This is a genomic window from Roseomonas sp. SRI_022 (assembly GCF_057586215.1).
The window spans coordinates 1-54,376 of the sequence record NZ_JBYCZL010000026.1 but is presented as its reverse complement, the minus strand read 5'-3'; the positions used below and the strand labels follow the sequence as shown (position 1 = coordinate 54,376).

Annotated in this window: 50 protein-coding genes and 1 pseudogene; 20 read left to right on the top strand and 31 right to left on the bottom strand. The window is 69.8% G+C overall.

Features of this window, described 5'->3' with window-relative positions; all coding sequences use genetic code 11:
* The first annotated feature begins 168 nt into the window (after nt 1-168).
* Complete coding sequence (locus AC2YHJ_RS21920) at nt 169-594, top strand: DUF6525 family protein (RefSeq protein ID WP_487398304.1); 426 nt, start codon at nt 169-171, stop codon at nt 592-594.
* Between the two features lie 246 nt (nt 595-840).
* Here AC2YHJ_RS21920 and AC2YHJ_RS21915 read toward each other — a convergent pair whose 3' ends face one another.
* The 3 genes from AC2YHJ_RS21915 to AC2YHJ_RS21905 are packed head-to-tail and all read right to left on the bottom strand — an operon-like array spanning nt 841 to nt 2,884.
* A complete protein-coding gene (locus AC2YHJ_RS21915) occupies nt 841-1,392 on the bottom strand; it encodes an NADPH-dependent FMN reductase (protein WP_487398303.1) in 552 nt (183 codons plus the stop codon).
* Between the two features lie 57 nt (nt 1,393-1,449).
* A complete protein-coding gene (locus AC2YHJ_RS21910; RefSeq protein WP_487398302.1) occupies nt 1,450-1,911 on the bottom strand; it encodes an STY0301 family protein in 462 nt (153 codons plus the stop codon).
* Between the two features lie 28 nt (nt 1,912-1,939).
* Nucleotides 1,940-2,884: a mitochondrial fission ELM1 family protein gene (locus AC2YHJ_RS21905; protein ID WP_487398301.1), complete on the bottom strand. Its 945-nt coding sequence runs from the start codon at nt 2,882-2,884 to the stop codon at nt 1,940-1,942.
* Between the two features lie 63 nt (nt 2,885-2,947).
* Between AC2YHJ_RS21905 and AC2YHJ_RS21900 the strand changes: the two genes are divergently transcribed.
* The 3 genes from AC2YHJ_RS21900 to AC2YHJ_RS21890 are packed head-to-tail and all read left to right on the top strand — an operon-like array spanning nt 2,948 to nt 5,705.
* Nucleotides 2,948-3,670, top strand: a complete 723-nt coding sequence (locus AC2YHJ_RS21900) for an orotate phosphoribosyltransferase (protein ID WP_487398300.1) — start codon at nt 2,948-2,950, stop codon at nt 3,668-3,670.
* Entirely contained in the window at nt 3,667-5,316 is a 1,650-nt protein-coding gene (locus tag AC2YHJ_RS21895) for a peptide ABC transporter substrate-binding protein (RefSeq protein ID WP_487398299.1), read from the top strand. Before AC2YHJ_RS21900 ends, AC2YHJ_RS21895 begins: the two co-directional genes overlap by 4 nt.
* The gene (locus AC2YHJ_RS21890; protein ID WP_487398298.1) at nt 5,316-5,705 is read left to right on the top strand and encodes a VOC family protein; all 390 of its coding nucleotides are present in this window, start codon (nt 5,316-5,318) and stop codon (nt 5,703-5,705) included. Before AC2YHJ_RS21895 ends, AC2YHJ_RS21890 begins: the two co-directional genes overlap by 1 nt.
* A gap of 177 nt (nt 5,706-5,882) precedes the next feature.
* Here AC2YHJ_RS21890 and AC2YHJ_RS21885 read toward each other — a convergent pair whose 3' ends face one another.
* Nucleotides 5,883-7,502 carry a thiamine pyrophosphate-dependent enzyme gene (locus AC2YHJ_RS21885; RefSeq protein ID WP_487398297.1) on the bottom strand — a complete coding sequence of 540 codons (1,620 nt, stop codon included), beginning with the start codon at nt 7,500-7,502 and terminating at the stop codon, nt 5,883-5,885.
* Between the two features lie 286 nt (nt 7,503-7,788).
* Between AC2YHJ_RS21885 and AC2YHJ_RS21880 the strand changes: the two genes are divergently transcribed.
* The 4 genes from AC2YHJ_RS21880 to AC2YHJ_RS21865 all read left to right on the top strand — a co-directional run bounded on the left by AC2YHJ_RS21880 (nt 7,789) and on the right by AC2YHJ_RS21865 (nt 10,550).
* The gene (locus AC2YHJ_RS21880; protein ID WP_487398296.1) at nt 7,789-8,712 is read left to right on the top strand and encodes an ABC transporter permease; all 924 of its coding nucleotides are present in this window, start codon (nt 7,789-7,791) and stop codon (nt 8,710-8,712) included.
* Nucleotides 8,709-9,533 carry an ABC transporter permease gene (locus tag AC2YHJ_RS21875; RefSeq protein WP_487398295.1) on the top strand — a complete coding sequence of 275 codons (825 nt, stop codon included), beginning with the start codon at nt 8,709-8,711 and terminating at the stop codon, nt 9,531-9,533. The genes AC2YHJ_RS21880 and AC2YHJ_RS21875 overlap by 4 nt, the downstream gene beginning before the upstream one ends.
* Before the next feature lie 133 nt (nt 9,534-9,666).
* Nucleotides 9,667-10,059, top strand: a complete 393-nt coding sequence (locus AC2YHJ_RS21870) for a hypothetical protein (RefSeq protein ID WP_487398294.1) — start codon at nt 9,667-9,669, stop codon at nt 10,057-10,059.
* Between the two features lie 200 nt (nt 10,060-10,259).
* Complete coding sequence (locus AC2YHJ_RS21865) at nt 10,260-10,550, top strand: hypothetical protein (RefSeq protein WP_487398293.1); 291 nt, start codon at nt 10,260-10,262, stop codon at nt 10,548-10,550.
* 74 nt (nt 10,551-10,624) lie between these two features.
* Here AC2YHJ_RS21865 and AC2YHJ_RS21860 read toward each other — a convergent pair whose 3' ends face one another.
* From AC2YHJ_RS21860 to AC2YHJ_RS21850, 3 genes are all read right to left on the bottom strand, one after another.
* Nucleotides 10,625-12,592, bottom strand: a complete 1,968-nt coding sequence (locus AC2YHJ_RS21860) for a PhoX family protein (RefSeq protein ID WP_487398292.1) — start codon at nt 12,590-12,592, stop codon at nt 10,625-10,627.
* Nucleotides 12,593-12,708: 116 nt separating this feature from the next.
* Complete coding sequence (locus tag AC2YHJ_RS21855; RefSeq protein WP_487398291.1) at nt 12,709-14,151, bottom strand: PhoX family protein; 1,443 nt, start codon at nt 14,149-14,151, stop codon at nt 12,709-12,711.
* The gene (locus tag AC2YHJ_RS21850; protein ID WP_487398290.1) at nt 14,148-16,463 is read right to left on the bottom strand and encodes a molybdopterin-dependent oxidoreductase; all 2,316 of its coding nucleotides are present in this window, start codon (nt 16,461-16,463) and stop codon (nt 14,148-14,150) included. The genes AC2YHJ_RS21855 and AC2YHJ_RS21850 overlap by 4 nt, the downstream gene beginning before the upstream one ends.
* 120 nt (nt 16,464-16,583) lie before the next feature.
* Here AC2YHJ_RS21850 and AC2YHJ_RS21845 point away from each other — a divergent pair, with 120 nt between their 5' ends.
* Both AC2YHJ_RS21845 and AC2YHJ_RS21840 read left to right on the top strand, forming a co-directional pair.
* The gene (locus AC2YHJ_RS21845) at nt 16,584-17,987 is read left to right on the top strand and encodes an aspartate aminotransferase family protein (RefSeq protein ID WP_487398289.1); all 1,404 of its coding nucleotides are present in this window, start codon (nt 16,584-16,586) and stop codon (nt 17,985-17,987) included.
* Between the two features lie 248 nt (nt 17,988-18,235).
* Nucleotides 18,236-19,453, top strand: a complete 1,218-nt coding sequence (locus AC2YHJ_RS21840) for an O-antigen ligase family protein (RefSeq protein ID WP_487398288.1) — start codon at nt 18,236-18,238, stop codon at nt 19,451-19,453.
* A 2-nt stretch (nt 19,454-19,455) separates the two neighbouring features.
* Here AC2YHJ_RS21840 and AC2YHJ_RS21835 read toward each other — a convergent pair whose 3' ends face one another.
* Nucleotides 19,456-20,493, bottom strand: a complete 1,038-nt coding sequence (locus AC2YHJ_RS21835) for a polyprenyl synthetase family protein (protein WP_487398327.1) — start codon at nt 20,491-20,493, stop codon at nt 19,456-19,458.
* A gap of 121 nt (nt 20,494-20,614) precedes the next feature.
* Between AC2YHJ_RS21835 and AC2YHJ_RS21830 the strand changes: the two genes are divergently transcribed.
* Complete coding sequence (locus AC2YHJ_RS21830; protein WP_487398287.1) at nt 20,615-20,827, top strand: putative signal transducing protein; 213 nt, start codon at nt 20,615-20,617, stop codon at nt 20,825-20,827.
* The gene (locus AC2YHJ_RS21825) at nt 20,824-21,555 is read left to right on the top strand and encodes a tRNA1(Val) (adenine(37)-N6)-methyltransferase (RefSeq protein WP_487398286.1); all 732 of its coding nucleotides are present in this window, start codon (nt 20,824-20,826) and stop codon (nt 21,553-21,555) included. Before AC2YHJ_RS21830 ends, AC2YHJ_RS21825 begins: the two co-directional genes overlap by 4 nt.
* Before the next feature lie 3 nt (nt 21,556-21,558).
* Here AC2YHJ_RS21825 and AC2YHJ_RS21820 read toward each other — a convergent pair whose 3' ends face one another.
* The 5 genes from AC2YHJ_RS21820 to AC2YHJ_RS21800 all read right to left on the bottom strand — a co-directional run bounded on the left by AC2YHJ_RS21820 (nt 21,559) and on the right by AC2YHJ_RS21800 (nt 26,920).
* A complete protein-coding gene (locus tag AC2YHJ_RS21820) occupies nt 21,559-21,846 on the bottom strand; it encodes a hypothetical protein (RefSeq protein ID WP_487398285.1) in 288 nt (95 codons plus the stop codon).
* 99 nt (nt 21,847-21,945) lie between these two features.
* Nucleotides 21,946-22,620, bottom strand: a complete 675-nt coding sequence (locus AC2YHJ_RS21815) for an SCO family protein (protein WP_487398284.1) — start codon at nt 22,618-22,620, stop codon at nt 21,946-21,948.
* Nucleotides 22,621-22,697: 77 nt separating this feature from the next.
* Nucleotides 22,698-23,750, bottom strand: a complete 1,053-nt coding sequence (locus tag AC2YHJ_RS21810; protein ID WP_487398283.1) for a ribonucleotide-diphosphate reductase subunit beta — start codon at nt 23,748-23,750, stop codon at nt 22,698-22,700.
* A 117-nt stretch (nt 23,751-23,867) separates the two neighbouring features.
* Entirely contained in the window at nt 23,868-24,833 is a 966-nt protein-coding gene (locus tag AC2YHJ_RS21805; protein ID WP_487398282.1) for a Bug family tripartite tricarboxylate transporter substrate binding protein, read from the bottom strand.
* A gap of 197 nt (nt 24,834-25,030) precedes the next feature.
* The gene (locus AC2YHJ_RS21800) at nt 25,031-26,920 is read right to left on the bottom strand and encodes a ribonucleoside-diphosphate reductase subunit alpha (protein ID WP_487398281.1); all 1,890 of its coding nucleotides are present in this window, start codon (nt 26,918-26,920) and stop codon (nt 25,031-25,033) included.
* Nucleotides 26,921-27,206: 286 nt separating this feature from the next.
* Between AC2YHJ_RS21800 and AC2YHJ_RS21795 the strand changes: the two genes are divergently transcribed.
* On the top strand, nt 27,207-28,052 hold the full coding sequence (locus AC2YHJ_RS21795; RefSeq protein ID WP_487398280.1) for a universal stress protein: 846 nt from the start codon (nt 27,207-27,209) through the stop codon (nt 28,050-28,052).
* Between the two features lie 26 nt (nt 28,053-28,078).
* Here the strand turns inward: AC2YHJ_RS21795 and AC2YHJ_RS21790 are convergent, their stop codons facing one another.
* Together AC2YHJ_RS21790 and AC2YHJ_RS21785 are read right to left on the bottom strand one after the other, a co-directional pair.
* Nucleotides 28,079-29,059 carry a Bug family tripartite tricarboxylate transporter substrate binding protein gene (locus AC2YHJ_RS21790; protein WP_487398279.1) on the bottom strand — a complete coding sequence of 327 codons (981 nt, stop codon included), beginning with the start codon at nt 29,057-29,059 and terminating at the stop codon, nt 28,079-28,081.
* Nucleotides 29,056-29,448, bottom strand: coding sequence for a hypothetical protein (locus tag AC2YHJ_RS21785; RefSeq protein ID WP_487398278.1), 393 nt, complete (start codon nt 29,446-29,448; stop codon nt 29,056-29,058). Before AC2YHJ_RS21785 ends, AC2YHJ_RS21790 begins: the two co-directional genes overlap by 4 nt.
* Nucleotides 29,449-29,567: 119 nt before the next feature.
* Between AC2YHJ_RS21785 and AC2YHJ_RS21780 the strand changes: the two genes are divergently transcribed.
* A complete protein-coding gene (locus tag AC2YHJ_RS21780; protein WP_487398277.1) occupies nt 29,568-30,473 on the top strand; it encodes a LysR family transcriptional regulator in 906 nt (301 codons plus the stop codon).
* On the opposite strand, the gene AC2YHJ_RS21775 is transcribed toward AC2YHJ_RS21780, so the two are convergent.
* Nucleotides 30,459-32,096, bottom strand: a complete 1,638-nt coding sequence (locus tag AC2YHJ_RS21775; RefSeq protein ID WP_487398276.1) for an FAD-dependent oxidoreductase — start codon at nt 32,094-32,096, stop codon at nt 30,459-30,461. The two genes, AC2YHJ_RS21780 and AC2YHJ_RS21775, sit on opposite strands and share 15 nt — an antisense overlap.
* Nucleotides 32,097-32,239: 143 nt before the next feature.
* Here AC2YHJ_RS21775 and AC2YHJ_RS21770 point away from each other — a divergent pair, with 143 nt between their 5' ends.
* Entirely contained in the window at nt 32,240-32,752 is a 513-nt protein-coding gene (locus tag AC2YHJ_RS21770) for a VOC family protein (RefSeq protein ID WP_487398275.1), read from the top strand.
* Nucleotides 32,753-32,838: 86 nt separating this feature from the next.
* Nucleotides 32,839-33,123 carry a hypothetical protein gene (locus AC2YHJ_RS21765; RefSeq protein ID WP_487398274.1) on the top strand — a complete coding sequence of 95 codons (285 nt, stop codon included), beginning with the start codon at nt 32,839-32,841 and terminating at the stop codon, nt 33,121-33,123.
* Between the two features lie 17 nt (nt 33,124-33,140).
* Here AC2YHJ_RS21765 and AC2YHJ_RS21760 read toward each other — a convergent pair whose 3' ends face one another.
* From AC2YHJ_RS21760 to AC2YHJ_RS21750, 3 genes are all read right to left on the bottom strand, one after another.
* Entirely contained in the window at nt 33,141-34,970 is a 1,830-nt protein-coding gene (locus AC2YHJ_RS21760; RefSeq protein ID WP_487398273.1) for an ABC-F family ATP-binding cassette domain-containing protein, read from the bottom strand.
* Between the two features lie 73 nt (nt 34,971-35,043).
* On the bottom strand, nt 35,044-36,333 hold the full coding sequence (locus tag AC2YHJ_RS21755; RefSeq protein ID WP_487398272.1) for an adenylosuccinate synthase: 1,290 nt from the start codon (nt 36,331-36,333) through the stop codon (nt 35,044-35,046).
* A 6-nt stretch (nt 36,334-36,339) separates the two neighbouring features.
* Nucleotides 36,340-37,479: an ATP phosphoribosyltransferase regulatory subunit gene (locus tag AC2YHJ_RS21750; RefSeq protein WP_487398271.1), complete on the bottom strand. Its 1,140-nt coding sequence runs from the start codon at nt 37,477-37,479 to the stop codon at nt 36,340-36,342.
* Nucleotides 37,480-37,682: 203 nt separating this feature from the next.
* Between AC2YHJ_RS21750 and AC2YHJ_RS21745 the strand changes: the two genes are divergently transcribed.
* Complete coding sequence (locus tag AC2YHJ_RS21745) at nt 37,683-37,844, top strand: hypothetical protein (protein WP_487398270.1); 162 nt, start codon at nt 37,683-37,685, stop codon at nt 37,842-37,844.
* Nucleotides 37,845-37,915: 71 nt separating this feature from the next.
* Nucleotides 37,916-38,467 carry a hypothetical protein gene (locus AC2YHJ_RS21740; protein ID WP_487398269.1) on the top strand — a complete coding sequence of 184 codons (552 nt, stop codon included), beginning with the start codon at nt 37,916-37,918 and terminating at the stop codon, nt 38,465-38,467.
* A 36-nt stretch (nt 38,468-38,503) separates the two neighbouring features.
* Here the strand turns inward: AC2YHJ_RS21740 and serA are convergent, their stop codons facing one another.
* Complete coding sequence (serA, locus tag AC2YHJ_RS21735; protein WP_487398268.1) at nt 38,504-40,090, bottom strand: phosphoglycerate dehydrogenase; 1,587 nt, start codon at nt 40,088-40,090, stop codon at nt 38,504-38,506.
* A gap of 3 nt (nt 40,091-40,093) precedes the next feature.
* Nucleotides 40,094-41,269, bottom strand: coding sequence for a phosphoserine transaminase (locus AC2YHJ_RS21730; RefSeq protein ID WP_487398267.1), 1,176 nt, complete (start codon nt 41,267-41,269; stop codon nt 40,094-40,096).
* A 338-nt stretch (nt 41,270-41,607) separates the two neighbouring features.
* Between AC2YHJ_RS21730 and AC2YHJ_RS21725 the strand changes: the two genes are divergently transcribed.
* Complete coding sequence (locus tag AC2YHJ_RS21725) at nt 41,608-42,303, top strand: PEP-CTERM sorting domain-containing protein (protein ID WP_487398266.1); 696 nt, start codon at nt 41,608-41,610, stop codon at nt 42,301-42,303.
* Between the two features lie 199 nt (nt 42,304-42,502).
* On the opposite strand, the gene AC2YHJ_RS21720 is transcribed toward AC2YHJ_RS21725, so the two are convergent.
* The 3 genes from AC2YHJ_RS21720 to glmM are packed head-to-tail and all read right to left on the bottom strand — an operon-like array spanning nt 42,503 to nt 45,532.
* Nucleotides 42,503-43,309, bottom strand: coding sequence for a DUF1217 domain-containing protein (locus tag AC2YHJ_RS21720; protein ID WP_487398265.1), 807 nt, complete (start codon nt 43,307-43,309; stop codon nt 42,503-42,505).
* Between the two features lie 34 nt (nt 43,310-43,343).
* On the bottom strand, nt 43,344-44,153 hold the full coding sequence (gene thiD / locus AC2YHJ_RS21715; protein WP_487398264.1) for a bifunctional hydroxymethylpyrimidine kinase/phosphomethylpyrimidine kinase: 810 nt from the start codon (nt 44,151-44,153) through the stop codon (nt 43,344-43,346).
* The gene (gene glmM, locus AC2YHJ_RS21710; protein ID WP_487398263.1) at nt 44,150-45,532 is read right to left on the bottom strand and encodes a phosphoglucosamine mutase; all 1,383 of its coding nucleotides are present in this window, start codon (nt 45,530-45,532) and stop codon (nt 44,150-44,152) included. Before glmM ends, thiD begins: the two co-directional genes overlap by 4 nt.
* Nucleotides 45,533-45,662: 130 nt before the next feature.
* Between glmM and AC2YHJ_RS21705 the strand changes: the two genes are divergently transcribed.
* Nucleotides 45,663-46,574: an MBL fold metallo-hydrolase gene (locus AC2YHJ_RS21705; RefSeq protein WP_487398262.1), complete on the top strand. Its 912-nt coding sequence runs from the start codon at nt 45,663-45,665 to the stop codon at nt 46,572-46,574.
* A gap of 9 nt (nt 46,575-46,583) precedes the next feature.
* On the opposite strand, the gene folP is transcribed toward AC2YHJ_RS21705, so the two are convergent.
* The 7 genes and pseudogenes from folP to AC2YHJ_RS21670 all read right to left on the bottom strand — a co-directional run.
* Nucleotides 46,584-47,630, bottom strand: a complete 1,047-nt coding sequence (folP, locus tag AC2YHJ_RS21700; protein WP_487398261.1) for a dihydropteroate synthase — start codon at nt 47,628-47,630, stop codon at nt 46,584-46,586.
* 150 nt (nt 47,631-47,780) lie between these two features.
* Complete coding sequence (gene ftsH / locus AC2YHJ_RS21695) at nt 47,781-49,706, bottom strand: ATP-dependent zinc metalloprotease FtsH (protein ID WP_487398260.1); 1,926 nt, start codon at nt 49,704-49,706, stop codon at nt 47,781-47,783.
* Entirely contained in the window at nt 49,699-51,009 is a 1,311-nt protein-coding gene (gene tilS, locus AC2YHJ_RS21690; protein WP_487398259.1) for a tRNA lysidine(34) synthetase TilS, read from the bottom strand. Before tilS ends, ftsH begins: the two co-directional genes overlap by 8 nt.
* 51 nt (nt 51,010-51,060) lie before the next feature.
* Entirely contained in the window at nt 51,061-51,927 is an 867-nt protein-coding gene (locus AC2YHJ_RS21685) for a tol-pal system YbgF family protein (protein WP_487398258.1), read from the bottom strand.
* Nucleotides 51,928-51,969: 42 nt separating this feature from the next.
* Nucleotides 51,970-52,431, bottom strand: a complete 462-nt coding sequence (gene pal / locus AC2YHJ_RS21680; protein ID WP_487398257.1) for a peptidoglycan-associated lipoprotein Pal — start codon at nt 52,429-52,431, stop codon at nt 51,970-51,972.
* 87 nt (nt 52,432-52,518) lie between these two features.
* Nucleotides 52,519-53,886, bottom strand: coding sequence for a Tol-Pal system beta propeller repeat protein TolB (gene tolB / locus AC2YHJ_RS21675; protein ID WP_487398256.1), 1,368 nt, complete (start codon nt 53,884-53,886; stop codon nt 52,519-52,521).
* A pseudogene (locus AC2YHJ_RS21670) lies at nt 53,883-54,376 on the bottom strand (hypothetical protein); the annotation flags it as partial. The gene tolB and the pseudogene AC2YHJ_RS21670, both read right to left, overlap by 4 nt.

Here is a 54,376-nt window from a genome sequence, read left to right as displayed (position 1 = left end):
AGCAGGCGGCGACTGCCATTCCAGCCGCGCGGCGCGTCGCGCGCCCAGCCAGGACGGTGGAACCACGACGCCGCCCGACGCGGCCGCATGGGTGACGAGCACCAGGCGGTTGGCGCTGCGATTTCGCCCCGGCCTGGCCTTCGGTAGAAGCCAGCGATGGACAACAGCATGGCGACCGCGCCCTACAGCAAGCTGAAGGGCGATCCCTACCGCGCCTATGAGGAACTGCCCGCCGAGGTGCGCCGAGCCATGCAGGAATCCCTGGTGGACTGGTGCCCGCTGCGTGCCCGCGAATGGCACATCCATCTGCTGCGCCAATTGCGGCTGCGGCCGGCCCAGGCGGCGCACCTCCTCGTCCAGACCATCCGCAGGCATGATCACGCCGAAGTCACCGCCTTCGCAAGGACGTGGCCGAAGGGCCCGACGGCATACCCGCACCTCGCGGCCGGCGCGACGCTCCAGCGCTACTCAGGGACGGGCGGCATTCCCGCAGCCGAGCCTATCCTCGTCGCTCCGCGGGCAAAGCGGTCCAAGGCACCGGCTGGTCCTACGCCTGGTGGCGGGAGCCCGAAGCGGCATCGGCGTCGTCGGTGATGCCGGCCCCTTGGCGGGGCGCGTTGCGATGGATACGGCGGCGCGCAGGAAACCCAACCTGGCGAGCGTCTACGCCAACCTCATCGAAGTGCCGTGGGCAATGATCAAGGACCGCGACGATCCTGGCGGTCTGGAAGCGGCCCCGGGCGCTGGTCGACAAGGGCGGCGCCCGGACGACCCACCGGGATATCGAACCGAAAAGCAGCGTGTCGACATGATGCGGACGGGCGGCGCCCCTCCAGCATCTCATCCCCGCCCGACGAAGCCGACGAAGCCCGCCAGGTAGTCCCGCAACTGCTTCTCCACCGCCGCATCGGTCAGCGTGCCTGATGCGTCGAACACGCCCCCAGCGCGCGAGACCATCAGCCGCCCGCCCGTCCATAGATCGAGCCCAAGCGTCCGCAACACCGGCAACCAGGCGTTCTGCGCCAGGATCGTCCCAAAGCCGCCCGGCGAGGCCCCGATCAGTGCCACCTTCCGGCCGGCGAAGACGCGCGCCGCATCGGCAGGCGGGCGAGACAGCCAGTCGATCGCGTTCTTGAACACGCCGGGCATGCCGTTGTTGTACTCGGGCGTGACCAGCAGCAGCGCGTCGGCGGCGGCGATCTTGTCCTTCAGCGCGGCGACGGCCGGCGGGATGCCCTCGGCGGCTTCGAGGTCACCGTCATAGAGCGGGATGCCCTGGATGGTCTCGGCCGCCAATTCCGCGCCGGCCGGCATCAGGCCTGCGGCCGCGCGAAGCAGCGCAGTGTTGAACGACGCCCGGCGCAGGCTTCCCGACACTCCGACGATCTTCATGATGCTCGGTTCCTTATCCGCTGAAGTGCCGATGATCGTCGGGATCGGCGGGGCTGGCTACCGGCAGGCGACCACCACCTGTTCCGGCCCGCTGACGACGCGGCCGTGGCGCATGCCGCGGCTGTTCTCGCGGATGCTCGTCACCTCGCAACGGCGCGCGGCGGCCGGCACGGCGGCCATGATGCCGGACTCCAGCCCTTCATACCGGCAGACCAGCCGATAGGGTTGGCGGTTGCCGCCGAGATCCCACCATTCCCGCCGGCTGCGCGGATCGGCGTCGGGACGCAGTTGCACCCGATCGGCCGGGTCGCCCTCGAACAGGTCGGCGCCGCGCAGCCAATGGCGTTGTGGCTCCGGCCGCACCTCCCAGCCATTGGGTGGGCGGATCTCGTCGCGCGACATCACCTCGACCGAGGCTGGGCAGGCGATCAGCGGCGGCGCCGGCGGGCGGGAGGGCTGCTGCGCGACGGCGGTTCCGGCGGCAAGCAGGACCGGCAGCAAAGCGAGGACAGGACGCATCGGGGGGTCTCCGTCATCGAGGGCAAGGTCATCCGCGGAGAAAGCGCTCCGCCACTTCGAGGGCGACGCGCCCGGTCTCGTCGAAAGGATCCCGCGCGAAGGGGGTCGGGGCCTCCGACAGGGGCCGGGCCTGGCCGGCAGCATAGACGCTGTCGTGCAGCCGGTGGTGGCGCGGACCGAGCCCGCCGGGATCGGCGATGAACACCGGGGCCGTGGTGGCGAGCGCCTCGGACAACATGGAGACGGAGTCGCCGGTCACGACCACCGCATCGGCCCAGGCAAGCAGCCCGGCATAGGGGTTGGGCCCGCCATCTCCCCAGCGACGCAGGTCGTGCGGCATCCCGGCCAGCACATCGGCCACAGCGGATTCCGCCGGCCGGCCGGTGCGGCGCGACCCGGTGGCGAGCACCGAACCGGCGAAGCCCGCGACCTGGCGGGCGATTCCCGCTGCGGTGTCGGGGCGCATCCCCTCCCCGCGCGGTGGACCGCCGAGCAGGAGGGCGACGCGCGGGGAAGGAAGCGCGCCGAACATGGCCCATTCGGTGTGCGCCGCGGCCAGGCGGGCCGGGCTCATGCGGTGGGTCGCGCCCAGGATGGGCAGGATATTCGGGGCTTCGGGCGGCGAATCGTGCCGGCCGACCACCAGAAGGTCGAAGCGGTGTTCCGCAAAGCCGGGGCGCATGCAGTGGATGGTCCGCACCCCCTGCCCGGCCAGCCACAGCGCCACCGGCGCGCTGCGTCGCCCGGCCGAGATGGCCACGTCCGGCCAGGGGGGCGCGATGCCATACCGGGCCTCGGCGGACAGTCCGGCCAGTGTCGGCCAGCGCAGCGGCAGCCGCGCCATCGGCCCCCAGCCCAGCGAAGCGGTGCGGAAGGGCCGGCCGAGCCGTTCGGCGATGCCGATCGCCTGGGCCGCCGTGCCCGCCCGGGGGTCCGCCAGCACCCAGATTCGGCCCGCGGCCGCCTCGGTCATGGACGCGGCCCGCCCCGCCGATTACGACAGGTCGCAGAAGGACCACCACCAGGACACACCGCCATGACCGCGCTGCACGCCTCCGACTGGGACCGCGACGCCGCCCTGACCACCGCGCGCATCCTGCTTGAAATCAAGGCCGTCAACTTCCGCCCGGAGGAGCCCTACACCTTCACCAGCGGCTGGAAGAGCCCCGTCTATATCGACTGCCGCAAGATCATCTCCTTCCCCCGGGCGCGCAACCGGATCATGGAGCTTGGCGTCGAGAAGATCGGCCGGCATGTCGGCTATGAATCGATCGATATCGTGGTCGGCGGCGAGACGGCCGGCATTCCCTTCGGCGCCTGGATCGCCGACCGGATGATGGCGCCCATGGCCTATGTGCGGAAGAAGCCCAAGGGCTTCGGCCGCAACGCGCTGATCGAAGGCGAGGTCCCGGTCGGCCAGCGCACCCTGCTGGTCGAGGACCTGACCACCGATGGCGGGTCAAAGATCCGCTTCGCGAACGCGCTGCGCGAGGCGGGCGCGATCTGCGACCACACCTTCGTCGTGTTCTACTACGGCGTCTTCCCCGGTTCCTTCGAGAAGCTGAAGGAGATGGGGCTGAACCTGCACCATCTGTGCACCTGGTGGGACGTACTCGAGGTCTGCCGCGAGCGCCCGTATTTCAGCGAGGCCGCGCTGAAGGAAGTGCGCAAGTTCCTCGAGGACCCCGTGACCTGGTCGAAGTCGCATGGCGGCGTCGGCAGCGCGGAGGAGGCGAAGCCGAAGGACGCTGCCGAATGATGCTGCGCGCTGCCGCGCTGCTGCTGGCGATGGCCGCAACGGCCACCGCCCAGCCGCGCGACACGCTGACCATCGGCATCACGCAGTATCCTTCGACCTTCCACCCCAACATCGAGAACATGGCCGCGAAATCCTATGTGCTGGGCTTCGCGCGCCGTCCGCTGACGGCCTATGGCGCCGATTGGCGCCTCGCCTGCCTGACCTGCGAGACGCTGCCCTCGATCGAGAACAGTCTTGCCGAACGCGAGACCACGCCGGAGGGCAAGCCCGGCATCCGCGTCACCTACCGCCTGCGCGAGGGCCTGCGCTGGGGTGATGGAACGCCGGTCTCCTCCGAGGATCTGCGCTTCGCCTGGGAAGCCGGCCGCGATCCCGCCACCGGCTTCGGCCCCGCCGAATTCTATCGCAGCGCCTATGAGCTGATCGTCGTCGATCCGCGCACCGTCACGCTGCGCTTCGATCGCGTCACCTTCGAATATGCCTCCATGGGCGACTTCCAGCCGCTGCCCGCGCATGTCGAGCGCGCCCGCTGGCAGGCCGATCCGCGCGCCTACCGCACCCGCACCGCTTACGACACGGAGACCACCAACCCCGCGCTGTGGAATGGGCCGTATCGCATCACCGCGGTGCGGCCGGGTGCCTCGGTCACGCTCGACCGCAACCCGGCGTGGAACGGCGCGGCACCCGCGTTCCACCGCATCACCATCCGCACGGTGGAGAATACGCCCGCGCTGGAAGCGCAATTGCTTGCCGGCCAGGTGGACATGGTGGCGGGTGAGCTCGGCCTGCCGCTGGAACAGGCCATCGCGCTGGAACGGCGCAGCGGCAACCGCTTCCGCTTTCTCTACCAGCCCGGCCTGATCTACGAGCACATGGATCTGCGCCACGATCATCCCGCGCTTGGCGATGTGCGTGTGCGGCGCGCGTTGCTGATGGCGACCGACCGGGCGCAGATCAGCGAACGGTTGTTCGCCGGTCGGCAACCCGTGGCGCATACGTCGGTGAACCCGCTCGACCCGATGTTTGACGCGGATGTGCGGCAATGGCCCTTCGACCTCGCCCGCGCCCGCGCCCTGCTGGATGAGGCCGGCTGGACGCCTGGCCCCGATGGCATCCGCCGCAACGCCGCAGGCGAGCGCCTGTCGCTGGAATTCATGACCACCGCCGGCAACCGCGCGCGCGAACAGGTGCAGCAGGTTCTGCAAGGCATGTGGCGCGCCGCCGGCATCGAGGCGCGCATCCGCAACGAGCCGCCCCGCGTCTTCTTCGCCGAGACCATGTCGCGCCGCCGCTTCCAGGGCCTCGCGCTGTTCGCGTGGATCAGCGCCCCGGAATCCGTGCCGCGTTCCACGCTGAACTCCGACGAGATCCCGCGCGAGGACCGCAACTGGTCGGGCCAGAACTATGGCGGCTTCCGCAACGCGGAGATGGATGCGCTGACGCAGACCATCCCCGAACAGCTCGACGTCGCGCAGCGGCGCGAGATGTGGCGGCGTCTGCAGGCGATCTATGCCGAGGAACTGCCGTCGATCCCGCTGTGGTTCCGCGCCGACGCGCATGTCTGGCCGCAATGGCTCGACGGCATCCGGCCCACCGGGCACCTCAATGTCTCGACGCTGTGGGCGGAGGAGTGGCGGGTGCGCTGATGCTCGACCACGTCTCCATCACCGTGTCCAACCTGCCGCGCGCGGCGCGCTTCTACGATGCGGTGATGACGGCACTGGGCGTGCCATGCGTGAATCGGTCCGATGTCGCGATCGGCTATGGCATCCGGAACCGCACCAATGACGACGGGCATTCCTACATCAGTATCCGCGCCTCGGACGCACCGATCCACGCGGATCGCCGCCACTGGTGCTTCCGCGCACCGGATCGCGCGGCGGTCGATGCGTTCCACGCGGCGGGTGTCGCGCATGGCGGCGCGGATGATGGCGCGCCAGGGCTGCGCGAGCACTACCATCCTCACTACTACGCGGCGTTTCTGCTCGATCCGGACGGCAATCGTGTCGAGGCGGTGTGTCACCGTGCGGCGTAAAGCCGGGGGAAAGTGAATTCCCCCGGCCCCCCTTCTATCTTTGTCCGTTGCACTCGTGCGCCGGGCACGGCGCGATGACACGATCACGCCAGTAGCGTCGGGCATCGGAAAACCGCATTCCAATGGCCCGCTGGCCAGAAGTCCGGCGCGGAACACCGAACCTCAAACAAAGCCGCGTCAGCCCCTCAGCGGCGAGATGAAGCCGAAGGGCGATGTCTCCTGCGTGATGTCGGTCATCACCTCGATCAGGCAGGGCGCGTTTGCCGCCAGCGCGTCGCGCACCGCGTCCCGGAGCCCTTCGCCATCCCGCACGCGCCAGGACCGCACGCCGAAGGATTTGGCGAAGGCCTGGAAGTCCGGGTTGGTGAGCTCGGCACCCGAATGCCGACCGTCGAACAGCCGCCGCTGGTCGCGAAGCACGTTGCCATAGGCTTCGTTGTTGAACACCACCGTCACCAAGTTGATGCCGTAGCGCACCGCCGTCGCCAGGTCTGCGCCGCCGAACAGAAAGCCGCCATCGCCGCAGACCGCGACGACGGCCTTGTCGGGATGCGCGACCTTGATGCCGAGCGCGGTCGGGAAACCGGCGCCGAGATTGCCCGAAAAGCCGGAACTGATACCGGTGCGCGGGTGATGGAACGGCATGCCGAACCACGAGACGTAACCCACCTGCGTCATGTCGTCGCAGAGGATGCCGTCCTCCGGCAGCACCTCGCGGATCGCGGAGAGGAACGACATCTGCGGCTGCACCGCCTTGATCTCCTCGGCGACGGTGGCCTTCGCGCGGGCGATGACTTCCGTGCGGGCAGCGTCGGTGCGCGCCTCGACCGCCGCCGTGAGCGCGCGCATGGCATCGGCGGCGTCGGCGACGATGGAAAGATCGACCGTGAGCCGCCGCATCTCGGCCGGATCGATGTCGATGCGCGCGATCTTCAGCCCCGCCGGCAGCTTGCCCCAGCGGGCCGTCGGCACTTCGAGCCGCGACCCGAAGGCGACCAGCAGGTCCGTCTCGGCCCATAGCTTGTAGGCGGCGGGCAGAGTGAGGCTCAGGGGATGCCGGTCATCCAGCACGCCGCGCGCGCTGCGGAAGCGCACCACCGGCGCACCGGTCTTCTCCGCCAGCGCGCGGATCTCGGCCCCGGCGTCGACCGCGCCGCCGCCGATCCAGATCATCGGGTTCTTCGCGGCATTCATCATCGCGGCGAGGCGGGCGATCTTCTCAGGATCGGGAACCGGGTTGGCGTGCGGCGGCAGCGGATCGACCGGGGTGACCTCGGCGATGGCGGGCAGTTGGTCGAGCGGTATTTCGAGCGCCGCCGGGCTGCGCCGGCCGGACATCATGGACTGGAAGGCAGCAGCGACCTTGCGCGGCGCCTCGGTCGGGTCCTCGATGCGCTCCGCGTGGCGCACCAGCGTGCGCAGCGTCGCCAACTGGTCCGGCAGCTCGTGCAACTGCCCGCGCAGCCGGCCGATCATGGTCGAGGGCACCTGGCCGGTCAGGCACAGGACGGGTGCATTCACGCTCCAGGCGGTCGAGAGCGCGGCGGTGGTGTTGAGCACGCCCGGCCCCGGCACCACCGAATAGACCGCCGGCCGCCCGGTCGCGCAGGCATAGCCCATGGCCATGTAGGCGGTGGTCTGCTCGTGGCGGGCATTGATGACGCGGATGCGGTTCGCGTTGCGGGCCAAGGCGTCGAACAGCCCGTACATCTGCACACCCGGCAGGCCGAAGACCGTATCGATCCCATGGCGTAGCAGGCCGTCGACGATGGCATCGCCACCGGTCATGCGCGGCATGTCTCTTCCTCCCATCCGTATCGCGCGATCCGACCACCGAACGGCCCGCACGCCAAGAGGCGCACCGCCAAGGGCCTGGCTCTCGATGTCGGAGACGAGGCTGTGACCGACGGCGGTCGTCCAGCGGGGCCGAAACTGGTCGGAGGCCTGCGCGAGATGCTACGTCTTGGTGGCGCCGCCCGCCTTTCGCCGGTGGCGGAGGTGTTGGAAGCGGACCCAGTCGATGCGGCCCCATGTCCGGTAGAGGAGAGGCCAGGGGCGGGCAAAACCCCTCCCCTGCGCGCCCATGATCGCGCGGCGCCTGCTCCAGATCGCGCTCACCCTCGCCATCCTCTCCTTCTGCGCCTTCGCCCTCATCGCGCTCATGCCCGGCGACCCAATCGAGGTCGCCATTGCCGGCGATCCGCGACTGACCGCTGAGGACGCCGCGCGGCTGCGGGCACTGCACGGCCTCGACCAACCGTTCCACGAGCGCTACCTCGCATGGGCCGCCGGCCTCCTGCGTGGGGATTTCGGCTATTCGCGCCTGTTCGCCCAACCCGTCGCGTCGCTGCTTGGCCCGGCGCTGCTGTCCACGCTGGCCCTTGCCGGCACGGCGCTGATCATCGCGCTGGCCGCGGGCGTGACGCTCGGCGCGCTTGCGGCATCGCGGCCGCGCGCGGCGCCCTTCGTCGATGCCCTCGCCGTCATGGGCCAGGCGATGCCGACCTTCTGGCTCGGCATCCTACTGATCATCGCCTTCGCGGTCACGCTCGGCTGGCTGCCAGCCGGCGGGACGGCGGAACAGGGCATCGGCCTGCGCTATCTGATTCTGCCGGTCGCAACGCTGGCCATCGCGCATCTTGCCGCCTATGCGCGGCACTCGGCGGCGAGCCTCGAAGCCACGCTGACCGAACCCTGGATCCGCACCGCCCGCGCGCGTGGCGCATCCGAAGCCGGCGTGCTGATGCGCCATGCCTTCCCCAATGCGGCGCTGCCGGTACTGCAGATCGCAGCCCTCGATGCGGGCGCGCTCGCCGGTGGGGCGCTGGTGACCGAGACGGTCTTCGCGCGGCCCGGCATGGGCAAGCTGCTCTACGACGCGGTAATGGGCAACGACACCAACCTCGCGCTGGTCGCGCTGCTGCTGGTCGCGCTGGTGACAATGCTCGCGACACTCGGCGCGGATCTCGCACAACGCGCGCTCGATCCAAGGCTGCGCGAGCGGTGATCCGGCTCGTCATCGGCCTCGCGCTGCTGGGTGCGCTTGCGGTTGCCGGCATCGCCGCGCCCTTCGTTGCCGATGCGCTCGGCCTCGATCCTTTCGCGCCCGACCTGCTGGCACGCTACGAACCGCCCTCGGCGGCGCATCCGCTCGGCACCGACGATCTCGGACGAGACATCCTGCTGCGGCTGCTGTTCGGCGCGCGCGTTTCGCTCGCGGTCGGGCTGGCGGCCGCACTCGCTGCGACCGTCATCGGCACCACGGCCGGGGTGCTCGCCGCGTGGCGCGGCGGGGTCGCCGATGCCGCGATCATGCGGCTCGCGGATTTCATGCTGGCACTGCCGGCGCTGCCGCTGCTGGTGCTGCTCGCCGCCGCGGACCCGTCGCGCATCGGGCTGCCGGCGCGCGGGGAGGCTGCGGGCGACGTGCTGCGCATCGTCGTCATCCTCGCGATCTTCGGCTGGGTGGGCGTCGCGCGGCTCGCGCGGGCGGCCGCCCTCGCCACGCTGTCGCGCGACCATGTCCGCGCCGCGCGCGCGCTTGGCGCGTCGGAAGCACGCATCCTGCGCCGCCACGTCCTGCCGGCGCTCGCCCCACCCATCGCGGTCGCCACCGCGCTCGCCGTGGCGGGGGCGATCCTTGCCGAATCGACGCTGTCCTTCCTCGGTCTCGGCATCAGCCCGCCTGCGCCGTCCTGGGGGAACATGCTGGCGAACGCACAGGACCTGGTGTTCAGCGCGCCCTGGGCCGCCGTCTGGCCGGGGCTTGCGATCATGGCGACCGTTGCCGGCTGCACGCTGGTCGCGGACGGGATCCGTAGGCGATAGTGGCGAGGCCAGGCCGGGGCTTGGCCCGGCCATGTTGCTTCGGATCAACGCGTGGTCTTGCCAGCCCCGGCAGGCTGCCCGACATGGCCGATAACGACGGCCCGAAACCACTGCTGCCAGGGAGAGCAGGACAATGCCGAACACCCCCCTTTCCAAATCCATGCTGGATCTGCTCTCGCATATCAGCCTGCCCGCGGCCGATCGTCAGTTCCAGCCGGGCGACCAGTCGCTCGCCGACCCAGCCGCCGGCCTGCCGCAGAACCTGTCCGGCACGAACGCCATGCTCGACCTCCTGCTCGCCGAGGCGGAGGAGGATCTGCGCGAGGGCCGCGCGAGGGCGGCCGGCACGGCGCTTGGCATCATCGGCACGCGGCTGGCCCTCGATGACATGCGCGGCAGCACCCCGCCCAAGCATGTCGAATGGCTCGCCGCCCATCTGCGGACCGCGGCGAGCGAGTTGGCCGAGGGCCATGCCGGCAAGTCGCTGAAGGCGGTCCGGCTGGCACGGCTCGCACTGCGGCCCTGACCAGCGCACTGCCGGTTCGTGCCCCACCTTTCTGGGTGGGGTACCGAGCCGTCCGGCCATCCATCAAACATGTCCGATCAGTCATTTGTCGGATAATCTTCCGACAGGATAGAAGGCGTAGGAGAGCCTCCAGGTAACGGATCCCCCCGACCGTGCCGACCGATTCGTCAGGTCTCACCGGCCGAAAGGATGCCCTTGCCATGTTCCGTGCCATTCTCCTCGCCGCTGGGCTGATCCTCGCCCTCGGCACGCTCAGCCCCGCCGATGCGGCGCGCAGCCGCGCCCGTTCCACGGGCACCGAGGCGACCACCGCTTCGACCGAGGCGCCGCGCGCCTCCTCCTCCCGCCGCACCCGCCGGACCGAGGCGAACAGCCAGCGCCGCAGCCGCGGCTCGGCGACCTCCTCGCGCCAGCGTCGCGGGTCGCAGCATGCCTCCGCGTCCGGTTCGCGCCGTGGATCGCGCAGCGCACCGGCCACCGCGACCCAGTGATGCGCGCCAACCGCGCGTCATGAAAAAGGGGGCCGCAAGGCCCCCTTTGCCGTTTCTGCGACGGATGCCGGGGATCAATCCCCGATCACCCCGCCATCCTTCTTCACGATGGCGATCACCGATGGCCGCGGCGGCGTGCCCGGCGTGAAATCCGGCCAGCGCGTCGAGGGCTGCTCGAAGGTCGAGCCGGGATCCTCGCCCGGATGCTGGATGGCGAGGAAGATCGTGCGGTCGTCGGGCGTGATGCGCGGCCCGCACACTTCGGCCCCGGTCGGCGCCTGGTAGAACAACCGCGTCAGCGCCCGCCCATACCCCGCCGTGTCGGCGCCGTAGAGCCCATCGGCCACCCCCGCATTCGTCGGCGCCCCATCGGTCGAGATCCAGATGCGGCCCTTGCTGTCGAAGGCGCAGTTGTCGGGGCAGGACAGCCAGCCCTGATCCGACGTCGCGCGATGGTATTGCGCGCCGGCATCCACGCCCGGCTTGCCGGCGGCGATGAAGATGCCCCAGCGCGCTTCCGTCGCGGCGTGATCCACGCTCCCCGTGCCGGCGCCTGGCGGGATGATCTCGACGACATGGCCGTGCACGTTGCGCGCGCGCGGATTGGCCCCGCCAGCCTGCTCGGCGGTGCGCCGGCTATTGTTCGTCAGCATGACATAGACGCGGCCATTGACCGGGTTGGTCTCGACATCCTCGGGCCGGTCCATCGGCGTGGCGCCGAGCAGCGTGGCGGCGCGGCGCGTCTCCAGCAGGACATCGGCCTGGTTCGCGAAACCGTTGGCCGATGTCAGCGGCCCCTGGCCATGCACCAGCGGCAGCCAGATCACCTTGCCATCTGTCTCGAACTTCGCGACGTGCAGCGTGCCGTCGTCGAGCAGGTCGCGGTTGGCCGCGCGGTCATTCGGGTTCCACGGCCGCGCCGTGACGAACTTGTAGAGGAACTCGAAGCGCTCATCGTCGCCGGAATAGAAGGCGACGCGCCCGTCGGCGCTGACCGCATGCGTCGCACCCTCATGCTTGAAGCGTCCGAGCGCGGTGCGCTTCACCGGCACGCTGTCGGGGTCATAGGGATCGAATTCCACCACCCAGCCGAAGCGGAAGGATTCGTTCGGCTCCTTCTCGATGTTGAAGCGGTCCTGGTGGCTCCACCAATTGTAGAGCGTCTCGGCGCCGATGCCGTAGCGGCGCATGATCGTGGCGTGCGGCGTCTTCGCGGGATCGCCGCCGAAATAGTAGTTGAAGTTCTCCTCACCGGTCAGGACCGTGCCCCAGGGCGTGTTGCCACCAGCGCAGTTGTTGATGGTACCCAGCGCGCGCATGCCAGCGGGATCCGCCGAAGTCTTCATCCGATCCGCCCCCGCCGCGGGGCCGGCGATGCGCATCGGCGTATCGGCGGTGATGCGGCGGTTCGCCCGCCCATCGGCGACGGTGGCCCAGCGTCCGCCCTCGCGCTTCACCTCGATGACCGACAGGCCATGGGCCATCATCTCGGCGCGCACCTGCGCCGCGGTCGTGCGCGATCGCGCCTGCCGGCCGGACCCCAGGCCAGGGAAGATGAGGTTGGTGTTGGTGTACTCGTGGTTGACCACGAGCAGCCCGTGATCCGACGTGCTGCTGCCCCGGGGCAGCGGAAAGTAGTCGAGGTAGTCGCAATTGTAGCCGAACTGCCGTGCCTGCCCCGCCTCGGTCACCTGGTTCGGGTCGAAGGGCAGCGCCCCGGGCAGCACCGGATCGCCCCAGCGGATGACGACCTGCGCCTCATAGCCTTCCGCCACCGCGTGATCCTGCGAAAGCTGATGGCGCAGCTCAGGGAAGGTCAGGGTCGAGGGGCCGCCGCTGCGGGGCGGCACCGCCTGCGCCACCGCTGCCTCCGGCTGCGCCGCCAGCATGGCGGCGGCCGCGCCGGCACCCAGCAGCGTGCGGCGGGCGTAGCGCGCCGCGATGATCTCGCCAATCGGCTGGCGCGGATCGGGATTCGACCGCCCGAGGTCATCCGGGTCGTCGATCCCGGCGGCCTCATCGGTCGGTTGGCGGTGGGGCATGGTGTCCGTTCTCCCTGGCCAGGCTTTGACGGGCACCCAGGCAGTCTCGGCAGAATGGCTGCGGACTGCGCCCGGGCCAATCGGCCTGCTGATGAAGAGTCTAGGACAGCCGTGCGTCAGCGCGCGAGCGTCACGACCATGCTGCGCGGCGGTTCATCCGGTTGCAGGGTGGGCCAGCGCGTCGCCGGCGCGGCCCAGCTTGCGCCGGGCGCGGCGCCAGGATGCGCGATGGCGGCGATCAACGTGCCATCGGCCGCCACCGCCGCACCCGAAGCCGCGGCGCCGACCGGCGTGGCGAGCAGCAGCGTCGGCTGCCCGCGCGCGGCACCGGCCAGAGGCACGCGGTACAGCGCCTCGGGCAGGGCGCCGGGGCGCGCGCCGCGATCGGTGCCGACCAGCAGCGCGCCGTCCCGGTCGAATCCGAGCGAAGCCGGCGCCCAGGGCCAGGCCGGCACAGCAGCCGGCGCCTCACCACGGCGCGCAGGCTGCACCGGCGCTTCCCGGCCTTGCAGCACGACCTCGGCGATCCCGGTCTCAGACGCCACGTCGCCCGCGGCCGGACGGATGTCGAGCACCAGCCCCGCCCCGCCGCGCAGCGCGACGCAGAGCCGCCGCTGCTGCGGATCGAAGGCGACGGCGCAGGCCTGGTCGAGCGGGCTCGCCCCGGCGTTGCGCGCGGCAGCCAGCGGATCGCCCTCGGCGAGCGGCAGCCAGCGCAGCGATCCGCCCTCGATCCGCGCCGCCGCCATGCGGCCGGCATCGAGTGCGCGAACTCCCGCCGCGTCATCCGACAGGAAGCGGTAGAGGAAGCCGCCCGGCCGGCCATCGACCATCCAAACCACGGCCCGCCCGTCGGCGGAGAGCCCGGCCGCCGCATCCACCGCCCCGAAACGCCCCGGCGCGGCGCGCTTGACCGGCACGGAGGACGGGTCGGACGGATCGAGTTCCACCAGTATGCCGGTGGTCCCGGAATCGATGCCGGGCAGCCTTCCACGCCAGGCGGCAGCACCGCCCTCGGCGAGCAGCACGCTGCCCCAGGGTGTCGCACAGCCGCCGGTGACGCCGACTATGCCGGTGGCCGCGCCGCCATCAGCACCGAGCCGGCACAGCGTCGTCGCCGTCAGGCGCCGATTCTGGAAGCCGCCATCGATGACGGCCCAGGTGCCGCCGCGATGGGCGATGTTGAGCAGGCTCGCGCCCTGCATTGCGCCCGCCACATCGGGCAGGTCTCGCCCGCCGGGGAAGGCCATGGCGGCATCGACCGTCGGATGTGCCACCGCCAGCACGGCGCGCGGGACACCGTCCCCGGCCGTCTGTGCCGGAATCACCGCCAGGATGCGCGCATCCCAGCCAAACTGCGCGGCGGCACCCGCGGCGGTCGGGCGCACGGGGTCCCAGGACGGCGCGTCGAAGGTGACGCGGTCGCCCCACCGGATCAGCGCGCCGCGCCGCAGGCCATCGGCCACGAAATCGTCCTGCCGGATGGTCAGCGACTGCGCGCGCAGCGCCGGGGCAGCGAGCGCCAGCGGCGCGGCGAGCAGGGCGCGGCGGGCGATCATGCCGCGGCCTCCTCGATGGCCGGCGGCAGATGAACGCGCACCGGGGGCAGCGCTTCGGTCCACTTGTCCACCTGCACCAGGCAGGATTGCGCCGACGGTCCCTGGCCGAGGCGGGAGGTGCCGATGTCCGCCGTCAGCACATTCGGATTGCCATGCACGCAAAGGCTGCCGGGCACACCCGGTTCCAGCGGGTCGAACCAGGCGCCGGTGGCCATCATCGCCACGCCGCGCATCAGCCCAGCATCGGTGCGCAGCCCGCCAAGGCAAGCGCCGCGATCGTTGAACACCCGCACGATGTCGCCGGGCGCGAGGCCGCGCTCGGCGGCGTCATCCGGGTTCAGCGTGATGGGCTCGCGGCCCTGGATCTTGTCCGCCGCCGCGACACGGCCCGGGTCGAGTTGCCCGTGCAGCCGCGTCGCCGGCTGGTAGGACAGCAGATGTAGCGGGAAGCGCTTCGCCTGATTGGCGCCAAGCCATTCCCGGGGTTCGATCCACAGCGGATGACCCGGCGCGTCGTCGTAGCCGAAGGAAGCGATGGTCTCGCTGAACAACTCCACCTTGCCGGTCGCGGTGTCGAGCGGATGTTCCTCCGGATCGGCGCGGAACGCAGCAAACTGGGTGTATTCCTGGCCGCGCCTGGGCGGCTCGGCCTCCCACCAGCCCTTGGCCCAGAAGCTGTCGAAGTCCGGCGTGTCGAAGCCGGTGCGCGCGCAGTTCTGGCGCCACTGCTCGAACAGGTGGCGCAGCCAGGCTTCCTCGTTGCGCTGTTCGGTGAAGCGGTCGCGGAAGCCGAGTTCCTCGGCGATGTCGGCGAGCATGTCGTGGTCGTTGCGGGCCTGCCCGACGGGGTCGATCGCCCTGTGCATGGCACGGACGAAGCGGTCGCGACCGGACGACGCGATGTCGTTGCGTTCCAGCGTGGTGGTCGCGGGCAGGATGATGTCGGCGTGGCGCGCGGCGGCGGTCCAGTGCTGTTCCTGGATGATGATGGTGTCGGCCTGCGCCCAGGCGCGCAGCATGCGGTTCAAATCCTGGTGGTGATGGAAGGGGTTCCCGCCGGCCCACCAGATGATGCGCGTGTCGGGGTAGCGCCGTTCGCGACCGTTGAAGCCGTAGGCGCCACCCGGATTCTCCAGCATGTCGGTGATGCGCGCGACGGGGATGAACTGTCCCGTCGGGTTGCGCGTGGCCGGCATGGAGAAGGACGGGACCTCGTGCCGCGGCTCGCCCATGCCGTTGACGCTGCCGTAGCCATAGGCGACGCCCTCGCCCAGCTTGCCGATCTTGCCGAGCATCGCGGCCAACGCGGCGAGCATCCAATAGGGCTGTTCGCCGTAGTCCGCGCGCTGCAGCGACCAGGTCGCGGTCAGCATCGCCGGCTGATCGGCGAGTTCCATCGCGATGCGACGAATCGTCGCAGCCGGGATCGTCGTGATCGGTTCGGCCCATTCCGGCGTTTTCACCACGCGGTCGCTTTCGCCCATCACGTAGGCGCGCAATTTCTCCCAGCCGACGCAGCGCGTGGCGAGGTAATCGCGATCCTCCCGCCCCGCCGTCACGATCGTGTGCGCCATCGCCAGCAGCAGCGCCGTGTCGGTGCCCGGCCGGATCGGGATCCATTCCGCGCTGCACCAGTCCGGCACATCGGCGCGGTTGGGCGAGACCTGGATGAAGCGCAGGCCGGCTTCCGCTGCCCTACGCAGGTTGATCTCGTTGGAGTGCACACCCGCGCTGCCGGACGTGACGAGGCCGTTGCGCAGCGGCAGGCCGCCGAGGCACAGCATCACCTTCGAATGGCGTGTGATCGCCGCCCAATCCGTGGTGCGGCCGAGCAGCACCTCATTGGTGCCGAGGATATGCGGCAGCAGCGCCTGCGCCGCCGCGTAGGAATAGGCGTTGACCTGCCCGGTATAGCCGCCGCCAAGGCCGAGGAAGCGCTGCAACTGGCTGCGCGCATGGTGGAAGCGCCCGGCCGAGGACCAGCCATAGGACCCGCCGAAGATGCTGGTCGGGCCGTGTTCGGCGCGCACGCGGCGCGTCTCCTCCGCCACCAGCCGCACCGCGCGGTCCCAGGAGACGGGGATGAAGGGATCGCCGCCGCGCAGCGCACCGCGCCGCCTCCCTTCCAGCCAGCCCTTGCGGATGTGGGGCCGGTCCACGCGGCAGGCGGCGTGGACGATGTCGGGCACGCTTTGGATCAGGCTGCCGGGAAAGGGGTCGCGGGCGAAGGGGCGCACGCCGACCACCCGGCCATCCTGCACCACGGCGTCATAGGTGCCCCAATGGGCGGCGTGCGGCTTGATCTCGGTCATGGGGGCTCCTTCGCGCGGAAAGGTGGCGCGGGCATGGCTGCACCGCAACCGCAGCCCCTTGGGCCGGGCGACGTCCGGGCCTAAGGTGCGGCCCTCTTTCGCCCGGAGAAGGCCCCGCCCATGACCCCGCCGCGCAATTCCAATGCCGCTCGTGACATCGCGAACGTGCTGCACCCCTACACCGACGCCAAGGCGCATCTGCAGAACGGCCCGCTGGTCATCACGCGCGGCAAGGGCGTGAAGATCTACGACGAGCAAGGCAAGGAATATATCGAGGCGCTGGCCGGGCTGTGGTGCGCCAGCCTCGGCTTCGACAATGAGCGCCTGGTGAAGGCCGCGACCGACCAGATGCGGAAGCTGCCCTTCTACCATTCCTTCACGGCGAAGTCGCACGAGCCGATGATCGACCTGGCCGAGATGCTGATCGAGCGCGCACCCGTGCCGATGAGCAAGGCCTTCTTCGGCAATTCCGGCTCCGAGGCCAATGACTCGGCGCTGAAGATGATCTGGTACATGAACAACGCGCTCGGCCGCCCGAAGAAGAAGAAGGTCTTCGCCCGGCTGAAGGCGTATCACGGCATCACCTTGGCCGCCGCGTCGCTGACCGGCCTGCCGGCCAACCACAAGCTGTTCGACGCCCCGATCGCCGGCGGCCGCTTCGTCCATGTCCGCACGCCGCACCACTACCACGAGGCCAAGCCGGGCGAGACCGAGGAGGCGTTCGCGACGCGCCTCGCCGAGGAACTGGAAGCCCGCATCATCGAGGAAGGTGGTGCCGAGGAATGCGCCGCCTTCTGGGCGGAGCCGGTGATGGGTGCCGGCGGCGTGATCGTCCCGCCCAAGACCTATTTCGAGAAGATCCAGGCCGTGCTGAAGAAGTACGACATGCTCTTCGTCGTGGACGAGGTGATCTGCGGCTTCGGGCGCACCGGCAACTACTGGGGCGCGCAGACCTTCAACATCCAGCCGGACATCCTGGTCTGCGCCAAGGCGCTGTCCTCCTCCTACCTGCCGATCTCGGCGGTGCTGGTGAACGAGACGGTGTTCCAGGGCATCGCCGAGGGTTCCTCCGCCGTCGGCACCTGGGGTCACGGCTTCACCTATTCGGGCCATCCGGTCGCCGCCGCCGTCGCGATCGAGACACTGAAGATCTACGACGAGACCAACCTGGTCGCGCATGCGGCCGAAGTCGGCGCGCATATGCAGGCCGAACTGCGCAAGCGCTTCACTGACCATCCGCTGGTCGGCGAAGTGCGCGGCGTCGGCCTGATCGGCGCGATCGAGCTGTCGTCCGACAAGGCCGCGAAGAAGCCGATCGACCCGGCGAAGAAGGCCGGTGCGCGGCTGTGCAAGCTGGGCGAGGAGAACGGCGTGATCCTGCGCGCCATGATCAACGACAGCATGGGCTTCTCCCCGCCGCTCGTGATCACCAAGCAGGAGGTGAACGAGATGCTGGACCGCGTCGGCAAGTCGCTCGACGCGCTGGCGGTGGAACTGCGGCGCGAGAGCATCGCGGCGGTCTGACGAGTGCGCTGGAGGGGCCCTGCCCCTCCAGGCCTCCCCGCCAAATGCCAGCGGGATTTGGAATGCCGGTACTTGGCGCCCGGCACGATAAGCGCTCTGCACCGCCGCGCGGTGCGCCGCGCCCGATACCAATAGACGGCATTCCAAAGTGCACTGCACTTTGGTGGGGTGGTTTGGAGGGGCAAAGCCCCTCCAATTCCCTGGCCAATCCCCGTCCCGATAGGGCAAAGCCCTTCCAACGGCCGCACATGACCATCACCTCCCCCGCCCTGCCGATCGCCGTCGCGCTCGCCATCGCGCCGCTCGCCGCGGTCCTGCAATCCAAGACCATGGCCCCGATCGCGCTGGTCGCGCTGGCGCTTTCGGTGATCGCCGCCTGGCGGCGCGACCGCGCCCCGTCACTGCCGGCCGGAGCGGCGGTCGCCGCGGCGCTGGCGCTCGGCCTATGGGGCGCGGCCAGTGCCGGCTGGGCGATCGAGCCCAGCCGGGCGCTGACCACCGGCCTGTCCCTGTCCGGCATGGTGCTGCTCGCGGGCGGCGCTGCGCAGGCAGTCGAGGACTGCGACGCCGCCGCGCGCAACCGGCTGGTGCCGCTGCTCGCCATCGGCCTCGCGATCGGCCTCGCGGCGGCGGCCATCGACACGCTGAGCGGCAATGCGATCCGTGCTGGCGTCCGCGGATTGAAGGAAATACCGGCCACGCTCGCCTTCGGCCTGAAGCCGGCCGGATCGGTGATGGCGCTGCTGCTGCCGCTTGCCGTCGCGCTGCCCTGGCCGGCGCTGCCGCGCATCGGCTTCCTGGTCCTGGGTGCCGCTGTGCTGATCCTGCTGCCGGGCGATACCGCGAAGATCGCCGCCGTGGTCGGGCTGCTGGCGGCTGGTGCTGCGCATCTCGCGCCGCGCGCAGTGCCACGGTTGGTCGGCGCAGCGCTCGGGGTGAAGATCCTCGCAATGCCATTGTTGGTCGCGCTGGTGCCGGCGCTGCCGCTGGAACGCCTGCCGCAATCCGCGCTGCACCGGATGATGATCTGGGACTTCACGGCGGAACGCATCGCCGAGCGGCCGCTGCTCGGCTGGGGCATGGAAGCCAGCCGGGAAATCCCCGGCGGCCGCGGCCAGCCCGCCGCCGCCGCGCTGGATCGGATGCGCATCACCGATCCCGGCATGCGGCGCTGGTTCGCCGAGCCTCATGTGCAGATCCTGCCGTTGCATCCGCATAACGGTGCGCTGCAACTCTGGCTCGAGTTGGGTGGGATCGGTGCTGCGATCGCAGCACTTCTCGCCTGGTTCCTCGGTGTCGCCGCGGCGCGCGCGCCGTCACCGGCGGCGGCGACCGGGGTGCTCGCCTCTGCGGCGGTGACGGCGATGCTGTCCTTCGGTGCCTGGCAGGCCTGGTGGGTGGCGGCGATGCTACTCGCGGCGGCAGCCTGTGCCGCGCTTCCGCGACGCGAAGCGTCGACCGCCTGACGTCAGCGCGCGCGCTCGACGCAGAAGATCACCACATCCGCCAGCGCCTGCTTCTCGGCTGAGTCAGGGAAGCCGGCCAGCGCCGCGATCGCCTGGTCGCCATAGAGCCGGGCACGTTCGACCGTGTCCGCCAGCGCGCCGTGGCGGCGCATCAGCGCCAGCGCCTCACCCAGGTCGCTCTCGGTCTGCTCGCGGTCTTCGAGCGTGCGGCGCCAGAAGCCGCGTTCGTCCTCGCTGCCGCGCGCGAAGGCGAGCAGCACGGGCAAGGTGATCTTGCCCTCGCGGAAATCGTCGCCGACGGTCTTGCCGAGCGCCTGCTGGTCGGCGCTGTAGTCGAGCGCATCATCCACCAGCTGGAACGCCACGCCGAGCGCCATGCCGAAGTCGCGCAGCGCGGCCTGGCGCGCCGCAGGCTGGTCCGCGACGACGGCGCCGACTTCGGTGGCTGCGGCGAACAACGCGGCGGTCTTGCCCTCGATGACCTTGAGATACTGCGCCTCGGTCGTCGTGGTGTCGTTCTGCGTCATCAGCTGCAGCACCTCGCCTTCGGCGATGGTGGCGGATGCAGCGGAGAGGATGCGCAGCACTTCGAGCGAACCGTCCTCGACCATCACCTCGAAGGCGCGGGAGAACAGGAAGTCGCCGACCAGAACGGAGGCCTTGTTGCCAAACAACGCATTGGCGGAAGCCTGGCCGCGGCGCAGTGCGCTTTCATCGACGACGTCGTCATGCAGAAGCGTGGCGGTATGGATGAACTCGACGCAGGCGGCGAGGCCGACATGGCGCTGGCCGCGATACCCGCACATGCGCGCGGCGGACAGCGTCAGCAGCGGGCGCAGCCGCTTGCCGCCGGCCGCGACGATATGCGCGGCGAGTTGCGGGATCAGCGCGACGTCGCTCTGCATCCGATCCACGATCAGGCGGTTGCAGGCTTCAAGGTCGTCGCGCACCAGGGTGATCAGCGCGCTCAGCGCGTCCTCGCCCTTGCGCGCGGCAGCAGCATCCTGCCGCACCGGACCGGTCTCCCGGTCCCGCGCCATTCCGGCTTCGAGCGGCTTGGCCGAGGCGCTCACCCTTGCACTTCTCCTGTCGTGGCGCGCACCATAGTCACGCACCGCCCGGGCGGCAAGCAGCGGAAAAACCAGGGGAAATGCACTTGCGATGCGCGTCGTCGCCACCACCACGGACCCGGTCCGGCTGTCCTTCCTCCGGGCATTGCTGACCGATGCGGGCATCGCGTCCATCGTGCTCGATGCCCATATCAGCGCCATCGAGGGCGGCATCGGCGCCTTTCCTCGCCGCCTCGCCGTCGTGACCGAGGATGAGGCGCGCGCGCGCGCCGTGCTGCGGGAGGCCGGCGAGGCCCCCGCGTGACCGACACGACCGAGGATACGCTGCTGGATGGCCGGGTGCGGCTGCGCCAGCCGGTGCGGGGGTTCCGCGCCGGGCTGGATGCCGTGCTGCTCGCGGCCTTCGTGCCGGCATGCGCGGGTGACGCGGTGATGGAGGCCGGCTGCGGCAGCGGCGCTGCCTTTCTGTGCTTGGCCGCGCGGGTGCCGGGGCTACGTGTTGCGGCGGTGGAACGTGAAGCGGCAATGGTCGTGCTGGCGCGGGGCAACGCAGCCGCCAACGGCGTCGATGCAACGGTGACCGAGGGCGATGTCGCCGATGTCGCGCTCGCGCGGCGGCTCGGGTCCTGCGACCACGCCCTCGCCAATCCGCCCTATTGGCCCGGCGGCACGCCACCGCCCGGGGCCGTCCGTCGCGCGGCGACGCATGAATCGGGTGCCGGGCTGCCCGGCTGGGTCGCCTTCCTCGCGGCGGCGCTGCGCAATCGCGGCACGATCAGCCTGGTGCTGCCGGCGGCCCGCTTCGACGCCGGCATCGCGGCGCTGCATGGCGCCGGATGCGGGTCCGTCACGCTTCTGCCGGTCGTGCCGCGTGCGGGTGAGGCAGCGAAGCGCGTGCTGATCCGTGCGCGCAAGTCGGGCCGCGCGCCGGCACGGCTGCTGCCGCCCCTCGTGCTGCACCAACCCGATGGTGCCTTCACCGCGGCCGCCGAGGATGTGTTGCGGAATGCCGCCGCGCTGGCGGCGGATTAGACCTTACTGGTCCTTTACCTCGGGGTGACGCAGCAGCCACAGCCGCTCATGCGCCGCCACCAGGCTTTCGAGGTTCTTGCGCCGGTTCGAATCCGGCGACGCCGGGCGGCGCGTCAGCATCGTCTCGAGGATGCGCAGGAGTTCCTCCGCCACCTCGAAGTCGCCCTGGTCGCAGGCATGGTGAAAGGCGATCAGGATCTTGTCGGACAGTCGACGGGTGTGGCGCGGCGCCAATGCGCCACCCCGGCCGCCCTCGGCGCTGTTCGCACCGTCGTGATCATCGAACGACATGATGCCCCTCCGCCGGCGTACGCGTCTGAATCTTGACGAGACACTGCATTCCGGCAGCGCCAACATACCGCCGAAGGCGGCTTTGCGGAACCCTTTGCATCAAAAGGCGCGAAGTTGTGCATTCACCGCAGCGGCGATCGCCTCTGGCGTGCTTTCTGGGCGGAACAGACTACGCACGCGACTGTCGGGTCCAACGAAATAGATGAATGATGAGTGATCCATGAGATATGCGGTTGTGTCGCGCGGCTGCACCTTCGCGTAATAGACGCGATAGGCGCGCGCCACCTGCGCCACCTGTTCCGCACTGCCGGTCAGCCCAACCATGCGTGGATGGAAGCGGGAAACGTAGTCGGCCATCGCGGCGGGCGTGTCGCGCTCCGGATCGACGGAAATGAAGACCGGCGTCACGCGTTCCCCGGCCGGACCCATGGCATCGAGTGCCGCGGCGATGGTGCCGAGTTCGGTCGGGCAGACATCGGGGCAGTAGGTAAAGCCGAAATAGATGAGCATCCCCCGGCCCGCGAAGTCGCGTTCGGTCACCGTCTTGCCGGTCTGGTCCACCAAGGTGAAGGGCCCGCCGAGGGACACGCCCTGAGCAAGCTGCACGCCGCCAGCGGATGGTGCCGGCATATCGGCGCCGGTCAGCCCGGCCAACTGGCGGAGGAAGGCATCGGCGATCGATTCCCCCGGCGTGCGCATGAACCACGCGGTGGCCCAGACGCCGCCGAGCAACACGACGAGAAGAACGGAAGCGAGACGAATGGCGCGGAGCATGATGCGGCGCAGTTAGTCCGCATGACGCGGGGCACGCAAGGGCACCCCGCATCCCGCGACGCGAATGTGCGCGCCCCTCAGTGGCGCACGCCCTCGATCTCCCCCTGCGGCTGCGGGGAGGAGAAGACGGAATCGGCGAAGGCTTCTTCCCAGGTGCCAGCGGTGCTGGCCTTGGAATATTCCGTCGCACGGTTCTCGAAGAAGTTGGTGTGTTCGACCGCGTTCAGCATCTCATCGAGCCAGGGCAGCGGGTTCTTCTCGATGTTGTAGAGCGGCTCGAGGCCGAGCTGCTGCAACCGGCGATCCGCAATGAAGCGGATGTATTCCTTGGTCTGCTTCGCATCGAGGCCCTGCACGCCGCCGAGTTCGAAGGCGAGGTCGATGAAGGCGTCCTCATGCTCCACGATCGTCGCGCAGATCAGGGTGATGTCGCGCTGCAGTTCCTTCGTCCAGATCTCCGGGTTTTCCTGCACGAAGGTACGGAACAGGCGGATGACGGACAGGCAGTGCAGCGTCTCGTCGCGCACCGACCACGTCACGATCTGCCCCATGCCCTTCATCTTGTTGAAGCGCGGGAAGTTCATGAGGATCGCGAAGGATGCGAAGAGCTGCAGGCCTTCCGTGAACGCGCCGAAGGCGGCGAGCGTCTTGGCGATCTCGGTCTTCGATTCGACCGAGAAGGTCTGCATGTAGTCGTACTTGTCCTTCATCTCCTTGTATTTGAGGAAGGCGGTGTACTCGATCTCGGGCATGCCGATGGTGTCGAGCAGGTGGCTGTAGGCTGCGACGTGGATGGTCTCGATGTTGCTGAAGGCGGACAGCATCATGAGCACTTCCGTCGGCTTGAACACCTGGGAGTAGTGCTTCATGTAGCAGTTGTTTACCTCGACATCCGCCTGGGTGAAGAAGCGGAAGATCTGGGTGAGCAGGTTGCGCTCGCCCTCCGTCAGGGTCTTCTGCCAATCCTTGACGTCATCGGCCATCGGCACTTCTTCGGGCAGCCAGTGCACGCGCTGCTGCATCAGCCAGGCGTCATAGGCCCAGGGATAGCGGAACGGCTTGTAGACCGGGTTCCCGGTGAGCAGGTCGAACTTCACCGGAAGCTCGTCATTCGTGATCCCGTCGGCCATGATGCTGCCCCTGTCCCCTGCTGTCGCGGCGCGCCTGTTCTACCACGTGTGGTAGGCGCGGCAATCATCGGTACACAATACCTAGTGTTCCCGGGCTTTGCCGCCGAATCGCCGCCGCTACTCGACGCGGATGCCGGCCTCGCGCGCGACCACCGCATTCTCGGCAAGTTCGCGACGGATGCGCGCATCGAAGGTTTCCGGTCCCTCAGCAAGGACGACGCCACCGGTATCGACGATACGTCGCGCGATCGTCATGTCCCGCAACAGGCCGAGCACATCATTCGCGATGCGATCGACGATCGGCCGCGGCAATCCCTTCGGTCCGATGAAGCCGTACCAGGGGCTGGTGTCGGGGATCTCGAATCCAGCCTCACCCAGCGTCGGGATCGACGGCAGCACCTCGACCCGGTTCGGGCCGCCGATCGCAAGCGGCCGCAGCCCGCCGTCGCGCGCCAGGCCTATCGCACCCGACAGCGTGCTGAAGGTCGCAGGCACGCGCCCGGCCACCACTTCCTGCAGGGCCGGGGCGCCGCCGCGGAAGGCGACATGCGTGACCTCGATTCCCGCCTTGCGACGGAACATCTCCAGCGCGAAATGCCCCGACGACCCGTTGCCCGAGGATGCGAAGGCCATGCCCGGGTCGCGCTTCGCTGCCTCCACCAGTTCCGCCGCCGTGCGGTAGGGCGAGTTCCGACCGACGAACAGCACCGTCGGCGAGGCATAGATGTTCACGATCGGCGTGAAGTCGTTGAGCGTGTCATAGGGCAGCCGCGCATAGACCGCAGCATTCGACGCATGCGTGCTGGCCGCGAGGAAGATCGTGTAGCCATCGGCCGGGGACCGCGCGACCGCCTCGCTGGCGATGACCTGGCTGGCGCCGGCACGATTCTCGATGACGATGGCCTGACCCCAGAGACGGCCAAGCGGATCCTGCAGCAGGCGGCCACCGAAATCGGTCGGACCGCCGGCGGGATAGCCGATGACGAGGCGGACGGGCTTGTCAGGCCAACTGCCCTGGGCGCGCGCGGCACCCGCGATGGGCATGGCCGCCGCCGCGAGCGCGAGGCTGCGCCGTGTGATCATGGTTCTTCCTCCCGTGGTCGTTGGGGGAAGGCTAGCGGGGGTTGGGGCGGGGCGTCGATGGGGAGGGCCTTGCCCTCCCCAAACCCCGCCCACCAAAGGCCTAAGGGCCCTTGGAAACCTCGACTTGGCGCCGCCGGGCGGGCGTCCCGCGTCGTCGTCCCATGGGCCTGGGGGCGAAGGCCTCTCCGGTCACGCCTTCACTGGCAGGCGAGGCATTCCTCGTAATTGTTCGAACTACCCACCGGTGCCGCCGCGGCCATCGGCAGCCGCACTTCCTTCTCCGTCGGCACATGCGCCGCCATGATGTCGCCCTGCCCGACCACCTTCTCGCTGATCGTGTCGGCGCGCTGGATCGACAGCGACCGGCAGTAGTACAGCGACTTCATGCCCTTCTTCCACGCGCTCATGTGGATCTGGTGCAGGTCGCGCTTGTGCACATTGGCCGGCAGGAACAGGTTCACCGACTGCGACTGGCAGATGAAGGGCGTGCGGTCGGCCGCATGCTCGATCACCCAACGCTGGTCGAGTTCGAAGGCGGTCTTGAAGACGGCCTTCTCCTGCTCCGTCAGGAAGTCGAGGTGCTGGACCGAGCCCTTTGTGACGGTGATCGTCGTCCAGGTGTCCTCATCGTCGCGGCCGTGCTTCGCCAGCACCTTCTGCAGGTACGGGTTGCGCACGATGAAGGACCCGGACAGCGTCTTGTGATTGTAAACGTTGGCCGCGATCGGCTCGATCCCGGGGGATGCGCCGCCGCAGATGATGCTGATGGATGCCGTCGGCGCGATCGCGATCTTGTTCGAGAAGCGTTCCATGAAGCCGTATTCGGCGGCGTCGGGGCACGGCCCGCGCTCCTCCGCCAGCAGGCGCGACGCCGCGTCCGCCTGTTCGCGGACGTGCTTGAACATCTTCTTGTTCCACACCTTCGCGACGACGGACTCGAAGGGCACGTTCATCTTCTGCAGGAAGGAGTGGAAGCCCATCACGCCGAGGCCAACGGAACGTTCCCGCATGGCGCTGTACTTCGCCCGCGCCATCGAATCGGGCGCGGTGTCGATGAAGGACTGCAGTACGTTGTCGAGGAAGCGCATGACATCCGTGATGAACAGCGGATCGTCCTTCCACTCGAACCAGGTCTCGCAATTCAGCGAGGACAGGCAGCACACCGCGGTGCGCTGTTCGCCATGCTGGTCGATGCCGGTCGGCAGCGTGATCTCGGAGCAGAGATTCGAGGTCTTCACCTCGAGCCCGGCGAGCTTGTGGTGTTCCGGCTGCGCGCGGTGCACGTGGTCGGAATAGATGATGTAGGGCTCGCCGGTCTCGATCCGCGCCGTCAGGATGCGGATCCAGAGCGACCGCGCCGAGACCTTGCGCATCACCGCCTGGTCCTTGGGCGAGAGCAGCGCCCATTCCTCGTCATTCTCGACCGCGCGCATGAAGGCATCGGACAGCAGAACGCCGTGATGCAGGTTCAGTGCCTTGCGGTTCGGGTCGCCGCCGGTCGGGCGGCGCATCTCGAGGAATTCCTCGATCTCCGGGTGGTGCACCGGCAGGTAGCAGGCCGCCGAACCGCGGCGCAGCGAGCCCTGCGAGATCGCGAGCGTCAGGCTGTCCATCACCCGGATGAAGGGGATGACGCCCGAGGTCTTGCCGTTCTTGCCGACCTTCTCGCCGATGCCGCGCAGATTGCCCCAATAGGAGCCGATGCCGCCCCCCTTGGCGGCGAGCCAGACATTCTCGTTCCACAGCCCGACGATGCCATCGAGACTGTCGGACGCCTCGTTCAGGAAGCAGGAGATCGGCAGCCCGCGCGTCGTACCCCCGTTCGACAGCACCGGCGTCGCCGGCATGAACCACAGCCGGCTGATGTAGTCGTAGATGCGCTGCGCATGGGCGGCGTCGTCGCCATAGGCCGAGGCCACCCGCGCGAAGAGGTCCTGGTAGGATTCCCCAGGCAGCAGGTAGCGGTCATCAAGCGTGGCCTTGCCGAAATCGGTCAGCAGCGCATCGCGCGACGGATCGGTGCGGACCTGGCCATGGCCCTCAAGCTGAACTGCGTCGAACACGGTAGACCCCCCAACCAAACTCATCCCCTGGGCATGTATCCTGCCGTTCATCTGCCCAGGCACACAAGATGTAGTCTTGCCACAGTCACAGGACCACCACATGGGGTGGCCAACAGACCCCTTGCCAAGAGTCGCCGCTTTGTCACAGCCGGAAACACGTTCCCGTTTCGTTCATGATTCCGCGCTGCGATGCCTTTGGCAAGCCAGGACTTTTCCACAGGCGCGAACCGGCCCACTCTGCCGCCGCAGCCACGGAACCGCGCGCCGGACCCGCCTCCTACAGGCGCGCCAACCGGCAGGGGAGAATGCGATGCCGCTCAAGGATATCCTCATCCACCTCGACGCCACCCCCCAATCGGCCGGTCGGCTCGACCTCGCCATCGATCTCGCCCGGCGGCACGATGCGCATCTGACCGCACTTCACATCGTCGATATCGGCATGCCGATGATCGCCATGGCGGATGGTGGCGGCGGGGCGGCGCTGGCCGGGCTGATCGACCAGATGCGCGACACCGCCCTGGCCGACGCCGGCCGCATCGAGGCCGACTACCGCGAGCGCATCCGTCGCGAGTCGCTGCCCGGCGAATGGCGTCAGGCCGAGGGCATGGTGGGTGAGCTCGTCACGCTCCATGCGCGCTATGCCGACCTCGTCATCGTCGGCCAGGACGATCCGGACGGGCCCACCACCGGCGCGGCGGGGCTGGCGGGCGACATCCTGTTCGGCGCCGGGCGACCGGTGCTGGTGGTCCCCTATGCCGGCCGCTTCGCCAGCACCGGCCGGCGCGTCCTGGTCGGCTGGAATGCGAGCCGGGAGGCCGCGCGTGCGGTCAACGACGCGCTGCCGCTGATCGCCCGGGCGGATGCGGCCTGCGTGCTCGCCGCCAATCCCCGCCGCGGCATCGACGGCCATGGCGAGGAGCCGGGGGCGGATATTGCCCTGCACCTCGCCCGCCACGGTGCGAAGGTTTCGGTCGAGCACCGCCTCGCACCCGATGTGCCGGATGCCGACCTGCTGCTGAACCACGCGATGGACATGTCGGCGGACCTGATCGTGATCGGCGCCTATGGCCATTCGCGGCTGCGCGAATTCGTCCTGGGCGGGGTGACGCGAACCATCCTGAAGCAGATGACGGTGCCGGTGCTGATGTCACATTGAGAGGGACGGCTCTCCCCCCTCCCCGCTCATCCGCTGAGGCCCAGCCGCGCACCTTCTTCCGTCCACACCCGCGCCTCGCGCGCCATCCGCGCGGCGAAGTCCTGCGGCGTGCCGCCCAGCCCGTCGAGCGCGAGCTCGGCGAACAGCCTGCGCGTCTCCTCCTGCGCCAAGGCGGCGTTCACCGCAGCGTTCAACCGCTCGATCACCGCCGCTGGTGTGCGACGGGGCGCGAACAGGCCGAACCATTGTTCCAGCCCGAAATCGTCGAGGCCGACGGCTTCGGCGACCGTTGGGACATCGGGAATCGCTGGTGAGCGCTGCCGCGAGGTGACGGCCAGCAGCCGGAGCCGTCCGTCCCGCGCGTGCGGCAGCACCGGCGTGGAGCCGATGATGCCGAGCGGCACCTGCCCCCCGACCAGGTCATTCACCGCATTCCCGCCACCACGATAGGCAACCGGCGTAAGGCGGATCCCGGCGCGATCGGCGAAGAGCGCGCCCGCCAGGTGCTGCGTCCCGCCGAGGCCGGCGACGACATAGGGAATCTCCTCACTGGTCCGCCGCGCGAGCGCAACCAGTTCGGCCAGCGACGCAACGCCGAGCGAGGGATGCGCCGCGATGACGATCGGCTGGGCGACGAGCAGCGAGACGGGTTCGAAATCCCGCGCCACGTCATACGGCAGGTTCGGCCGCAGCAGGGTCTGGAACACCGCGGAATCGGCCGCGACGGCCAGGGTGTGGCCGTCCGGCGCGGCGCGCGCGGCGGCCTCCATGCCGATCGCGCCATTCGCGCCGGCGCGGTTCTCCATCACCAGCGGCTGCCCGATGCGCTCGCCCATCTGCGGCGCCAGGGCGCGCACGGAGACGTCCGAGGTGCCACCCGGCGCATAGGGCACGATCACCCGCACCGGGCGCGTGGGCCAGGAGGACTGCGCCGCTGCCGGCCGGAACGCGGCGGCCCCGGCGGCGGCGAGGAGAAGGCTGCGGCGCCCTGCAGAGGCGACGCTCACGCTGCGAAGCTCGAACGAAGCTGAGCACCCCAGCGCCCATTCAGCTTCGCGATGACCCAAATCGAGCGGAAAGTGCCGAGCGGCGACCCATCGGCGCGATAGCGGGTGAACTGCACGTCGAGATGCACCTTGTCGTCGGAAGCGGCGATCGGGCGGCGGAAATCCCAGGCGCTGTGGTGCCAACCGTCCCCGGCACGAGCGAGGAAATCGGCGAGGTAGCTGTCCGGGCTGGTCCAGGTCTGCAGCCGGCCCTGCGACAGGCGGTAGTGTGGAAAGTGGAGCGCCGACGTCATCCCGGCCTGGTCGCTCGCGTTCAGCCCGGCCATGTGCCGGTCCATCACCGCGATCGCCTGCGCGATCGCTTCGTCATGCTGTTGGTCGCCGTTCACGTCTTCCATCCCTTCGCACCGCTATCGAGCAGGCGTGCCGGGGGCAGGATAGTCGCGGTCGGATCGTGCCGAAAAATGATGTTATGCTATATGTTGATCCATCCAACGCATGATCGTCGATGACCCTCGGCCGCCATCTCGACATGTCGCAGCTCCGCGCGGCGATCGCCGTCCAGGATGAGGGCACGGTGACCGCGGCGGCGCTGTCGCTCGGGCTCAGCCAACCGGCCGTGAGCCGTCTGGTCGCGATGCTGGAGGCCGAACTCGGCTTTGCTGTCTTCGAGCGCAATCGCAAGCGGCTGGTCGTCACTGAACGGGGCGACCGGTTTCTCGATGAGGCCCGCCGTGCCCTGGCGGCGATGACACGGCTGACCATCGCCGGACGGGAACTGGCACAGGGCCAGCGCGGGCTGCTGCGGATCGGCGCGATACCGGCGCTCGCCCACGGCGTGCTGGCCCGCGCCGCCGGCCGTCACGTCCGTCTCGCGCCCGACGTGGTGCTCGACATCCGGCAGTTGCCGCGGCACGAACAGATCGTCGGTCTGCGGGCCGGCTGGCTGGACGCCGGGCTGGCCGCCCTGCCGTTCAGCGCCAGCGGGCTTCGTGTCGAGCCGATCGGCGAGGCGGCGGCGCAGTGCTTCCTGCCGGCCGACCATGCGCTCGCCGGCCGCAATCTCATCATGCCGGCTGACCTTGCGGGCGAGACGCTGGTCCTCGGCCGCGACGAATCCCTGCTGCGCCAGCGCGTGGACGATTCACTCCGCCAGGCCGGCATCCGCAAGCGCGCGCTGGTCGTCACGGAAAGCACGCCGCTCGCGCTGTCTCTCATTGCCGCAGGCGCAGGGCTGTCGATCGGCCATGCGATGCCGGCGGCAGCCCTGCCGGCCGGTGTCGTCGCGCGACGCTTCGAGCCGCGCCTCGCCTTCACCTACGCCGTCATGACCCAGGCAGCGGAGACCCGCTCCTCCCTGGTCGACCTTCTGCGGGACACGTTGTGCGAGGCCGGGCGGTCAACCTGGTCCTGACGCGCCGCCGGCGTTCCGCCGCGCCAGCCGCATCCCCGCGATATACCCCCACGCCATGTTCGGCCCGATCGTCGTGCCGGTGCCGACATTGCGCGACCCGATCGGGCTCGCCATGGCGATGCCCGCCGCGAACAGACCGGGAATCACGCTGCCATCCGGCCGCAGCACCTCGGCATGCTCATTGGTACGGGCGCCGCCCTTGGTGCCGAGGATCGACCGGCTCAGCGGGAAGGCGAGGAACGGCGCCCGCTGGATCGGGTCCATGCCGGCGCGGCGGCGCTTGTCGCCAGCTGCCGCCGGGTCCGGCCGCGCGGGCCGGCCGAAATCCTCGTCCTTCCCCGCGACGGCGAAGGCGTTGAACCGGGCGACACTCGCTTCCAGCACCGCCGGATCGGCGCCGATCAGCGCGGCCAGGGCGGCGATGTCCGGCGCCTGCCGCGCCCAGGCAGGATCGGCCTTGGTCGCCCAGCGCACCGGCGGCACCTGGTCGAGCATCCGCGCATCCGTGATGACCCAGGCCGGGAGGTGCACCGGCTCGCCCGTCGCGGGGTCGCGGCGGTCGAGTTCCTCGCCGATATTGAAGGTCAGCTCGTTCATGAAGCGCCGGCCGATGCGGTCCACCAGCATGGCGTTCGTCTCGGTGTGGAAGGGAACCGGTTGGGCGAGCAGCCGTCCCTGGTAGTTCACGGGTATCGACGGCGCGATGGTCGCCTGATCCATATGTGCCAGCGCCGCGCCGGCGGCCTCGGCCATGCGCTGGCCGTCGCCCTCATGCGCCCCGGGACTGCCGAGGTAGTCCACCGGCCCGGGGAAGTGCCGCTTCAGCAGCGCCGCATCCCATTCGAAACCGCCCGTCGCGATGACAACGCCGGCACGGGCCGCCCACGCCTCCCGCGCACCGCCGCGCTCGACCACCGCGCCGGTCACCGCACCGGTCGCATCCTGGGTCAGTTCCACCGCGCGGGCCGACAGCACCACCTGCACGCCCGCATCGAGGCAGCCGCGCAGCAGCCCCGTCACCAGCGCCGTGCCCTTGCCGCGCGCATTGACCAGCCAGCGCCACAACAGCCTGGGCGCCAGCGACAGCGCCGTGCTGTAGGGTTTGTGGTAGATGTCGGTCGTCACCGCCTCGTGGTAGGTGAAGATCTCCGGAATGGTCGATTTGCGGATGCGGAAGGCGAAGCGCCCCGCCCGCCAGCGGCTGAGCGCCCGCGGCGACATCATCCGCCCCCGCGCCTTCGCCCCGGGCAGGGTCCGCAAGGGGTCCGGTTCCGGCGTCAGCGCGAAGCGCAGCGGGGTATGCGCCTCGACGAAGCGCAGCATCTCAGGCGCGGCATGCACGAAGGCCTGCCACAGCGGCTCCTCGGTCGCAGCCCAGCCTTCCGGGGCGGCGGCGCGGATATAGGTCAGCGCCTCCTCGGGGCTGTCCTCGATGCCGGCCTCGGCCGCCAGGTGATTGGCCGGGATCCAGGTGCCGGCCCCCGACATGGCGGTGGTGCCGCCCAGCCGGTCGGTCTTCTCCAGCACCGTGACCGACAGGCCCCGCCTCGCCGCGGTCAGCGCCGCCACCAGCCCGGCCGAGCCAGAGCCCAGCACCAGCACATCCGTTTGGTATGTCCCCATCGGGCGTTCATCCCTCCGCGCCGATGGCGCGGCAAGAGGGTCGCCGCATCATCCGTCGCGCCCATGGCGATGATCGCCCAATCCCATTGGCATTCGTGCCGATCCGGGCGCATCTGGTCGGGCAGACCAAGGAGCGTCCCCCCATGCCCGACACCCTGCCCCAGCCCGCCACCCGCACCGCGATCCACCCCGCGACGCGCATCGGCCATGTCCACCTCAAGGTCGCCAATATCGACCGGGCGCTGGCCTTCTGGCGCGACATCATCGGCCTTGAGGTCCAGCAGACCTATGGCGACCAGGCGGTGTTCCTGTCGGCCGGCGGCTACCACCACCACATCGCGCTCAACACCTGGGAGAGCAAGGACGGCGCCTGGCCGCCGCCGGGCACCACCGGGCTGTTCCACGTCGCCCTGCTGTATCCGGACCGCAAGGCACTGGCCCAGGCGCTGCAGCGGCTGCTGGAGGCCGAATGGCCGCTGGAAGGTGCGTCCGACCACGGCGTGTCCGAAGCGCTGTACCTGCGCGACCCCGACGGCAACGGCGTCGAGCTCTATCGGGACCGGGCGGAAGCGGATTGGCCGCGCGACGCCGCCGGCAGGCTCGCCATGGTGACGAAGCGGCTCGACCTCAACGCGCTGCTGGCCGAGGCGGCGTAGTTCCGCGCGATCACGGCCGCATCCCGCGACCGTGATCGCATCTCGTTGCGCCGATGTCGTAACGTCTCCTTCGGGAGGACGTGCCGATGAACGCGATGCTCCTGGCGCTCGGCGCAGCTTGTCTTGTCGTCGCACACGACGCCCCCGCCGCGGGACAGACCGAATCCGCGGCGCGGCGCGAATGCATGCAGGCGATCCGCGAACAGGGCATACGGGGCTTCGCCCTGTCATACCCGCGCTTCACCCGGACCAATGATGGCATGTCGCTGACCGGCCAGATGGTCCAGGGCCCGGCGCGGCTGGACTTCACCTGTGCCATCGACCGGCGGGCCAAGGTTACCGACCTCGCCGTGACGCGCCCGACGCAGTAGGACCCGCCACGCAGCGGTCAGAGCGCCTGTTGCGCGTCCTCGCGCAGCATCTCGAGTTCGAGCCACCGCTCCTCGGCGCCGGCGAGCGCGGCATGGGCCGCCGCCAGGGCTTCCGTCGCCTTGGTGAAGCCCGTGGGGTCGCGGGCATAGAAGGCGCTGTCGGCCACCTTCGCCTCCAATGCGGCGATCTCGGCCGACAGGGCTTCCATCCGGGCCGGCAGAGTCTTGAGCTCGTGCTGCTCCTTCGCGTTCATGCGCACGCGCTGGCGTGCCGGCGGCGCCGCGCGCAGGGCCGGGTCGGCCTTCGGCGCCACGGCCTCGGCCCTGGCCGCGTCGGCGGCCCGCGCCCGCACGCCATGGCCACGCTGCGCCACCATGTCGGAATAGCCGCCGGCGTAATCCTGCCAGCGCCCCTCCCCTTCCCAGGCGATCACGCTGGTCACGGTGCGGTCGAGGAAGTCACGGTCGTGGCTGACCAGGATCACCGTGCCAGCGTAATCCGCGACGAGTTCCTGGAGCAGGTCCAACGTCTCGAGGTCGAGGTCGTTGGTCGGTTCGTCCAGCACCAGCAGGTTGGACGGCTTGGCGAAGGCGCGCGCGAGCATCAGCCGTCCGCGCTCGCCGCCCGACAGCGCCGAGAGCGGCGTGCGCGCCTGTTCCGGCGTGAACAGGAAGTCCTTCATGTAGCCGATGACGTGGCGCGGCTGGCCGTTCACATGCACCTGGTCGCCACGGCCTTCGGTCAGTGCCTCGGCCAGTGTGATCGACGGATCGAGGCTGGCGCGGCGCTGGTCGAGGCCGACCATCTCGATGCCGGTGCCGAGCCGCACCTCGCCGCTGTCGGGTGCCAGCACGCCGGTCAGCATGTTGAGCAGCGTCGTCTTGCCCGCGCCATTCGGTCCGACGATGCCGACGCGATCGCCCCGGATGATGCGCGTGGTGACGTCACGCACGATGGCGCGCTCGCCATAGGATTTCGAGATGGCATCCGCGGCGACGACGAGGTTGCCGGAACCCGCGGCTTCGGCAGCAGCCATGGTGACGCGGCCCTGCGCACCGACGCGCTCGCGGCGCTTCGCGCGCAGCGCGTGCAGGTTCTCCAGACGCCGGACATTGCGCTTGCGCCGGGCGGTGACGCCGTAGCGCAGCCAGTGCTCCTCCCGCACGATCTTGCGGGCGAGCTTGTGGGCGTCGCGCTCCTCCTCCTCCAGCACTTGGTCGCGCCATTCCTCGAAATGCGCGAAGCCGCGTTCGAGGCGGCGCGTGGTGCCGCGATCCAGCCAGACCATGGCCCGCGACAGGCGTTCGAGAAAGCGCCGATCGTGGCTGATCAGCACCAGCGCGGAGTCGAGCGAGGCGAGTTCGGATTCCAGCCACTCGATCGCCGGCAGGTCGAGATGGTTGGTCGGCTCATCCAGCAGCAGGATGTCCGGCGACGGCGCCAGCGCACGAGCAAGGGCGGCGCGCCGGGTTTCCCCGCCCGACAGCGCGGCCGGTGCCTCCGCGCCGGTCATGCCGAGTTGTTCGAGCAGGTAGCGCGCCCGATGCGGATCATCCGCGGGACCGAGCCCGGCCTGGACATAGGCCATGACGTCGGGAAAGGCGGAGAGATCGGGTTCCTGTTCCAGGTAGCGCATGGTGGCACCCGGCTGGACGAAGCGGGTGCCGCCTTCGGCCTCGATGATGCCGGCCGCGACCTTCAGCAGGGTGGACTTGCCCGACCCGTTCCGCCCGACGAGCGCCAGGCGTTCGCCCGGCGCCACGGACAGCCCGGCGCCATCGAGCAGCCGCGTGCTGCCGAAGCCATGCCGGATATCGGTGAGGAGCAGAAGCGGAGGCGGAGCCATGTCAAAGTCCTGGCGGGGTCCGGGGTGACACTGTCACCCCGGCGGGGGTCCAGGGGGCGGCGCCCCCTGGCATTCACCCCGCAAACGGATCCCGCATCATGATCGTGTCGTCCCGTTCGGGGCTGGTGGACAGCAGCACGATCGGCGCTTCCACCAGTTCCTCGATGCGGCGGACGTACTTCACCGCTTCCGCCGGCAATTCGGCATAGGACCGCGCGCCCCTGGTGGAGCCAGCCCAGCCGGCCATCGTCTCGAAGATCGGCTCGGCGGCGGACTGGGCGCGGAAGGCGGCCGGCAGACGCTTCACCACTTCCCCGTTGATCCGGTAGCCGGTGCAGATCCTGAGTTCCGGCAGCCCGTCCAGCACGTCGAGCTTGGTCAGCACCAGGCCCTGGATGCCGCCGACCTTCACCGCCTGGCGCACCATGCAGGCATCGAACCAGCCGCAGCGGCGCGGGCGGCCGGTGACAGTGCCGAATTCGCGCCCGCGCTCACCCAGCAACTTGCCGGTGGCGTCGAACAGCTCCGATGGGAACGGCCCGGAGCCGACGCGGGTGGTGTAGGCCTTGGCGATGCCGAGGACGAAGCCGATCGCGTCCGGCCCGATGCCCGCCCCGCCCGCCGCATTGCCCGCGACGGTGTTGGAGGAGGTGACGTAGGGGTAGGTGCCGTGATCGACATCCAGCATCACCGCCTGCGCGCCTTCGAACAGCACGCGCTTGCCGGTGTGGCGGGCGCCGTCCAGGCGCTCCCAGACCGGCTCGGCATAGGGCAGCAGCTTCGGCGCGAGGGCCAGCAGGCCGTCGAGCAACTCCTGCTTGGTGAATTCCGGCGCGCCGAGGCCGCGGAACAGCGCGTTGTGGTGCAGCAGCAATTCGTCGAGCTTGGCCGACAGCGTCTCGGGTTCGGCGAGGTCGCACAGGCGGATCGACCGGCGGCCGACCTTGTCCTCATAGGCCGGGCCGATGCCGCGGCCGGTGGTGCCGATCTTGTCCTCGCCGCGCGCGGCCTCGCGCGCCTTGTCGAGCGCGGGGTGCAGCGGAAGGATCAGCGGCACGTTCTCGGCGATGCGGAGATTGTCAGGGCTGACCTTGAGGCCCTGCGCGGTCACGCGCTCGATCTCGGAGAGCAGCGCTTCCGGGTCCAGCACGACGCCATTGCCGATGATGCCGAGCTTGCCGCGCACGACGCCCGAAGGGAGGAGCGACAGCTTGTAGGTCTCGTTGCCCACCACGAGCGTGTGGCCGGCGTTGTGGCCGCCCTGGAAGCGCACCACGATGTCGGCGCGGCTGGCGAGCCAGTCCACCACCTTGCCCTTGCCCTCGTCGCCCCACTGGGCGCCGATCACGGCGACATTGGCCATGGTCGTTCAGTCCTTCACCAGGATCGGGACGGCCGCGCCGTCCTTCAGTTCGTGGGTGCAGCGCAGGCGCTGCGGCGTGTCCTCGGGCGCGAGTGCGGCGACCGTCGCGAAGCCCTGGGCGCGGAAGGCCGCGCCATCCGACCCCATCGGCAGGAACAGGCGCGGCTTCGGCGCCACCGAAGGGGCCGCGCGCAGCACGGCGTCGGGGTACAGCGTCATGCCCGTCGCCGGCTCGTCATTCTGCGAGACGTAGCGCCCACCACGGGCGAGTTCCCCCGACATGCCGGCGCCGAACAACGTGAAGGCCACGCCAGTGTGGTAGCGGAAGCCACGGAACTCGACCGGGTCGAGGGTGATGCGCAGCCCCGGCGCGCGCGCCTGGATGGCCGAGAGCACCTCCGCCGCATTGCGGGCGATGGCACGGGCGGCGGGCGGCAGTTCGGCCGCCTCCAGCGCGGCGAGCGCGCCATCGGCCGGCCCGGTCGCCGCCATCAGCCCCGGCAGGGCGGCGAGCGCGCCGGCCTGGCCCTGCACCAGCGTCGCCACCGCCGCGCTGTCCTTGCGGTCGAGCGCGCGGGCAAGGCTGGAGCGCAACGCCAGTGCCAGCCGGGCATCATCCATCAGTGCCGGCACCATGGTCGGCAGCGTCACATCGAGGCTGACCGCGGTGACGCCGACCGCAGCGAGTGCCTCGACCGCGACGACCGCGATCTCGGCATCCGCGGCCGGGGCGGCGCCGCCGATCAGCTCGACGCCCGCCTGCGGCAACTGGCGGGACGGGGCGAGCTGCGTCCCACGCACCCGCAGCACCTGGCCGGCGTAGCAGAGCCGCAGCGGCCGGGCCTGGGCTCCGAGCCGTGTGGCGGCAATGCGCGCGACCTGCGGCGTGGTGTCCGCCCGCAGCCCCATCATGCGCTGGCTGACCGGGTCCATCAGGCGGAAGGTCTGTTCAGCCACCGCCGCGCCGGACCCAGCCAGCAGGCTGTCCTCGAATTCCAGCAGGGGCGGCTTCACACGCTCATAACCATGGGCGGCGAAGACGCCCATCATCGCCTCGACGAGGTCGGCCTCCCGCTCGGCTTCGGGCGGCAGGAGGTCGGCGAGGCCCGCGGGCAGCAGGGCGGGATTGGGCAGGTCGTCGGTCATGGCCGGCCGAGGGTGTGGCAGGGCGCCCGCCCCCGGGCAACCCCTGCGCGCGCGGGGCCGACCGGCGCCGCGATTCCGCCATGACTTGGCCGGGCCACGGCCATGGCGCGGCTGCACAAAGGCGGCATCGGCTTCACGGCCCGTCAACCATTTCCGCCGCAGGGTGTTCTCAAGGGTAATCCCATGGCGGGAGAGAGAATGTCATGTCCGAGGCCACTGCCTCCATCACCGTTCCGGCGCATGCCGTCGCCGAGGCCGAGACGCTGCCGCGGTTCGAGAATCCCGGCCGCGGCTTCGCCAATGGCCTGTTGCTGGCCCTGCCCCTCTGGGGCCTGATCGGTGTCGCGATCTGGGCCCTGGCCTGACGTTCCGTCCCTTTTGCGATCGCCCCGCGCTGGGGCATCCTGTCCGTGCGCCGGTTGGCATGGAGGATGGAATGCAGCGCAGGTCGGTGATCGTCCTGGGGCTTCTGGCGGGCGCGCTCGTGGCCTGCGCGTCGCAACCGCCCGATTTCAGTTATGGCGGCGCCGGTTTCCAGCCGAACAACGTCCGGCTGAACCTCGCCTATGCCGAACGCAATTTCGGCGACATGAGCCAGTATCGCGGCAAGCCCGCCGAGACCGCCGCGGCCCTCGCTCAGTTCGAGGCCGCGGTCGCTGGCATGCGCGACCCGGCCACCTCGATCGCCCTGCCGATGCGCTATGGGTCCCAGGTCGCCGCCGCGATCCGCGAGGAACGCGAGGCGGTGGGCATTCCTCTGGACGTGTTGCCCGGCCAGGCCTCGGCCGCGCTGGCCGCCGCGGTGGGACCACTGCAGAGCGGGAACCAGGCGGCGATCCGCGCGGCGCTGTCCAATCCGGTTTTCACCCTTGGGCCGGACGCGACGCTGGAACGGCTCACCAACCTGCCGCGGATGTGGATGATGGAATCCATCGCCCCGATCCTGACCCGGGCCGCCGGCAGCGAGTCGGGTGTCGTGATCCGCTGACGAGCACCGGAGGGGCAGCGCCCCTCCGGCCCCTGTTCAGAACGCCAGTGCCGTCGCTTGCACCACCAGCGGCAGCTTCCGCACCCCGGCCAGCACGCCTTCCGGCATCGGCCCGTCCAGGCCGACAAGGCAGACGGCATCACCACCCGGCGCCGAACGCCCGAGGTGGAAGGTCGCGATGTTCACCCCCGCATCGGCCAACGCCATGCCGAAGCGGCCGATGAAGCCAGGCTTGTCCTGGTTGGTGACGTAGAGCATGTGCGGTGCGAAATCGGCCTCGACCGCGATGCCCTTGATGGCAACGAGGCGCGGCTTGTTCTCGGCCAGCAGCGTGCCGGCGATCGACTTTTCATAACGGTCGGTGACGACGGTCAGGCGCACCAGCGTCTGGTATTCACCGCTGCGTTCGACGGTGGTCTCGGCGACCTCGATACCGCGCTGCCTCGCGAGCACAGGGGCGTTGACCATGTTCACCGCACCCATCAGCGGGGTCAGCACGCCGGCGAGCACGGCGGCCGTCAGCGGACGGTGATTCAGTTCCGCCGCATGGCCTTCATATTCGACGCGGATCGCATTGATCGCGCCATCCTGCGCGGCGGTGAGTTGCCCCGCCATACCGCCGATCAGCCGCGCCAGTTCCATGTAGGGCCTGAGGCGCGGCGCTTCCTCCGCGGTCACGCTCGGCATGTTGATGGCGTTGGACACCGCGCCGGTCAGCAGGAAATCGGCCATCTGGTCGGCCACCTGCAGGGCGACGTTCTCCTGCGCCTCGGCCGTCGCCGCCCCGAGATGCGGCGTGCAGACGACATTCTCCAGGCCGAAGAGCGGGCTGTCGGTTGCCGGTTCCGTCTCGAACACATCGAGCGCCGCACCCGCGAGATGGCTGGACTTCAGCGCCTCGGCGAGGGCGGCTTCGTCCACCAGACCGCCGCGGGCGCAATTGATCAGCCGCGCACCCTTCTTCATCCGCGCGATGGCGTCGCGGGAGATGACGTTGCGCGTCTGCTCGGTCAGCGGCGTGTGCAGCGTGATGATATCGGCACGCGCGATCAGGTCGTTGAGTTCGACCTTCTCGACACCGATCTCGACGGCGCGCTTCTCCGACAGGAAGGGGTCGAAGGCGATGACCTTCATCTTCAGCCCCAACGCGCGGTCGGCGACGATGGAACCGATATTGCCGCAGCCGATCAGGCCAAGCGTCTTGCCGAACAGCTCGACGCCCATGAAGCGGTTCTTCTCCCATTTGCCGGCCTTGGTGGAGGCGCTGGCGTCGGGGATCTGGCGGGCCAGCGCGAACATCATGGCGATGGCATGCTCGGCCGTGGTGATGGCGTTGCCGAAGGGTGTGTTCATCACCACCACGCCGCGCGCGGTCGCCGATGTCACATCCACATTATCCACGCCAATGCCGGCGCGGCCGACGACCTTGAGGTTCGGCGCGGCCTCCATCAGTTCGCGCGTCACCTTGGTGGCGGAGCGCACCGCGAGCCCGTCATAGGCGCCGATGATGGCGCGCAGGTCGGCCGGGGAGAGACCCGGCTTGAAGTCCACCTCGATGCCGCGGTCCTTGAAGATCTGGACGGCGGCGGGGCTGAGCTTGTCGGAGATGAGAACCTTCGGCATCGCTCAGGCCACCACGATCTCGGTTTCGACAACGGCGAGCGCCCAGTCGAGCCACGGCAGCAGCGCCTGGATATCGGCGGTCTCCACGGTGGCACCGCCCCAGATGCGCAGCCCAGGGGGCGCGTCGCGATAGGCGCCAGCGTCGAGCGCGACACCTTCCTTCTCGAGCAGGGAGGCGAGCTTCTTGGCGGCCGCTTCCTGCGCCTCCGCCCCCATCACGGTGAACCAGGGCGCGGTGATCTTGAGGCAGATCGACGTGCAGGACCGCGTCGCCGGATCCTTGGCGAGGAAGTCGTAGCCCGGCTTCGTCGCGACCCAGCGTGCGATGGCGGCGAGGTTCGCCTCCGACCGCGCGATCAGCCCCTTCAGCCCGCCGACGGCGTCGGCCCATTTCAGCCCGTCGATCGCGTCCTCGACACAGAGCATGGACGGCGTGTTGATCGTCTCGCCCTTGAAGATGCCCTCGATCAGCTTCCCGCCCTTGGTCATGCGGAAGATCTTCGGCAGCGGACGATCAGGGTTGAAGGATTCCAGCCGCGCCACAGCGCGCGGCGACAGCGCGAGCATGCCATGCGCGGCCTCCCCGCCCAGCACCTTCTGCCAGGACCAGGTGACGACATCGAGCTTGTCCCAGGGCAGGTCCATCGCGAAGGCAGCCGAGGTCGCGTCGCAGATGGCGAGGCCCTCGCGGTCCGCCTTGATGAAGTCCGCATTCGGCAGACGCACGCCCGAGGTCGTGCCGTTCCAAACGAAGACCACGTCGCGCGCCGGATCGATCTGCGCGAGGTCCGGCAGTTGCCCATAGGGCGCTTCCAGCACACGCGCATCCTTGAGCTTCAGCTGCTTGACGACATCCGTCGCCCATTCCTTCGAGAAGGATTCCCAGGCGAGGACATCGACGCCGCGCGCACCGAGCATCGACCACAGCACCATCTCGACCGCGCCGGTATCGGAGGCCGGCACGATGCCCAGCCGCCAATCGGCGGGCATGCGGAGGACCGCCTTGGAGCGATCGATCACCTCGGCGAGGCGCGCCTTGGGGTCCTTGGCACGGTGGCTGCGCCCGAGCAGCGCGGGCTCAAGCGCGGCGAGCGTCCAGCCGGGACGCTTGGCACAAGGACCGGATGAGAAATGCGGGTTCGCGGGACGGAGTCCCGGCTTGCGGGTGGCGATTGCCATGATGCGGCTCCCTTCCAGAAGCGGATGCGCCCCGGTGGGGGGGCGTGGCCCGGGACGGGAGCTAGCGCCGGCGGAAGCCGCGATCAAGGGCCGCATGTATCGGCGCCGCAAAATTCCGCTGGCCGGAGGGCGGCGCGTCGACCCGCCAAGCACCACCGCCTGGCCGCCGCCGCCGTCGGAGAACCTTACAGCGCGACGCATCCAGAGGCATGGGGTCGATTAACTACTTGAATTATCGATACAAATTCTCTGGCACGACGGTTGCTTTTTCCTGAGCCGTCCGGGGAGTGCTTCGGAGACGACCGCACTGAGCCGATAGAAGTGGAGAGAGAGACGATATGAAACATGTTCTCCTGACGGCGGTGGCAGCAGCCGGATTGCTGGCTGCATCCCGCGCCGACGCGGCCATCACGATCAGGGCCGAGGCCAATACGGGCGGTGGCTACGTGACCATCGGTACCGTGACTGACCAAGGGGCGGGGGATCTGAACCTGTCCCTCGGCAATGTCGCAGCCTCCTTCTCGGGCGCTGGGGTGGGCGTGTCCATCAACACCGCGCTCGGCGACCCCACGATACCGCAGCCTGGCCTCTCGGTTACCGCGAACGCCGCAACCGTCGCGGGCGCGCCTGCGCTGCTGCTGCGTCTGTCCTTCACGCAGACCGACGTGACGGCGAACAGCGGCGGCCTCGTGAGCGACTTCGCGCTGACGAGCCTGCTTGGCGGTGGCGCGGGCGTTACCATCTCCAGCTTCGTGGATGACGCGAATACCGCGTTCGGGCAGACGACCCCCCTGTTCTCGCACGCGTTCGCGACGAGCGGCCAGGCCAGTTCCAGCGATCCGACCGCGGTGAGCGGCTCCTACTCCGAGACCATCGTGATGGTGTTGTCCTTCACCGGCGGCCTGGGTTCCATCAACGCCGGCGCCCAGCTCTCGGCCACTCCCGTTCCCGAGCCCGCCACGCTTGCGCTGTTCGGTGCCGGCCTGCTCGGCCTCGGCATGGCGTATCGTCGGCGCAAGGCCCCCACGGCCTGATCCTTTGGGTATAGGCGAGCCTTTTACGGTCCGCCTATCCCGAATCCGACCGGGGGCAAAGCCCGAGGACGTGCACTGCGGCTTGGCCGTCGGCGTGGCTTCGGCTTCGTTTGGTGCCGATCCCGTCCAGTTGGGAACAGCTGGGCGGGTGATGGCGTTTGCGCCACCGCAGAGCTGGGCAAGGCGCCAGGCAGCCGGCCTATAACCGCAGCGACAGTGACGCGATGGATTGCAGCGGGTCACTCGCCGCCATGCCGCTGGCACCTGTGCCCGCCGCTGCGACCAGGTAGCGCTCGGCGAGCTTCCGCACGGTCCTGTCATCCTGCAGGCTTTCAATCCTCATCCGCGCGGTGACCGCGCGACCTTGGGTCTCCACCGGCTGGATCGCCATCTGGTCCGGCAGGCCGAGCGCTCCCGTCACCACCCGCCGCAGCACCGGATCGCCCAGCACGTCGAAGACGTCATCCGCCTTGCGGGCGGCTTCCAGGAAGTACAGCGCGTCCGACAACCCGGCCTGCCGCTCATCGAGGCCTGTACGGTACTGGTATTTCAGATAGGCGTTGGACAGCGTCTCGACCATCGCCTTGTTGCGCAGGCCGTCGAGGCCTGTGGCATGCACGCCAAGCGTCGCCGCCGCGTTCCGCCAGGTGGAGCCGAGCTGCGCCGCCAAGCCCTTGCTGTCATTCGGATCGGACAACAGCGCGCGACGCACCAGGCCCGGATTGCCCTCCTGCTCTGAAAGCCCCAGCGCGGGCAGCAGCACCTTGAGGATGCGCGGATCCTGCAACGCCTTTTCGATCGTGCCGGCCTTGTCGAGCGCGGTGCGGAACTGCGCGAGCGCCGAAAGGGTGACGGGGTCCTTCCTTTCCCGTGCGATGCCCTTGGCCTCCGCACCCTCGGCCGTGGCGCGACGCAGCGCCGGGATCGCCTCGGCGGCCAAGCCGGAGGCCGTGCCGGATGACGACACCCCGAACAGCGCCTGCACCTGGGTCAGCGAAAGGGCCATGCCGCAGCATGCGCGGCAATGGGTGAAGCCCTGGCTAACCAGGCAGCCGGGACGGATCGAAAGTGACGCCGTGGTCGAGCGGCCCGTGCCCCGCGCCATAGCCCGGCGCCGCCGCGATCGCCGCCAGCACGTAGGACCGGGCGCGCATCACCGCCTCGCGCAGCGACATCCCCTGCGCGAGGCCCGTCGCGATCGCGCTCGCCAGCGTGCAGCCGGTGCCATGGGTGTGCCGCGTCGCGATGCGCGTGGCGGTGAACTCCTCGATGCCGTCGGCGGTCACCAGCAGGTCGGTCAGGACCTCGCCCTCCATGTGCCCGCCCTTCAGCAGCACACCCGGCGCGCCGAGCCCGCGCAGCGCCTCGGCCGCCGCGCGCATCTCCGCCAGGTTGCGGATGGGGCGGTCGATCAGCGCCTCGGCCTCCGGCAGGTTCGGCGTGATGACGGTGGCGAGCGGCAGTAGCCGCGCCTTCAGCGTCGCCACCGCATCGGCATCGATCAGCGGGTGGCCGCCCTTGGCGATCATCACGGGATCGACGACCAGCGGAATGCCGCGGGCGCGGACGGCGATTTCCTCGCACACCGCCTCGATCACCGGCACGGCATGCAGCATGCCGGTCTTGATCGCATCGGCGCCGAGATCGTCCAGCACCACCGCGATCTGCTGGCGGATGAAGTCGATCGGCACGCCGGCCACGCCGTGCACGCCGAGCGTGTTCTGCGCCGTCAGCGCGGTGATCGCCGTCATGGCGAAGCCGCGCAGCGCGGTCACCGCCTTGATGTCCGCCTGGATGCCGGCACCGCCGCCGGAATCGCTGCCGGCGACGATCAGGACGCGGCCCTTCACGCCACGCGCGCCTTGGTGCGGATGGCCTCCGCCAGGCGCGCGACAGTGCTTTCGACCAGGGCCTCATCCTCGGCTTCGGCCATGACGCGGATCACCGGCTCGGTGCCGCTGGCGCGGATCAGCACGCGACCGCGCGCGCCGAGCGCCGCTTCCTCCGCCTCGATCGCCGCCTTCACACCCTCATCGTTCAGCGGCGAGGCGCCCGCGTAGCGGACATTGACCAGGCGCTGGGGCAGCGGGGCGAAACAACGCAGCACGTCACTGGCGGGGCGGCCTTCCTCGACCAGCACGGCGAGCACCTGGAGCGCCGCGATCAGCCCGTCCCCGGTGGTGCCGAAATCCGGCATGATCATGTGGCCGGACTGCTCACCGCCGAGGTTGCAGCCGGTCTCCCGCATGCGTTCACCGACGTAGCGGTCGCCCACAGCGGTCCGCAGCAGCCCCAACCCGCGCGCAGCGAGGAAGCGTTCCAGCCCCATGTTGGACATCACGGTCGCCACGACCGCGCCGCCGCGCAGGCGGTCCTGGGCGTGCCAGGACTGCGCGACCAGCGCGAGGATCTGGTCGCCATCCACCACCTGGCCGCGTTCATCGACCAGCACGACGCGATCCGCATCACCATCGAGCGCGATGCCGAGATCGGCGCGGCGTTCCTGCACCACCGAGGCGAGCGCCGCCGGCGCGGTCGATCCGACGCCCTTGTTGATGTTGAACCCGTCCGGCGCGACGCCGAGCGGCACCACCTCCGCCCCCAATTCCCACAGCACGGTGGGGGCGACCTTGTAGGCGGCGCCATGGGCGCAATCGACGACGATGCGCAGGCCTTCGAGCGTGCGACCGCGCGGGAAGGACTGCTTGGCAGCCTCGATATACCGGCCGGGGGCATCTTCCAGCCGGCTGGCACGACCAAGCCGCGAGGGGGCGACCAGGGCCGCGGTCAGGTCGCCGGCCATCAGCGCCTCGATCTCGCATTCCTGGTCATCGGTCAGCTTCAGCCCGTCCGGACCGAACAGCTTGATGCCGTTGTCCTCATAGGGATTGTGGGAGGCGCTGATCATCACCCCGAGATCGGCGCGCAGCGAACGCGTCAGCAGCGCGATGGCCGGCGTCGGCAGCGGGCCGACCAGCACGACATCCATCCCCGCGCCCACGAAGCCCGCGGTCAGCGCCGGTTCCAGCATATAGCCGGACAGCCGGGTGTCCTTGCCGATCACCACCCGGTGCCGATGCGCGCCACGGTTGAAATACCGCCCCGCCGCCTGGCCGAGGCGCAGCGCCGTCGCCGCATCCATCGGTGCCCGGTTGGCGGTCCCCCTGATCCCATCCGTGCCGAACAGGCGACGGGTGGGCGGTGGGGTCGTGGCGTTGTCCTTGGGCATGACTGGGTCCTCTGCCGTCATCCCTACAGCGACGGCGGGCCGCTTGAGAAGCCTCGGGCACGGCCCGCAGGCCGGGGCGGTTTGGCGCGGTGGCGCCAGCATGCTCTGCTTCGGCCCCAGGAAACGCAGGATGAGCGACCCCATGACCGAGCCACCGACCCAGCAGGTTCCCGCCATTCACCACCGCCGAGTCGGCGACATCGTGCTGACCGTGGTGAGCGACGGCTTCCTTGAAGGCTCGATGGCCGTGCTGCAGAACATCGGCGTCGAGGAGTCCTCGGACATGCTGCGCGCCGTGTTCCGGCCGGTGCCGCGGCGCACCTCGCTCAACTGCTTCATCATTCATGGCCCGGGCGGCCGGGTCGCGCTGATCGACACCGGCGCGGGGACACATATGCAGAAGAGTTCCGGGCAACTGCCCCGCAACCTCGCCGCCGCCGGCATCGCGCCGGAGGCGATCGACACCGTCCTGATGACGCATCTGCATCCGGACCATTCCAACGGCCTCGCCACCGCCGACGGGACCGCCGCCTTCCCCAAGGCGGAACTCGCGATGCATGAGGCCGAGCACGCCTACTGGACCAGCGCGGAGGCCGAGGCCGAAGTGTTGCGCTCCGGTCAGGGCGTGCCCACGGGCGGTCCCTATTTCCCAATGGCGCAGCGGCAGATCGCCCCCTACGCCGACCGCAAGCGCTTCTTCACGCATGGGCAGGAGGTGTTCCCCGGCGTCACCGCCATGCACTTCCCCGGCCATACGCCGGGGCATTGCGGCTTCCTGATCGCCTCGGGCGGGCAATCCCTCCTGATCTGGGGCGACATCGTCCATTTGCCGGAGGTGCAGGTGCCGCGCCCCGAGGTTACCATTCTGTTCGACGTGGACCCGCCCCAGGCGGCCGCGACCCGCCGCCGCGTCTTCGACATGGTGGCGACGGAGAAGACCCATATCGCCGGCATGCACCTGCATTTCCCCGCCACCGCGCATCTGGCGCGCGAGGCGGGCGGTTACCGGCTCTTTCCCGAAGCCTGGGAGCAGACGCTGTAGCGGGCGCCCTTATTCCGGCGCACGGCCCATGGCGCAGGCGCGCCACACCGCGAGCGCCTGCACCGTCTCTGCGACATCATGAACGCGCAACACGGAGGCCCCGCGCGCCGCCCCCGCCAGCGCGGCGGCGACGCTGCCCGGCACACGCTGCCCGGCCTCCGCGACGCCCGACAGCGTGCCGATGAAGCGCTTGCGCGATGCGCCGAGCACGACCCGGCAGCCCAGCGCGGCGATCAGCGGCAGCCGGTCGATCAGCGCCAGATTGTGCGCCATGGTCTTGCCGAAGCCGATGCCGGGATCGACCGCGATGCGCCCGCGCGCGATGCCAGCGGCCTCGCAATCGGCGATGCGGTCGCGCAGGAAGCCCGCCACCTGCACCGCCACATCGTCATATTCGGCGAGCAACTGCATCGTCGCCGGATCGTCCCCCGGCATGTGCATCAGCACGACCGGGACCTCCGACTGCGCGACAAGACGCAGCGCGTCGGGATCATGGCGCAGGGCGGAGATGTCGTTGATCACCTCCGCCCCCGCATCGAGTGCCGCGCGCATCGTCGCGGTGTTGCGCGTGTCGATGCTGACCGGGGCTGCCTTCGCCAGTTCACGGACGATCGGCAGGATGCGCGCGATCTCCTCCTCCGCCGTCACGGCACCGGCGCCGGGTCGGGTGGATTCCCCACCGATGTCGAGGATGTCGGCGCCGGCTTCCAGCATCGCATGGCCGGCGGCGATGGCGGCCTGCGCGTCGAAATGTCGGCCGCCGTCGGAGAAGCTGTCCGGCGTCACGTTGATGACGCCCATGACGATCGGACCATCGGTGGTCAGGCCCGCGAAAGGCGCGGGGCGCTGGGCGATGGCGTGCATCGCCTCCTGCCAATCCTCCGGCACCTCGCGGATCGGGCCGACGCCGAGATCCTCGCCGTCCTCGATCAGGCGAACGAAGGCGAAGGCGATGTCACTGCCCTGGAGAGGCAGCGCGAAACCTTCGCGCAAGGCGTGGAAGGCGACGGGGCCGGTGATGAGGCCCAGGGGTTCGACGAAGCGGCCAGTGATCATGGGCGCGCTTTGCCCGATCGGAGCGCCGATTGCACCGGGGGAATTTTGGCAACGGAGACGCCGCGAAGGCCCGGCACCAAATACCGGCGGTCCAGGGTGCACTGCACCCTGGCGCGGTGGCTTGGAGGGGCAGCGCCCCTCCAATCTCCCTTAGGTCGCTGGCGCCGGCCCCGGGTTCAGCCCCGGCGGCCGCGGCGTCGTCGCCCGCCCGGCCGACGGCACCGAGCCACGCCCCATGTTCACCGGCTCATCCGGCCGGTTGCGCACCACGGGCTCGCCGCGGATCACGTGCCGGATTTCGTCGCCCGACAGGGTCTCGTGCTCCAGCAGGCCCTTCGCCAGCAGGTGCAGTTCGTCCATGTGCTCGGACAGGATCGTCTTGGCCCGCGCATAGGCGCCGTCGATGATGGCGCGGATCTCGCCGTCGATCTTCTGCGCCGTCGCCTCCGACAGGTTCTTGGTCTGCGTGACCGAATGGCCGAGGAAGACCTCCTGGCTGTTGTCGCCATAGGCGATCATGCCGATCACGTCGGACATGCCCCATTCGGTGACCATCATCCGCGCCTGGTTGGTCGCCATCTTGATGTCACCGGACGCACCGTTCGACACCTTGTCCGGCCCGAAGATCAGTTCCTCGGCGACGCGCCCGCCCATCGCCATGGCGAGTTCGGACTTCAGCTTGGACTTGTGCTTGGAGTAGCGATCGCCTTCCGGCAGCGACATCACGAGGCCCAGCGCACGGCCGCGCGGGATGATGGTCGCCTTGTGGACGGGGTCGCATTCCGGCTCGTGCATCGCGACCAGCGCGTGGCCGGCCTCGTGATAGGCGGTCATGCGCTTCTCGGCATCCGACATGACCAGCGAACGGCGCTCGCTGCCCATCAGCACCTTGTCCTTGGCCTGCTCGAATTCATGCATGCCGACGGTGCGGCGGCCGGTGCGCGCGGCGAGCAGCGCCGCCTCATTCACCAGGTTGGCGAGATCCGCACCGGAGAAGCCCGGCGTGCCGCGCGCGATCACCTTCGGATCGACGTCGGACGCCAGCGGGACCTTGCGCATGTGCACGCGCAGGATCTTCTCACGCCCCATCACGTCGGGGTTCGGCACCACCACCTGGCGGTCGAAGCGGCCTGGGCGCAGCAGCGCGGGGTCCAGCACGTCCGGCCGGTTGGTCGCGGCGATGATGATGACACCCTCGTTGGATTCGAAGCCGTCCATCTCCACGAGCATCTGGTTCAGCGTCTGCTCGCGCTCATCATTGCCACCACCGAGGCCGGCGCCGCGATGACGACCCACCGCATCGATTTCGTCGATGAAGATGATGCAGGGAGCGTTCTTCTTGCCCTGTTCGAACATGTCGCGCACGCGCGACGCGCCGACGCCGACGAACATCTCGACGAAGTCGGAACCGGAAATGGTGAAGAACGGAACATTCGCTTCGCCCGCGACGGACCGCGCCAGCAGCGTCTTGCCGGTGCCCGGCGGGCCGACCAGCAGCACGCCCTTCGGGATCTTGCCGCCGAGGCGCTGGAACTTCTGCGGATCGCGCAGGAAGTCCACGATCTCCTCGAGTTCGCCCTTGGCTTCCTCGATACCAGCGACGTCGTCGAAGGTGACGCGACCCTGCTTCTCGGTCAGCAACTTGGCCTTGGACTTGCCGAAACCCATGGCGCGCCCGCCGCCACCCTGCATCTGGCGCATGAAGAAGATCCAGACGCCGATCAGCAGCAGCATCGGGAACCACGACATCAGGTAGTGCAGCAGCGGGTTGACGTCGGAATCCTCAGGCCGCGCGACGACGCGCACGTTCTTCTCGGTCAGGCGGGAGACCAGCGCCGGGTCCTCGGGCGTGTAGGTCTGGAAGGTTCGCCCGTCGCTCAGCGTGCCCGACAGGGTACGACCCTGGATCGAGACCTCCCGCACATGGCCGGCATTCACTTCGTTCAGGAAATCCGAATAGGCGACCTGCTGCGCGCCAGCCCGTCCCGCGCCCGAAGGCTGGAACAGGTTGAAGAGCGCCACCAGCAGCAGGGCGACGATCACCCAGAGCGCAAGATTCCGGCCGAAATTATTCACTGCTGTTGTCCGTCTCCGTGCCGGCGGGAGCGTCCCCCGGGCCTTCCGCATTGAACATAGGGTCGGGTTGACCGTGCTTGAATGGCCGACCCGAAATCTCCGCCCCCGCGCGCCCGATCATTGCGGGAGCGAACGCCACCACGAAGGGCGCGCAGGCATCGGATGAAGGATAGTCCATGCCGGGCACCGCGGCCAGCACGCCGTTTGGATCGCGAATCGCGGGCATGCCGCGCAGCACGGCCGAAGGCAGGCCAGTCAGCCCACGCAACGCAGCGGCCCCGTCCCCAAGTGCCCCAAGCCGCCAGCCGGCCCTACCCGGGCCGCGCAGCCGGAAGCGCCCGTCCCACCGCGCACCGGCCACAGCCTCGACCGGCCCTGCCAAGGCACCGGGATCACGGATGAGCAGCCAGGTCCCGCCTGAGGCCGGCCGCAGCCAAGCCCCCGCCAGCGTCCCGCCCCCTGCCGCCAGCAACGCCGTCGTCCGGGCCCGCGCGGGCGGGAAGCCTGCGCCACCGACCAGCCGGACTAGCCAAGCCAGCGCCTCGACGGCGAGCGTATCGCCGCCGAGCGCGCCCGGCCGGATCCGGGCGAAGCCTTCGGGCCTCATCTCCGCGGCGGCCGCCAACCGCGCCGCGAGCGCCGCTTCGGCCCGTTCCCGTCGCATTGCGAAGGCCGCTGCCGCCTCCGCCAGGGCCGCGACGCCCGGTCCTGTCCCGTCCGGATCGGCCAGGGCCTGCCGCAGCCGGATGCGGGCGAAGCGCCGGTCAAGATTGCTAGGGTCGCGCACCGGCGTGATGCCGGCGGCGGCGAGCACCGCTTCCAGCGCCGCCGGCGAAACCCCCAGCAGCGGCCGCAGAAGCAGCACCGCGCCGGCATCGCGCGCCGGCGCCATGGCCGCGAGACCCGCCGGCCCGCTGCCCCGTAGCGCCCGGAACAGCACCGTCTCCGCCTGATCGCCGCGATGATGGCCAAGCAACAGCCAGGGCCGCCCCCCCGCCGCCGACGCGGCCGCCAGCGCCGCGAGCCGCGCCGCCCGCGCCCGTTCCTGCATCGCAGGCCCGGGACCGAGCCCCAGCGCCAGCACCCGCGCCGCAATCCCCCGCCCGGCCAGCAGCGTTCGGACATGCGCCGCCTCCGCCGCGCTTTCGGGGCGCAGGCCATGATCCACCACCAGCGCCAGCGCATCCCCCCCGCGCCGTCGCGCCCAGGCATCGGCCAGGATCGCCAGGGCCAGGCTGTGCGGCCCGCCCGAGACACCCACGGACAGGCGCGGCGCCGGGCCGAACGGCCCGAGCGGACGCATCAGGCCGGCGAAATCATCCTCGGAAAGGAAGGGGCTATCCCCAAGTGCGGCTCAGCGGCACTGCGCGCGGCGGCGGCTGTCGGCCACCCGCTGCGCCAGCGCGCCGGAAAGCTGCGTGTATTCCGACCGCAACTGATCGAGCGTGTCGCAGGCCTCGCGCCGCGCGCCGAAGCCCTGGAATGAATTCGCCAGGCCGAGCAGCGCCTCGGGTGCGCGCGACGACCGGCGGTTCACGTTGTAGGCGTCGTTGAAGGCGAGCGCCGCGTTCTGGAACTGGCGGCGGCCGAGCAGCGCCTCACCCAGCAGCAGGTTGGCGTCCTGGGCGCGCGGGCCGGGGCGGCCCTGCAGCACCTCACGCGCCGCGGCCTCGGCGGCGGCGAAATCCTGGCGTCCGAGAGCCGTCTGGCCTTCGGCAATCGCGCGTTCAGCGGTTCGCGGGCCGGTTGGGGGCGGGCTGGCTGCGGGCGCCTGAGGCTGCGGGGCCGGGGCCTGAGCGGCCGCCGGCCCCTGCGGAGGGCGCGGTGCGGCCGGCCGGCCACCCCCTTCCAACTGCTGGAGGCGGAAATCCATGTCGCCGCGCAGCTTCTCGACATCCTCGCTCAGGCGGCGATTGCTGTTCTGGGCGACGTCGAGCTGGCCGCGCAATTGCCGGACCTGCTCTTCGAGCTCACCCACACGGGCGAGCAATTGCTGAAGCAATTCCTGCGGCGCCCCGCCACCGCCGCGCGACGGCGCGGGCAAAGGCGCGGCGACGCCACCACCACCGCCGCGGCGGATCGCATCCAGGTCGCGGCGCAGTTCCAGGATCTGGTTCTGCAGCGCGATCCCTTCCCGGCTGTCCATCTGCGCACGCGCCGGCAGCGGCGCGAGCAGGGGCAGGACGGCAACGGCGGCGAGCAGCGGAAGGCGAAGGGCCATGGCGCGGCGGCGGGCCCGACCTTGCGGCCAGGCCCCTCCCCTTTACTGGACGACCGTGACGGCGCGGCGGTTCTGGGCCCAGGCGGACTCGTCCGAACCCAGCGCGGCCGGGCGGTCCTTGCCGTAGGAGATGGTGCTGACGCGCGCGCCATTGACGCCCGAAGCAACCAGCACGTCGCGCGCCGAATTGGCGCGGCGCTGGCCGAGCGCGAGGTTGTACTCGCGCGTGCCGCGCTCATCCGCATGGCCTTCGACCTGGACGCGGACGTCGGGGTAGCGGCCCATCCACTCGGACTGGCGCTGCAGCACCGGGCGCTGGTCGGCGCGGACCTGCGAGCTGTCGAAGTCGAAGAAGACGCGGTCGCCGACATTGGCGACGAGGTCTTCCTGGCTGCCCGGGCGGATGGTGTTGCCCGCGCCAGTCGCGGCAGCGTTCTGATCGGTGTTCGAGCAAGCAGCCAGAAGGGCGAGGGCCGCAACGGCGCCGAAAAGGCGGGTCGTCATGGTGGGGGATCTCCCGGTACAGGAATGGGACAGGTATGGGGGTAAGCACCCACCGCCCACGCGGTCAAGCGTGGCGCGGCGAGGAATTCAGGACAGCAGCGGCGACCAGGCGGGGTCGGAAGCATCGGTCGGGGTGGCGATGGGCCGTTCGTTGAAGCCGGCGATGTCGATCGACACGATGCGCGAGGAATACCCGCCGCCGCGGGAATCCGTCGCCCGGCTTTCCCGGTAGAACATCAGCACGCGGCCGTTCGGCGCGAAGGTCGGGCCTTCCATCTGCCAGCCTTCCGACAGGATGCGCTCACCCGACCCGTCCGGGCGCATGACGCCGATGGCGAAGCCGCCGCGGCCGAAGCGGGTGAAGGCGATGAGATCCCCGCGCGGCGACCAGACCGGCGTCGCGTAGCGACCGTTGCCGAAGGAAATGCGGCGCACATTCCCGCCGCCCGCATCCATCACATAAAGTTGTTGGTCGCCGCCGCGATCGGAATTGAACACGATCTGCGTGCCATCGGGGGAGAAGCAGGGCGAGACGTCGAGCCCGCCGCCACTCGTCAGCTGCCGTTCGCGCCGGCTGCCGAGATCGACGATGTAGATGTTGGCGTCGCCCCCGCGCGTGGCCGACAGCACCACAGATCGCCCATCGGGCGAGAAGCGCGGCGACAGCGTCATGCCCGGGAAATTGCCCAGCGCCTGCTGGCTGCCCGAATTGATATCGAACAGCACCACCTGCGGCTGGCCGCGGTCGCGATAGGACATGAAGGCGATGCGCTCGGCCGAGGGATGGAAGCGCGGCGTCAGCGCCGCGAAGCGCCCATCGGTCAGGAAGCGATGATTCTCCCCGTCCTGGTCCATGATTGCGAGGCGGCGGACGCGACGGTCGCGCGGGCCGGTTTCGCTGACATAGACGACGCGGGTGTCGAAGTAGCCCTTCTCACCAAGCAGACGCTCATAGATCACGTCCGAGATCAGATGCGCGATACGCCGCCAGTTCGCCGCCGGCGCGGTGAAGGCGGTGCCCTGCAGCTGCGTCTCGGGCAGCACGTCCCACAGGCGGAATTCGACGCGCAGTTGGCCGCCCTGTTCCACGACGCGGCCGGTCACCAGCGCCTGGGCGCCGATCACGCGCCAGTCCTGGAAGCGCGGCGTTTGCGCGGCGGCCTCCGCGGTCTGGATGAAGGCCTGCCGGTCCACCGGGCGGAACAGCCCGGAATTGCGCAGGTTGGCCTGGATGACGCGGGCGATGTCGCGCCCGACGCGTGCACCTTCCCCGCCGCCCGCCAGGTCGGGGATCGCCACCGGAATTGGATCCGTCCGCGCCCGGGTGATGTCGATCACCGCGCCCTGGGCATAGGCGGAAAGCGGCGTGGCGACGATGCCCGGTGCGACGAGGCCGGCACCGGCGCCGATCAGCACCTGGCGGCGCGTGGCCGCGAAGGGGGAGATTGGGTTCATCGGACAAGGCCCCTGGGATTGAAGCGGAAGATGGACGACATCACCGTCTGGTACTTGCTGGGCGGGACGCGCAGCGGGTTGCATTGCGGCGACATCAGGGCACGCCGCGCTGATTCGTAGACGGAACGCGCCCGCGGGTCGGACGGCGCCGACCCATTCGGCACCACGTTGCGAACGACGCCCTGGCTGTCGAGTTGCACGCGCAGTTCGACGACGATCGTATCAAGCCCGAGCATGCCGCGATCGACATTCCAGCATTCGGAGATCTGGTCGGCGATGCCGCGGATCTCGCCCTGGGTCAGTGCGGCGGTCCCGGTCGGACTGCCGCCACCCTGCTGCGGGCTGCCCGACGGGTTGGGCCGCGCGGTCGGCGGGCGGTCCTGCTGCTGCGTGGTGCGCAGCCGTTCGAGCGTGTTCATTACCGACTGGCTGCGTTCCTGCGGACGGGCGACCGGCGGCGTGGTCCCGGTGCCGGCCTGCTGCGCCGGTT

Bases quoted from the DNA above. Each gene is read 5' to 3' on its own strand.
- AC2YHJ_RS21870 (WP_487398294.1), top strand. From the start codon at position 9,667: ATGCCGAACACCCCCCTTTCCAAATCCATGCTGGATCTGCTCTCGCAT.
- AC2YHJ_RS21730 (WP_487398267.1), bottom strand. From the start codon at position 41,269: ATGGCAATCGCCACCCGCAAGCCGGGACTCCGTCCCGCGAACCCGCAT.
- AC2YHJ_RS21745 (WP_487398270.1), top strand. From the start codon at position 37,683: ATGTCCGAGGCCACTGCCTCCATCACCGTTCCGGCGCATGCCGTCGCC.
- AC2YHJ_RS21775 (WP_487398276.1), bottom strand. From the start codon at position 32,096: ATGGGGACATACCAAACGGATGTGCTGGTGCTGGGCTCTGGCTCGGCC.
- AC2YHJ_RS21845 (WP_487398289.1), top strand. From the start codon at position 16,584: ATGACCCCGCCGCGCAATTCCAATGCCGCTCGTGACATCGCGAACGTG.
- AC2YHJ_RS21895 (WP_487398299.1), top strand. From the start codon at position 3,667: ATGATGCTGCGCGCTGCCGCGCTGCTGCTGGCGATGGCCGCAACGGCC.
- AC2YHJ_RS21755 (WP_487398272.1), bottom strand. From the start codon at position 36,333: ATGGCCAATGTCGCCGTGATCGGCGCCCAGTGGGGCGACGAGGGCAAG.
- AC2YHJ_RS21780 (WP_487398277.1), top strand. From the start codon at position 29,568: ATGACCCTCGGCCGCCATCTCGACATGTCGCAGCTCCGCGCGGCGATC.
- AC2YHJ_RS21815 (WP_487398284.1), bottom strand. From the start codon at position 22,620: ATGCTCCGCGCCATTCGTCTCGCTTCCGTTCTTCTCGTCGTGTTGCTC.
- AC2YHJ_RS21860 (WP_487398292.1), bottom strand. From the start codon at position 12,592: ATGCCCCACCGCCAACCGACCGATGAGGCCGCCGGGATCGACGACCCG.
- AC2YHJ_RS21750 (WP_487398271.1), bottom strand. From the start codon at position 37,479: ATGACCGACGACCTGCCCAATCCCGCCCTGCTGCCCGCGGGCCTCGCC.
- AC2YHJ_RS21820 (WP_487398285.1), bottom strand. From the start codon at position 21,846: ATGTCGTTCGATGATCACGACGGTGCGAACAGCGCCGAGGGCGGCCGG.
- AC2YHJ_RS21855 (WP_487398291.1), bottom strand. From the start codon at position 14,151: ATGATCGCCCGCCGCGCCCTGCTCGCCGCGCCGCTGGCGCTCGCTGCC.
- folP (WP_487398261.1), bottom strand. From the start codon at position 47,630: ATGATCACTGGCCGCTTCGTCGAACCCCTGGGCCTCATCACCGGCCCC.
- AC2YHJ_RS21795 (WP_487398280.1), top strand. From the start codon at position 27,207: ATGCCGCTCAAGGATATCCTCATCCACCTCGACGCCACCCCCCAATCG.
- AC2YHJ_RS21905 (WP_487398301.1), bottom strand. From the start codon at position 2,884: ATGACCGAGGCGGCCGCGGGCCGAATCTGGGTGCTGGCGGACCCCCGG.
- AC2YHJ_RS21765 (WP_487398274.1), top strand. From the start codon at position 32,839: ATGAACGCGATGCTCCTGGCGCTCGGCGCAGCTTGTCTTGTCGTCGCA.
- AC2YHJ_RS21830 (WP_487398287.1), top strand. From the start codon at position 20,615: ATGCGCGTCGTCGCCACCACCACGGACCCGGTCCGGCTGTCCTTCCTC.
- AC2YHJ_RS21900 (WP_487398300.1), top strand. From the start codon at position 2,948: ATGACCGCGCTGCACGCCTCCGACTGGGACCGCGACGCCGCCCTGACC.
- serA (WP_487398268.1), bottom strand. From the start codon at position 40,090: ATGCCGAAGGTTCTCATCTCCGACAAGCTCAGCCCCGCCGCCGTCCAG.
- AC2YHJ_RS21770 (WP_487398275.1), top strand. From the start codon at position 32,240: ATGCCCGACACCCTGCCCCAGCCCGCCACCCGCACCGCGATCCACCCC.
- tilS (WP_487398259.1), bottom strand. From the start codon at position 51,009: ATGCGTCCGCTCGGGCCGTTCGGCCCGGCGCCGCGCCTGTCCGTGGGT.
- pal (WP_487398257.1), bottom strand. From the start codon at position 52,431: ATGACGACCCGCCTTTTCGGCGCCGTTGCGGCCCTCGCCCTTCTGGCT.
- AC2YHJ_RS21810 (WP_487398283.1), bottom strand. From the start codon at position 23,750: ATGGCCGACGGGATCACGAATGACGAGCTTCCGGTGAAGTTCGACCTG.
- AC2YHJ_RS21800 (WP_487398281.1), bottom strand. From the start codon at position 26,920: ATGAGTTTGGTTGGGGGGTCTACCGTGTTCGACGCAGTTCAGCTTGAG.
- AC2YHJ_RS21725 (WP_487398266.1), top strand. From the start codon at position 41,608: ATGAAACATGTTCTCCTGACGGCGGTGGCAGCAGCCGGATTGCTGGCT.
- AC2YHJ_RS21835 (WP_487398327.1), bottom strand. From the start codon at position 20,493: ATGGCGCGGGACCGGGAGACCGGTCCGGTGCGGCAGGATGCTGCTGCC.
- AC2YHJ_RS21705 (WP_487398262.1), top strand. From the start codon at position 45,663: ATGAGCGACCCCATGACCGAGCCACCGACCCAGCAGGTTCCCGCCATT.
- AC2YHJ_RS21885 (WP_487398297.1), bottom strand. From the start codon at position 7,502: ATGCCGCGCATGACCGGTGGCGATGCCATCGTCGACGGCCTGCTACGC.
- AC2YHJ_RS21740 (WP_487398269.1), top strand. From the start codon at position 37,916: ATGCAGCGCAGGTCGGTGATCGTCCTGGGGCTTCTGGCGGGCGCGCTC.
- AC2YHJ_RS21910 (WP_487398302.1), bottom strand. From the start codon at position 1,911: ATGCGTCCTGTCCTCGCTTTGCTGCCGGTCCTGCTTGCCGCCGGAACC.
- AC2YHJ_RS21850 (WP_487398290.1), bottom strand. From the start codon at position 16,463: ATGACCGAGATCAAGCCGCACGCCGCCCATTGGGGCACCTATGACGCC.
- AC2YHJ_RS21805 (WP_487398282.1), bottom strand. From the start codon at position 24,833: ATGATCACACGGCGCAGCCTCGCGCTCGCGGCGGCGGCCATGCCCATC.
- AC2YHJ_RS21840 (WP_487398288.1), top strand. From the start codon at position 18,236: ATGACCATCACCTCCCCCGCCCTGCCGATCGCCGTCGCGCTCGCCATC.
- AC2YHJ_RS21685 (WP_487398258.1), bottom strand. From the start codon at position 51,927: ATGGCCCTTCGCCTTCCGCTGCTCGCCGCCGTTGCCGTCCTGCCCCTG.
- AC2YHJ_RS21915 (WP_487398303.1), bottom strand. From the start codon at position 1,392: ATGAAGATCGTCGGAGTGTCGGGAAGCCTGCGCCGGGCGTCGTTCAAC.
- AC2YHJ_RS21880 (WP_487398296.1), top strand. From the start codon at position 7,789: ATGATCGCGCGGCGCCTGCTCCAGATCGCGCTCACCCTCGCCATCCTC.
- AC2YHJ_RS21865 (WP_487398293.1), top strand. From the start codon at position 10,260: ATGTTCCGTGCCATTCTCCTCGCCGCTGGGCTGATCCTCGCCCTCGGC.
- AC2YHJ_RS21720 (WP_487398265.1), bottom strand. From the start codon at position 43,309: ATGGCCCTTTCGCTGACCCAGGTGCAGGCGCTGTTCGGGGTGTCGTCA.
- glmM (WP_487398263.1), bottom strand. From the start codon at position 45,532: ATGCCCAAGGACAACGCCACGACCCCACCGCCCACCCGTCGCCTGTTC.
- AC2YHJ_RS21920 (WP_487398304.1), top strand. From the start codon at position 169: ATGGCGACCGCGCCCTACAGCAAGCTGAAGGGCGATCCCTACCGCGCC.
- AC2YHJ_RS21760 (WP_487398273.1), bottom strand. From the start codon at position 34,970: ATGGCTCCGCCTCCGCTTCTGCTCCTCACCGATATCCGGCATGGCTTC.
- AC2YHJ_RS21890 (WP_487398298.1), top strand. From the start codon at position 5,316: ATGCTCGACCACGTCTCCATCACCGTGTCCAACCTGCCGCGCGCGGCG.
- tolB (WP_487398256.1), bottom strand. From the start codon at position 53,886: ATGAACCCAATCTCCCCCTTCGCGGCCACGCGCCGCCAGGTGCTGATC.